The organism is Methanosphaera sp. (genome assembly GCF_022768985.1).
Taxonomy (GTDB): domain Archaea; phylum Methanobacteriota; class Methanobacteria; order Methanobacteriales; family Methanobacteriaceae; genus Methanosphaera.
The window spans coordinates 173,014-230,684 of sequence record NZ_JALEKL010000011.1 but is presented as its reverse complement, the minus strand read 5'-3'; the positions used below and the strand labels follow the sequence as shown (position 1 = coordinate 230,684).

Annotated in this window: 57 protein-coding genes (2 of these 57 only partly in view); 25 read left to right on the top strand and 32 right to left on the bottom strand. The window is 29.7% G+C overall.

Going from position 1 to position 57,671, the window contains the following annotated elements:
- The 5 genes from MRZ80_RS06405 to MRZ80_RS06385 all read right to left on the bottom strand — a co-directional run.
- Nucleotides 1–68, bottom strand: partial view of a glycosyltransferase family 2 protein gene (locus tag MRZ80_RS06405; protein WP_292537483.1) — the 5' end (the start) only. The gene continues 619 nt to the left of window position 1, outside the view; 68 of the gene's 687 nt are visible here — the first part of the coding sequence; the start codon lies at nucleotides 66–68; the stop codon falls past the left edge of the window.
- A 134-nt stretch (nucleotides 69–202) separates the two neighbouring features.
- Nucleotides 203–1,378: a glycosyltransferase gene (locus MRZ80_RS06400; protein WP_292537480.1), complete on the bottom strand. Its 1,176-nt coding sequence runs from the start codon at nucleotides 1,376–1,378 to the stop codon at nucleotides 203–205.
- A 5-nt stretch (nucleotides 1,379–1,383) separates the two neighbouring features.
- Nucleotides 1,384–2,511, bottom strand: a complete 1,128-nt coding sequence (locus MRZ80_RS06395) for a glycosyltransferase (RefSeq protein ID WP_292537478.1) — start codon at nucleotides 2,509–2,511, stop codon at nucleotides 1,384–1,386.
- An 83-nt stretch (nucleotides 2,512–2,594) separates the two neighbouring features.
- A complete protein-coding gene (locus MRZ80_RS06390; RefSeq protein WP_292537475.1) occupies nucleotides 2,595–3,824 on the bottom strand; it encodes a glycosyltransferase in 1,230 nt (409 codons plus the stop codon).
- 85 nt (nucleotides 3,825–3,909) lie between these two features.
- Nucleotides 3,910–4,911: an NAD-dependent epimerase/dehydratase family protein gene (locus tag MRZ80_RS06385; RefSeq protein ID WP_292537473.1), complete on the bottom strand. Its 1,002-nt coding sequence runs from the start codon at nucleotides 4,909–4,911 to the stop codon at nucleotides 3,910–3,912.
- A 285-nt stretch (nucleotides 4,912–5,196) separates the two neighbouring features.
- Between MRZ80_RS06385 and MRZ80_RS06380 the strand changes: the two genes are divergently transcribed.
- On the top strand, nucleotides 5,197–5,820 hold the full coding sequence (locus tag MRZ80_RS06380; RefSeq protein ID WP_292537470.1) for a class I SAM-dependent methyltransferase: 624 nt from the start codon (nucleotides 5,197–5,199) through the stop codon (nucleotides 5,818–5,820).
- A gap of 159 nt (nucleotides 5,821–5,979) precedes the next feature.
- Here MRZ80_RS06380 and MRZ80_RS06375 read toward each other — a convergent pair whose 3' ends face one another.
- Entirely contained in the window at nucleotides 5,980–6,993 is a 1,014-nt protein-coding gene (locus MRZ80_RS06375) for a LicD family protein (RefSeq protein WP_292537468.1), read from the bottom strand.
- 296 nt (nucleotides 6,994–7,289) lie between these two features.
- Between MRZ80_RS06375 and MRZ80_RS06370 the strand changes: the two genes are divergently transcribed.
- Complete coding sequence (locus MRZ80_RS06370; RefSeq protein WP_292537465.1) at nucleotides 7,290–8,039, top strand: ArsR family transcriptional regulator; 750 nt, start codon at nucleotides 7,290–7,292, stop codon at nucleotides 8,037–8,039.
- Nucleotides 8,040–8,227: 188 nt separating this feature from the next.
- On the opposite strand, the gene MRZ80_RS06365 is transcribed toward MRZ80_RS06370, so the two are convergent.
- The 4 genes from MRZ80_RS06365 to MRZ80_RS06350 all read right to left on the bottom strand — a co-directional run bounded on the left by MRZ80_RS06365 (nucleotide 8,228) and on the right by MRZ80_RS06350 (nucleotide 12,712).
- A complete protein-coding gene (locus MRZ80_RS06365) occupies nucleotides 8,228–9,676 on the bottom strand; it encodes a flippase (protein ID WP_292537462.1) in 1,449 nt (482 codons plus the stop codon).
- Nucleotides 9,677–9,705: 29 nt separating this feature from the next.
- Nucleotides 9,706–11,004: a flippase gene (locus MRZ80_RS06360; RefSeq protein ID WP_292537459.1), complete on the bottom strand. Its 1,299-nt coding sequence runs from the start codon at nucleotides 11,002–11,004 to the stop codon at nucleotides 9,706–9,708.
- A gap of 130 nt (nucleotides 11,005–11,134) precedes the next feature.
- Nucleotides 11,135–12,085, bottom strand: a complete 951-nt coding sequence (locus MRZ80_RS06355) for an NAD-dependent epimerase/dehydratase family protein (RefSeq protein ID WP_292537456.1) — start codon at nucleotides 12,083–12,085, stop codon at nucleotides 11,135–11,137.
- Between the two features lie 168 nt (nucleotides 12,086–12,253).
- Nucleotides 12,254–12,712: a DUF1616 domain-containing protein gene (locus MRZ80_RS06350; RefSeq protein WP_292537451.1), complete on the bottom strand. Its 459-nt coding sequence runs from the start codon at nucleotides 12,710–12,712 to the stop codon at nucleotides 12,254–12,256.
- A gap of 161 nt (nucleotides 12,713–12,873) precedes the next feature.
- On the opposite strand from MRZ80_RS06350, the gene MRZ80_RS06345 reads away from it, so the two are divergent.
- From MRZ80_RS06345 to MRZ80_RS06320, 6 genes are all read left to right on the top strand, one after another.
- Complete coding sequence (locus MRZ80_RS06345) at nucleotides 12,874–13,890, top strand: hypothetical protein (RefSeq protein WP_292537446.1); 1,017 nt, start codon at nucleotides 12,874–12,876, stop codon at nucleotides 13,888–13,890.
- A gap of 38 nt (nucleotides 13,891–13,928) precedes the next feature.
- Nucleotides 13,929–14,816 carry a formylmethanofuran--tetrahydromethanopterin N-formyltransferase gene (locus tag MRZ80_RS06340; RefSeq protein ID WP_292537443.1) on the top strand — a complete coding sequence of 296 codons (888 nt, stop codon included), beginning with the start codon at nucleotides 13,929–13,931 and terminating at the stop codon, nucleotides 14,814–14,816.
- An 83-nt stretch (nucleotides 14,817–14,899) separates the two neighbouring features.
- Nucleotides 14,900–15,829, top strand: coding sequence for a carbohydrate kinase family protein (locus tag MRZ80_RS06335; protein WP_292537440.1), 930 nt, complete (start codon nucleotides 14,900–14,902; stop codon nucleotides 15,827–15,829).
- A gap of 130 nt (nucleotides 15,830–15,959) precedes the next feature.
- The gene (pdxS, locus tag MRZ80_RS06330; protein ID WP_292537437.1) at nucleotides 15,960–16,847 is read left to right on the top strand and encodes a pyridoxal 5'-phosphate synthase lyase subunit PdxS; all 888 of its coding nucleotides are present in this window, start codon (nucleotides 15,960–15,962) and stop codon (nucleotides 16,845–16,847) included.
- A gap of 187 nt (nucleotides 16,848–17,034) precedes the next feature.
- Nucleotides 17,035–17,700 carry an exopolysaccharide biosynthesis protein gene (locus tag MRZ80_RS06325; RefSeq protein ID WP_292537434.1) on the top strand — a complete coding sequence of 222 codons (666 nt, stop codon included), beginning with the start codon at nucleotides 17,035–17,037 and terminating at the stop codon, nucleotides 17,698–17,700.
- 250 nt (nucleotides 17,701–17,950) lie between these two features.
- Nucleotides 17,951–19,087, top strand: coding sequence for an NUDIX domain-containing protein (locus MRZ80_RS06320; RefSeq protein ID WP_292537431.1), 1,137 nt, complete (start codon nucleotides 17,951–17,953; stop codon nucleotides 19,085–19,087).
- Between the two features lie 186 nt (nucleotides 19,088–19,273).
- Here the strand turns inward: MRZ80_RS06320 and MRZ80_RS06315 are convergent, their stop codons facing one another.
- Nucleotides 19,274–19,906 (bottom strand): hypothetical protein, encoded by a 633-nt coding sequence (locus tag MRZ80_RS06315; protein WP_292537428.1) that lies wholly within the window; start codon nucleotides 19,904–19,906, stop codon nucleotides 19,274–19,276.
- 285 nt (nucleotides 19,907–20,191) lie between these two features.
- Between MRZ80_RS06315 and MRZ80_RS06310 the strand changes: the two genes are divergently transcribed.
- A complete protein-coding gene (locus MRZ80_RS06310; protein WP_292537425.1) occupies nucleotides 20,192–21,394 on the top strand; it encodes an MnmC family methyltransferase in 1,203 nt (400 codons plus the stop codon).
- Nucleotides 21,395–21,440: 46 nt separating this feature from the next.
- On the opposite strand, the gene MRZ80_RS06305 is transcribed toward MRZ80_RS06310, so the two are convergent.
- Nucleotides 21,441–21,986, bottom strand: coding sequence for a hypothetical protein (locus MRZ80_RS06305; protein WP_292537422.1), 546 nt, complete (start codon nucleotides 21,984–21,986; stop codon nucleotides 21,441–21,443).
- Nucleotides 21,987–22,127: 141 nt separating this feature from the next.
- On the opposite strand from MRZ80_RS06305, the gene MRZ80_RS06300 reads away from it, so the two are divergent.
- Nucleotides 22,128–22,544 (top strand): hypothetical protein, encoded by a 417-nt coding sequence (locus MRZ80_RS06300; RefSeq protein WP_292537421.1) that lies wholly within the window; start codon nucleotides 22,128–22,130, stop codon nucleotides 22,542–22,544.
- A 44-nt stretch (nucleotides 22,545–22,588) separates the two neighbouring features.
- A complete protein-coding gene (locus MRZ80_RS06295) occupies nucleotides 22,589–23,053 on the top strand; it encodes a hypothetical protein (protein WP_292537418.1) in 465 nt (154 codons plus the stop codon).
- A gap of 39 nt (nucleotides 23,054–23,092) precedes the next feature.
- Here MRZ80_RS06295 and MRZ80_RS06290 read toward each other — a convergent pair whose 3' ends face one another.
- Genes MRZ80_RS06290 through metG form a run of 4 tightly spaced genes read right to left on the bottom strand, consistent with a single transcriptional unit; the run spans nucleotide 23,093 to nucleotide 28,237 of the window.
- Nucleotides 23,093–24,046 carry a glycosyltransferase 4 family protein gene (locus MRZ80_RS06290; RefSeq protein WP_292537415.1) on the bottom strand — a complete coding sequence of 318 codons (954 nt, stop codon included), beginning with the start codon at nucleotides 24,044–24,046 and terminating at the stop codon, nucleotides 23,093–23,095.
- On the bottom strand, nucleotides 24,047–24,523 hold the full coding sequence (locus tag MRZ80_RS06285; protein ID WP_292537412.1) for a helix-turn-helix domain-containing protein: 477 nt from the start codon (nucleotides 24,521–24,523) through the stop codon (nucleotides 24,047–24,049).
- A 46-nt stretch (nucleotides 24,524–24,569) separates the two neighbouring features.
- Nucleotides 24,570–26,204 carry a DUF530 domain-containing protein gene (locus MRZ80_RS06280; protein ID WP_292537407.1) on the bottom strand — a complete coding sequence of 545 codons (1,635 nt, stop codon included), beginning with the start codon at nucleotides 26,202–26,204 and terminating at the stop codon, nucleotides 24,570–24,572.
- Complete coding sequence (gene metG, locus MRZ80_RS06275) at nucleotides 26,201–28,237, bottom strand: methionine--tRNA ligase (protein WP_292537404.1); 2,037 nt, start codon at nucleotides 28,235–28,237, stop codon at nucleotides 26,201–26,203. Before metG ends, MRZ80_RS06280 begins: the two co-directional genes overlap by 4 nt.
- A gap of 298 nt (nucleotides 28,238–28,535) precedes the next feature.
- Between metG and MRZ80_RS06270 the strand changes: the two genes are divergently transcribed.
- Both MRZ80_RS06270 and priS read left to right on the top strand, forming a co-directional pair.
- The gene (locus MRZ80_RS06270) at nucleotides 28,536–29,885 is read left to right on the top strand and encodes a DNA primase (RefSeq protein WP_292537402.1); all 1,350 of its coding nucleotides are present in this window, start codon (nucleotides 28,536–28,538) and stop codon (nucleotides 29,883–29,885) included.
- 5 nt (nucleotides 29,886–29,890) lie between these two features.
- A complete protein-coding gene (gene priS, locus MRZ80_RS06265) occupies nucleotides 29,891–30,862 on the top strand; it encodes a DNA primase catalytic subunit PriS (RefSeq protein ID WP_292537399.1) in 972 nt (323 codons plus the stop codon).
- A 12-nt stretch (nucleotides 30,863–30,874) separates the two neighbouring features.
- Here priS and cca read toward each other — a convergent pair whose 3' ends face one another.
- The 10 genes from cca to pgsA all read right to left on the bottom strand — a co-directional run bounded on the left by cca (nucleotide 30,875) and on the right by pgsA (nucleotide 39,044).
- Nucleotides 30,875–32,245: a CCA tRNA nucleotidyltransferase gene (gene cca / locus MRZ80_RS06260; RefSeq protein WP_292537396.1), complete on the bottom strand. Its 1,371-nt coding sequence runs from the start codon at nucleotides 32,243–32,245 to the stop codon at nucleotides 30,875–30,877.
- A 56-nt stretch (nucleotides 32,246–32,301) separates the two neighbouring features.
- A complete protein-coding gene (cbiT, locus tag MRZ80_RS06255) occupies nucleotides 32,302–32,877 on the bottom strand; it encodes a precorrin-6Y C5,15-methyltransferase (decarboxylating) subunit CbiT (RefSeq protein ID WP_292537391.1) in 576 nt (191 codons plus the stop codon).
- A gap of 92 nt (nucleotides 32,878–32,969) precedes the next feature.
- Nucleotides 32,970–33,566 carry a UbiX family flavin prenyltransferase gene (locus MRZ80_RS06250; RefSeq protein WP_292537389.1) on the bottom strand — a complete coding sequence of 199 codons (597 nt, stop codon included), beginning with the start codon at nucleotides 33,564–33,566 and terminating at the stop codon, nucleotides 32,970–32,972.
- Nucleotides 33,544–34,098 (bottom strand): RNA 2',3'-cyclic phosphodiesterase, encoded by a 555-nt coding sequence (gene thpR, locus MRZ80_RS06245; RefSeq protein WP_292537388.1) that lies wholly within the window; start codon nucleotides 34,096–34,098, stop codon nucleotides 33,544–33,546. The genes MRZ80_RS06250 and thpR overlap by 23 nt, the downstream gene beginning before the upstream one ends.
- A gap of 107 nt (nucleotides 34,099–34,205) precedes the next feature.
- The gene (locus tag MRZ80_RS06240; protein ID WP_292537386.1) at nucleotides 34,206–35,288 is read right to left on the bottom strand and encodes a 3-dehydroquinate synthase II; all 1,083 of its coding nucleotides are present in this window, start codon (nucleotides 35,286–35,288) and stop codon (nucleotides 34,206–34,208) included.
- A gap of 36 nt (nucleotides 35,289–35,324) precedes the next feature.
- On the bottom strand, nucleotides 35,325–36,119 hold the full coding sequence (locus MRZ80_RS06235; protein WP_292537383.1) for a 2-amino-3,7-dideoxy-D-threo-hept-6-ulosonate synthase: 795 nt from the start codon (nucleotides 36,117–36,119) through the stop codon (nucleotides 35,325–35,327).
- A 126-nt stretch (nucleotides 36,120–36,245) separates the two neighbouring features.
- Nucleotides 36,246–36,749, bottom strand: a complete 504-nt coding sequence (locus tag MRZ80_RS06230; protein WP_292537381.1) for a class I SAM-dependent methyltransferase — start codon at nucleotides 36,747–36,749, stop codon at nucleotides 36,246–36,248.
- Nucleotides 36,746–37,990: an aminoacetone oxidase family FAD-binding enzyme gene (locus MRZ80_RS06225; protein ID WP_292537379.1), complete on the bottom strand. Its 1,245-nt coding sequence runs from the start codon at nucleotides 37,988–37,990 to the stop codon at nucleotides 36,746–36,748. The genes MRZ80_RS06230 and MRZ80_RS06225 overlap by 4 nt, the downstream gene beginning before the upstream one ends.
- A 26-nt stretch (nucleotides 37,991–38,016) precedes the next feature.
- A complete protein-coding gene (locus MRZ80_RS06220; RefSeq protein ID WP_292537376.1) occupies nucleotides 38,017–38,259 on the bottom strand; it encodes a DUF357 domain-containing protein in 243 nt (80 codons plus the stop codon).
- Nucleotides 38,260–38,468: 209 nt separating this feature from the next.
- Complete coding sequence (gene pgsA / locus MRZ80_RS06215) at nucleotides 38,469–39,044, bottom strand: archaetidylinositol phosphate synthase (protein WP_292537373.1); 576 nt, start codon at nucleotides 39,042–39,044, stop codon at nucleotides 38,469–38,471.
- A gap of 64 nt (nucleotides 39,045–39,108) precedes the next feature.
- Here pgsA and MRZ80_RS06210 point away from each other — a divergent pair, with 64 nt between their 5' ends.
- A complete protein-coding gene (locus tag MRZ80_RS06210; RefSeq protein WP_292537369.1) occupies nucleotides 39,109–39,726 on the top strand; it encodes an L-threonylcarbamoyladenylate synthase in 618 nt (205 codons plus the stop codon).
- 26 nt (nucleotides 39,727–39,752) lie between these two features.
- Complete coding sequence (locus MRZ80_RS06205; protein WP_292537367.1) at nucleotides 39,753–40,061, top strand: DUF2098 domain-containing protein; 309 nt, start codon at nucleotides 39,753–39,755, stop codon at nucleotides 40,059–40,061.
- Nucleotides 40,062–40,141: 80 nt separating this feature from the next.
- Here MRZ80_RS06205 and MRZ80_RS06200 read toward each other — a convergent pair whose 3' ends face one another.
- The 6 genes from MRZ80_RS06200 to MRZ80_RS06175 form a co-directional block, all read right to left on the bottom strand.
- Complete coding sequence (locus MRZ80_RS06200; protein WP_292537365.1) at nucleotides 40,142–40,486, bottom strand: hypothetical protein; 345 nt, start codon at nucleotides 40,484–40,486, stop codon at nucleotides 40,142–40,144.
- Between the two features lie 38 nt (nucleotides 40,487–40,524).
- Nucleotides 40,525–41,004: a DUF2115 family protein gene (locus MRZ80_RS06195; RefSeq protein WP_292537362.1), complete on the bottom strand. Its 480-nt coding sequence runs from the start codon at nucleotides 41,002–41,004 to the stop codon at nucleotides 40,525–40,527.
- Between the two features lie 31 nt (nucleotides 41,005–41,035).
- A complete protein-coding gene (locus MRZ80_RS06190; RefSeq protein WP_292537359.1) occupies nucleotides 41,036–43,114 on the bottom strand; it encodes a DEAD/DEAH box helicase in 2,079 nt (692 codons plus the stop codon).
- 50 nt (nucleotides 43,115–43,164) lie between these two features.
- Nucleotides 43,165–44,238, bottom strand: coding sequence for a glycosyltransferase family 4 protein (locus tag MRZ80_RS06185; protein ID WP_292537356.1), 1,074 nt, complete (start codon nucleotides 44,236–44,238; stop codon nucleotides 43,165–43,167).
- Nucleotides 44,239–44,287: 49 nt separating this feature from the next.
- Complete coding sequence (gene cbiD / locus MRZ80_RS06180) at nucleotides 44,288–45,403, bottom strand: cobalt-precorrin-5B (C(1))-methyltransferase CbiD (RefSeq protein WP_292537354.1); 1,116 nt, start codon at nucleotides 45,401–45,403, stop codon at nucleotides 44,288–44,290.
- Between the two features lie 321 nt (nucleotides 45,404–45,724).
- Nucleotides 45,725–45,994 (bottom strand): thioredoxin family protein, encoded by a 270-nt coding sequence (locus MRZ80_RS06175; protein ID WP_292537352.1) that lies wholly within the window; start codon nucleotides 45,992–45,994, stop codon nucleotides 45,725–45,727.
- A gap of 307 nt (nucleotides 45,995–46,301) precedes the next feature.
- Here MRZ80_RS06175 and MRZ80_RS06170 point away from each other — a divergent pair, with 307 nt between their 5' ends.
- The 10 genes from MRZ80_RS06170 to thsA all read left to right on the top strand — a co-directional run.
- The gene (locus MRZ80_RS06170; RefSeq protein ID WP_292537350.1) at nucleotides 46,302–47,216 is read left to right on the top strand and encodes a shikimate kinase; all 915 of its coding nucleotides are present in this window, start codon (nucleotides 46,302–46,304) and stop codon (nucleotides 47,214–47,216) included.
- 8 nt (nucleotides 47,217–47,224) lie between these two features.
- The gene (locus MRZ80_RS06165; protein WP_292537348.1) at nucleotides 47,225–47,515 is read left to right on the top strand and encodes a chorismate mutase; all 291 of its coding nucleotides are present in this window, start codon (nucleotides 47,225–47,227) and stop codon (nucleotides 47,513–47,515) included.
- 91 nt (nucleotides 47,516–47,606) lie between these two features.
- Entirely contained in the window at nucleotides 47,607–47,789 is a 183-nt protein-coding gene (locus MRZ80_RS06160; protein WP_292537345.1) for a 30S ribosomal protein S17e, read from the top strand.
- Nucleotides 47,790–48,151: 362 nt separating this feature from the next.
- Entirely contained in the window at nucleotides 48,152–49,378 is a 1,227-nt protein-coding gene (locus tag MRZ80_RS06155; protein WP_292537342.1) for an aspartate kinase, read from the top strand.
- Nucleotides 49,375–50,265: a 4-hydroxy-tetrahydrodipicolinate synthase gene (dapA, locus tag MRZ80_RS06150; protein WP_292537340.1), complete on the top strand. Its 891-nt coding sequence runs from the start codon at nucleotides 49,375–49,377 to the stop codon at nucleotides 50,263–50,265. Before MRZ80_RS06155 ends, dapA begins: the two co-directional genes overlap by 4 nt.
- A 54-nt stretch (nucleotides 50,266–50,319) precedes the next feature.
- Nucleotides 50,320–51,147 (top strand): 4-hydroxy-tetrahydrodipicolinate reductase, encoded by an 828-nt coding sequence (gene dapB / locus MRZ80_RS06145; RefSeq protein WP_292537337.1) that lies wholly within the window; start codon nucleotides 50,320–50,322, stop codon nucleotides 51,145–51,147.
- 31 nt (nucleotides 51,148–51,178) lie between these two features.
- Nucleotides 51,179–52,231: an aspartate-semialdehyde dehydrogenase gene (gene asd, locus MRZ80_RS06140; protein WP_292537335.1), complete on the top strand. Its 1,053-nt coding sequence runs from the start codon at nucleotides 51,179–51,181 to the stop codon at nucleotides 52,229–52,231.
- A gap of 212 nt (nucleotides 52,232–52,443) precedes the next feature.
- The gene (locus MRZ80_RS06135) at nucleotides 52,444–52,974 is read left to right on the top strand and encodes a phosphatase PAP2 family protein (RefSeq protein ID WP_292537333.1); all 531 of its coding nucleotides are present in this window, start codon (nucleotides 52,444–52,446) and stop codon (nucleotides 52,972–52,974) included.
- A gap of 98 nt (nucleotides 52,975–53,072) precedes the next feature.
- Complete coding sequence (locus MRZ80_RS06130) at nucleotides 53,073–56,354, top strand: hypothetical protein (protein ID WP_292537331.1); 3,282 nt, start codon at nucleotides 53,073–53,075, stop codon at nucleotides 56,352–56,354.
- Between the two features lie 331 nt (nucleotides 56,355–56,685).
- A protein-coding gene (gene thsA, locus MRZ80_RS06125) for a thermosome subunit alpha (protein ID WP_292537328.1) crosses the window boundary here: on the top strand, nucleotides 56,686–57,671 show its 5' portion. 634 nt of this gene lie beyond the right edge of the window; only the first 986 of its 1,620 coding nucleotides appear in the window; the start codon lies at nucleotides 56,686–56,688; its stop codon lies beyond the right edge, outside the window.

Below are 57,671 nucleotides of genomic sequence, written 5' to 3'. Positions count from 1 at the left end.
ATGCTTCTAATGGTTTTTCCAACAATTCCTTCCTCATTTAATGCTGGTATAACAAATGATACTTTCATGTTTTTTAATTCCCTTTTTTATTTTCTTTTTAATATGATTGTTTTATTTATATTATATTTATTGTTCATAATATAATAATTTTTAATACAATTCATTACAGATTTCTATGAAATTTTACTTAAAATTCATTTATCTAGGTTTTATATTTTTCAATTATATTAACAAGCTTATTTGTTGCAATATTCCATGAGTAATTATTTTTAACAAATACACGTGCATTTTCAGCTATATTATGATTAAGATTATCATCAGAAAGTAGCCTGATAACTGCATCTTTAAACTCCTCTGGACTATCAGCAAGCAGATAGTCATGTCCATCAACTGCCCTAATTCCACTAATTGCTGTTTTTGTACATATACAGCTAAGATTCATACTCATAGCTTCAAGAATCTTATTTTTAATACCTGTTCCTGAAACCATTGGAGTTATAAATACAGATCCAGGAGTTAAGTAGTCACGCACATCACTTACTGATCCTGTAACATTTACATTATCTGATGTGAGAGATTTAATATAATCTGTTGGATTTCGTCCTACAATTTCAAGAGGAACTGTAACTTCTTTTTGTATTAGTGGATAGATTTCATCCATAAAATACCTGATTGCATCATTATTTGGAGGTGTGCTCATATCACCTGTAAAGACGAGTTTACGTGTTTTTTTACTTGTTTTTTGTTTAAAGAAGTTAACATCAACACCATTTGCCACAACCTCAATTGGTGTTTTAATATGCTTTTGTAGATTTATTTTATCTTTTTCATTTACAACAATACAACAATTAAATTTATTATAAGCTTTTTCATAGTTGTGAATTTTAAGATAGTTAAGATACCAGTAAAGCTTTGATGTTAAAGTGTCTGCTTTTTTATACATTTCATGATTATATTCTCCCACTGCATCAAATGCATATATAATCTTTGGAATTTTAGTGTTTTTAACATAAAATGCCATTGGCATATCTGTTATAATCATGTCAAAATCATTTTCATCAATTAAACCATCAATTGTCTTTGCCATCTGCTTGTTGTAGTAGTAGTTAAAGAAGCTGCGTTTTTTAAGATTATTAAATGAAAGCATATTAGATAGTGTGTATTTAAATTGATCCATAAATGTTTCATACTCCACTATATCAATCATATCATAGCCTTCTAGGTGCTCCTTAAGTGGGTCAACCTGGTATTTTCCAGAGTTAAAACATACCAGGTGCATATCATACATTTTTGAAATATTTCTTATCATATGATAAAATGGTAGTGTTGCACCCACACTCATTGATGGAATTTCATGACATATTAGAAGAATTTTCATAAGTCTTATTCACCTTTTTTTATGTATTTTTCATAGATTTCAAGTATGTGGTCTGCAACATCACACCACTGGAGATTATTTTTAATGTAGTTTTGACCATTTTCAAGCTGTCTTTGTGTAAGTTTAGTATCTGTTAGTGATGTAATTATTGCATCTTTTAATTGTTCTATATCTGCATATTCAACAATAATTCCTGCATCAATTTTTTCAATTACCTCACCAGATTGGCGTGTAACAACCACAGGTGTGCCTGCAAGTATTGATTCAAATACAGTAAGTGCTACTCCTCCCATGTACTTTACAGGATTTACAAAAAGCTTAGCATCACGATATATTGCATTTTTATCAGCCTCATCTACAAATCCTGTGAAAATTACACGATCTTTAATGTCGTATTTAGTAATTATTTCATCAAGTGTCTTTTTATAATCAGATATCTTACCTGCAATTACAAGCTTATATTCCCTAAATTCATCAGGCAATTGTGCAAATGCTTCAATAATATAATTAATTCCTTTAAGACTGTCAAGACGTCCAAAATAGAGGATGTAAGGTATTCCTTCAAGAAATGTGTCGTATGAATCTATATTTTCAAATTCATCAACGTTCATACCATTATATACAACTTCAACTGGTGCATTTGTCATGAGTTTATCATATTTTGCCTCATAATCTGATACTGCAATGATATGTGATGCATTTTGCATTAATTTATTTCCAAAGAAGACATCAAAAAGTTTCTTAAATAGGCTTTGTCCAACATTTGTTGGTGTTGATGCATGGGGTTGTATAATATATGGAATATTATATTTTTTTGCATACTCCATAACAACGATGTTCTGGTATGATCTGAGCTCATGCATGTGGATAATGTCAAAATTCTTTATATTTTCATCAAGCCATTTCTTCATTTGTGGTGAATAGATGAAGAGTGCAAAATTAAATTTATAGTCAACATTAACCATTTGAAGATTATCTATAGTGTCAGTATCTTCCTTGTTGTATTCAAAATTAGTTGTAAGAATTGTTACATCATGTCCTTTATCTGTAAATTGACGAGTTAAGTTGTAGCATACAGCTACATCTCCACCACGTGCAAATGTAAAATATGGTATAACTTCTAAGATATTCATAGTAAATTCCACACAAAAAAATTAATAGTTCATTTTTAAAATCTAAAAAAAAGAATTCATAGGGGGTGGTTAGTAATAGTTTTCTAGATATCTTTAAGTAAAATATCAAGTATTAATCCTTCAAGAATACTTTCAAATTCAATTGTAAGTTTTCTCCAATCATTATTTTCAACAAAGCTAAGTCCTGCAGCTCCAACTTTTACAATTTCACGCTTATTTCTAAGTGATGTTTTTGTTACAACATCAAGAACTTCCTCAGGCTTGTTAATGTAGATAATACCATTTCTATCCCCAAATTCAGCATGTATTCCTGGAAGTTTTGTTGCAATAACAGGTTTCTTCATTGCCATGTACTCATATAACTTAATTGGCACAATATTTTGCATAATAATTTCATCCTGATATGCAGGAAGTATACATACATCACTTGCACCTATAAGATCTGGAATTATTGAATACTTCTGTCTTCCTGTAAGTATAAGCTGATCTTTCATATCATACTTTTTCTGGATAAGCTTTAATGCTTCAAGAGCATCTCCATCACCAACAATTAACAGCTTAATATTTGGGTATTTATCCTTATTTTTTCCAAGTTCAACTGCAAGCTCTTTAAGTCCTGCAAAGTTGTATAGAAATCCCATGAAAAACAATACTATATCATCATTTTTAATTCTGAAATGATTACGTATCTTATATCCACCATGCTTTTTATAGTCAAAGTGTTTAAGATTAATTCCAGCACCAATAATACTCATCTTATGTGGATTTGCACCCATCTCTGCTGCTGTTTCACTGAGTTTACGATTTATTGTAAGTACATATGATGAATTTTTAAGTGTGTTTTTTGTAATATTTTTTCCAAGTTCACGGAAATGTTTCTCTGGAATTAACTCGTGAAGCACATCAATAAAGTAGTATACAAATGGAATATTTGCCTTTTTTGCAAGTTTTGATGCAATATTTGCATTTATAATTCCAAATCCTACTATTATCTCTGGCTGAAATTCCCTAATTTGTCTTTTTATTTCCTTTCTATGATAGTGTATGATGGACAGGTAGTTAAGTATTGGAAGTTTAATAAGAGGTGGTCTAATTACTGTAACATTACTTGTATTATATACCTTTTTATAACCTTCAAAGACCTGTCTTGGACTTTTTATTGGATCTGATGGTTTTTTATCAATCTTCCAGTCAACTTCATAGTCTATAACACGGATTTCATGACCACGAAGACCAAGTAATTCCATGAGGTGATGTTGTTGATGTGGATTTCTTTTTATCCAGTCAGATTCTTGTACAACTAATATCTTCATACCTATCAGCTAAATTCATTTTTTTTAATTAATATATGTTGTTAAATTATTAAATATTTATTGTTATATTAAAATTCTATAATCTCTAGAATTCTGCACTTTTTTGTATATTTTCCCAGTTGTCAACAAACCATTGATGAGTATTTTCAATACCTTCATAGAAGTCGTGTTGTGGTTTATATCCTAGGATTTTTTTAGCTTTATCAATTGATGATAAAAGTTTATTTTTAGCATCCCAGTCTCTGCGTTCTTTATATTCGATACCTGCATCGTTTCCACATACTTCATTTACTTTATTTGCCATGTCAATAACTTGATGGTCACGACCTGATCCAAGATTTATTGATTCACCAATAGCATCTTCTTTAATACCCATAGCAAGAAGACCATTTATAATATCATCAACATAGGTCCAATCACGAGTTTCTGATCCATTTCCAGTAATTGGAAGTGCCTGGTTATTCATAGCCCAGTACATGAAGTTTGGAATTACATTTCTATATTTTCCAGGAACTTCACCAGGTCCAAATACATTGAAAAATCTAGCATTTACAATTGGTAAATCATATAAGTTATGGAAGTAGTATGTATATAATTCACCGAGAAGTTTTGTTACCTGATATGGTGTATGTAAGCTTATACTAATATCATCTTCTTTAAATGGCATAGTTGAGTCAAGTCCATAAACTCCACATCCACTACTTGAATAAACAAATCTTTTAACATTATCTGAAAGATGTGCATATTCAAGAACTTTAAGAATTCCAAGACCATTTACTTTTAAGTCTTTTTCAGGCTTATCTACAGAGTTCTGATTTGCAAAATGAGCTGCTAAGTGGAATACATACGATGGTTTTTCCTTGAAAGTCCATTTAAGTACTTGATCATCACAGATGTCACCTTCAATAAACTGGATACAATCATCTTTTGGTATGTTCCATTTATATGAGGATGATAAATCATCAAGTATTATTATTTTTTCAGGGTTACATTGAACAAGTCTTCGTGTAAGATTACTTCCAACACAACCAGCACCACCAGTAATAAGGATAGTTTCGCCTTCATATTCATTAGCAATATCTTTCATTTTAATAAAATCTCCCTTAATTATTCTCTTATTAATAATAAAAATAACAATTCATTTTTTGATTATTATTTAATCAATTAAATATATTAATAATATATCTTTTCTATTTTATTTAAAATTTTAAAAATATATCATAATTAATAATAAATTTAATTAAAATAGTGTAAAATAAAACAATACAGCTATGCTTAATTTTATACTCTTAATATAAAATAAGAACTATTCTAACAACTTATTTTAATGATTCATAAATCTTTAATAAAATAACTTGATATAATATTATTTATGAATGATAAAGCTTATTGGAAAAAATATTACGAAGAAAATCCAAATCCTACAGAGCCATCATCATTTGCAAAATTCATAGAAGGATTTATAGAACCTGAAAAATCACTCATTGAATTAGGATGTGGAAATGGCCGAGATAGTGTTTTCTTTGCACAAAACCATTTACATGTAACAGCAATAGATCAAGTACAACAAGAAATGGACTATCTTAACAGTCACTACTCAGAATATAACCTTGACTTTAAAGCTGAAGACTTTACAAACTTAGCAACAGATCAAAAATATGATTATGTCTATTCACGTTTCACACTTCATTCAATAAATGAAGATGCAGAAGGACGTGTACTTAAATGGGTCTCAAATCAACTTAATTGTGATGGATACTTCTTTTTAGAGGTAAGGAGTATAAATGATCCAATGTTTAATAATGGAGAAAAAATCAGTGAAACAGAAAATATAACAACACACTACAGACGATATCTAGACTATAGCAAAACAATAGAAAAACTTGAAAATATTGGACTTAAAGTAATCTATAAGATAGAATCACAGGGATTATCAGTGTATAAAGATGATGATCCAATGCTAATTCGTATAGTAGCACAAAAAACTGAAAACTAGTAAAAAAAATAAGTTAATATTAACTAATAAGAAATTATCAAAAAAAAACTTTTTTTGTAAATAAATATATTTTATATGGGAGGAGAGTAAGAAAAAATAATCTTTTCTACAACCCCCTTCTTTTAATTAAAAATATAGATGATATATTAAATACTATTTTTATTTGAAATTTTCATTAATATCTTTTAAGAACTTAATTTCAGCATCAAATCCAGCATCAATATCTTCTTTTATATTATCATACTGACCTTTAATAAATCCTGTTGTATTATGATCAAGTGCTGTACGTGGAAGATGCATATATTCAGGTCCATAAATTAATTCAAGATACTTATCTGCATTATTTGGCATATAAAATGTATAATCCTCAAATTGCACCTCTTTTAGTGGAAATACATACTCTGTTTTATATAACCTGTTTTCAATGTTGTTATGAAGACCATCTATGGCATCAGATAGGTACTCTGTTTTTTCATCTGTAAAATGCATCTTTTCATTTTGAATTTTAAGTCCCTCATCAAAGCTCCAAATACCTTTTTTAATATTTTTTCTAAGTTCAACTTGAAGCTTCATCTGTTTTTTATTTCTTTTTTCTGTAATACCACAATCTTCTATATAATCTCTTGGAAATACATCAAAATGGGCAAATGGCTTTTTATATGCACACTGGAAAAATAGTATGTGTGTGTTGTCATTAAATGTATCAAGAGGTGTTATTTCATCATCTTTTGTATGTGGCTGTTTTAATCTTTGAATAATAACTTTATCAGATAATCCTTCTATATTATTAATTTCTTCTGGAAATACTTCACAGAACTTTTCATAGTCTTTACGTAGCATTCCAATATCAACATCATCATCCCATGGAATAAATCCTCCATGACGTATAGCACCAAGAAGTGTACCATAATCTAGCCAATATTGTATGTTATGTTTTTGACAGATTTTATCAAATAATCTTAGAAGTTCTACTGATAAAAGTTGTATCTGTCGCATCACACCTGTTGCTTTAATGTCACAATTTGCAAATATCAGGTCAATTAACATTTGATGTGACTCAATTTCCTTATCTACACGCTTATTATTAAATCTCTGCACCATATTAACAAAAAAGCTCCGATTTTTAATAAATTCTGGAAGCATTCTATATACTGTTGATAAAATAAATACCAAATCTGACAACTCCTTTTATATTTTTATTTAATGTAACTATATGTTTTAAATACCCTTAATAATATGGAAATATTAGGTTATATTTGGAATTTAAAAATTATTTGACTAAATACATGTTTAAATTCTCTTATTTTTTATTTATTTTAATTAAAATTTATTTGATTTTAAATTGTTCTATGTATTAAATTTATTGTATTGCTTTATTAAATTTATATTTTAAATTTAAAGGAAATTGATAATGTTTTAATTTTTACTTACAAATACTTTATATATCTATAAAATTCATAACAATTATTATGATTCCTATAAACATCTATGACAATACTAAAATTAAAATATATTCAACAGCAGATGGAATTAAGATTGTAAATAGTCCTATTAAAATACAAATTCTTAACATGCTTGATGAAAAAATCAGTGAAGCTGAAATTGTAAAAAGAACAGGGAAATCTAAATCAACAATATCTGTACATCTTAAAAATCTTGTTGATGAAGGAATATTAAGTTATAAATCACATCCTCTAGATAGACGTAGTAAATTATTCTACATCTATGCAGACTATGTGGGAGAAGTATATCCTGGACAGATAATCTATTCATTACCAGAAGTACAGGAAGATATAATAGATCCTCATGGATTATTTACAGAAGTACACAGACAATGTAAAGGACTTCTATTACATCATGGACTTGAACTTTCACCACTTGAAACAAAAGCTGGTGAAAGAATTGGAAGAGATCTATATAAAAAACTAGAATTTGATGGTTTTGAAGGATTCCTTGATGCTCTTAGAAAATATTTTGCAGAACTAGAAATTGGTGAATTAACAATTACACATACAGATAACACAGTTTTAAAACTTAAAGGATGTCATACAAAATTTGATATTGAATATAACATTTCAACATGTTGTATTACAACAGGAATGATAAAAGGAGTATTTTCTGAATACTACCAGTGTGATGTTTCAGTTGAAGAAGTTGAATGTGTATCAAAATATGATGATTGTTGTACATTCATTGTAGAAAAAGAAAAAAAGAATTAAAACTTATAAATTAAGTATTTTTTTTAGTAGGAAGGAAAGTAGTTTAGATTAGAAGTAAAGTAGTGGTTTGCTTTTAATTTAAATTAAATCTAAACTACTTAAGTATAGATGTATTATAGTAAAATTTAACTTATCTAAAAAGATATTTTATCTAAAAAATAATCTTTTTTTTAAATACTCATTTTTTTTTAAACTATTTTTTCAAGATATTTAACAATTCTTTCAGGTAATATCTGACCAACTATTTTTATGTCATCTTCATCTATTGTTTTAAGAAGCAGTATCATGATTGTATATACTGTAGCTCCTATGAATATGCTGCTAAATAATTCTAAGTTAAGTATTGATATTACAATTGCCATTACAACACTTGCAACAAATGGCTTAATAAGAACTGTTTTAACAGGTACACTATATCCATACTTATGCATGATATAGATGTAGAATATAACCATACTTACCTCATTTAGTATTGTAACAAATGCTGCACCTTCACCTGAAAATAGGTTGATAAATATGTAATTTCCAACTAAACTAAGAATAAGACATAAAAATGTAGCTCTTAGTGTTTCATGCTGTTTATTAATTGATGTAATACTTGTACCTAGAACATAACTTAAAAATATGGCAGGAAGTGCCCATATGATAAGTCTAAGAATTGGTATTGTATTAGCATAACTTGCACCATACATGAAAAGTACAATTTTATCAGCAAGTAGTGTTGTTCCCATAGCAATTGGAATACTTAGAAGTGATAAATACTTAAGTGACTTTTTATATGAATATGCAAGCATGTCTTGTCTGTCAATAAATAACTTTGAAAACAATGGAAGTATTGCCGTTGAATATACTGTTGGAATAAATATTAAAGCTTGCATAAGATTAAATGCTGCTGTATATTCACCTACAACAGAGCTTGTTGTAAGATAATTAAGCATTATTGTATTCATCTTAAATGAAATAAGTGCAAATATACTTGTTATTGCAAGTGGAAATGCTGTTTTTATGAGGTATTTCCAGAATTTAAAGTCAAATTGGAAGTGTATAACTCCATAGTTTCTAGAACATAATATGAAGTTATAAACTAATACAACAGCACTTGAAATAAGATATACCATTGCAACTCCAATAACGCCTTGATTTGTAAATACACAGATAAGAACTCCAATACACATTACAACTGAATTTATTATCTCAGCAAGGGATTGATATTCCATCTGTTCATATGCACCAAATATTGATGTAAATGTTCCACCAAATGCATCTGTTATTACAGAAAGTCCAATAATATATACAACATACTTGGTTATTTCATTAAATCCAAAGTTAACATAAACTACAAGCATTAGCATTGTAAGTATTGAAAGTATCAACTTTATAGATCCATGATTTCCCATATACTTTGCAGTTTGCGACTTATCACGTGCAACTTCACGTATTGTGAGTGTTGAAAGACCAAGATCTGTAAATATTGAAAATAATCCTGTTATTGCTGTTGCAAATGAAATTAATCCAAAATCTGCAGTTCCAAGGTAACGTGCTGAATATAGGGTGTAGACAAATGCAAGAACATATCCTATCATACGTGATAGAAATAGTGAACCTATATTTTTAACTACGCGTCTTATAGCATTCAATTTAATCACATCTCATTATTTTTTTCTATTTAATTTAATTTTTCATTTTTTGATATTATCTTAATTCCATGTGTTTGTAGGAATATAAACATTGCAACTGTAATGAATGTTTCAGTTACAACAAAGCTTATTGCAACACCAAGTTGTTGTATGAATGTTATTAATATAATAGCAAGAACTATGTTTAGTATTCCTCCAAGAAGTGTTATTGAACTAAATGCCTTTTTATAGTTGTGTGTAAGCATGGTTTGAACACCAAATACTGTACTAAGTGCCACAACAAATGGAAGAGCAGATAGTATTTCAAGTAGTATTACTGAATTTGCATAAGCATTTCCAAATATTATTAGAATTATTGGCTTTGCAAATATGAATATTCCAGCAGAAAGTATGAGTCCTATTATTGCCATTAGCTTTGTTAGGTTTCGTATAAAGTTGATGTTAACTTCATCTTCCTCATCTTGTGTTTTACGACTTACAAATGGATATAATGCCTGTGATATAGGATTTAGCAGTCCATTTGCTGCAAGTACTATTTTTTCGGCAATTGAATAGTATCCTACAAGTGTATTGTTTGTAAGTAAACCAAGCAGAAATGTGTTTGTTGTTGTATACATGTTAATTGCAACTGTTGAAATAAATACATACCAACCCTCTTTAAGGTGATATATGATTGATTTAACAGATGGAATTTTTAGTTTTATATTGAATTTTCTCACTGCAATATAAAATCCTGCAATACCTACAACAATTAGTCCAATAGAATTTATTATTGGAACAAGCAAGTAATCTCCTTGGTTGTGTATGAAAAGGAAGATTGCAACTGTATATATGACTTTTCCAATAATATTTAAGATACTTGTATATTTCATATACTCCATTGCCTGGAAAAACCAGGTAGGAAATAGCATATATCCAATAACCATACCAAATGTAAGAATATACACCATTAAATCAGCATTAAATTTTGGAATAAACACTACAATTAACATCAATATAATAAATGTTAAAATACAAAGCAGCAACTTAATTGACATAACCGATGAAAATATCTCTGATTTCTTCGCCTCATCTTCACGATAAATTGCAGCTTCACGAGTTGCAGATAAATTAAATCCATAATCTGTAATAATCTGGAAATATGTAATTAATGCAATAGCATACTGAGTAAGACCAAACTTATCAGGTCCAAGTACCATTGTAAGATATGGAAGTGTAAGAAGAGGTAATATATAACTTGCAAATTGAAGACCTGTTAATGATACAATATTTTCAAGAATTTTACGATATTCCTTTGTTTTAAAGAAAAGCTTTACTTTTTCAATCATAGTTAATAATTCACACTCCTCATATTTTTAATAAAAAAATAGTATTAAATTTCCTTTTTCATATTTCCATAATATAACTAGAAAAAATATTTAAAAAAATAGTGTAAAAAATAATGGAAATAAAAGAGTTCTATTCATCTACTTCCATAATTTTAACATAATAGTCTATTGTCTCTTTAAGTTCACATTTAAAGTCATGTTCACTTTTAAATCCGAAATTCTCCTCAGCTTTTGTAATATCTGCAACAGAATGTTTAATGTCACCATCCTGTTTTGGCATATATTGTGGATTAAAGTCATATCCCATAATTTCACAGATATATTCAAGAAGTTCATTTATTGATGTTTTCTTACCATGAGCAATATTATAGACACCTGTTGCATCTGACTTCATAACCTCATAGTTTGCCTGTGCAATATTTTTAACATAAATAAAATCACGTGTTTGTTCTCCATCACCAAATATTACAGGACGTTCACCCTTTAGAAGTGCAGATATAAATTTTGGTATAACACCACTATATGGTGAGCTAATATCTTGTCTTGGACCAAATACATTGAAATATCTTAGTGTTGCTGTTGGAAGATTGTATGTATTTGTAAATGTATATGAATATAATTCAAGCATTGCCTTTGAAACAGCATATGGTGAAAGTGGTCTTAGTGGAAGCTCTTCATGATTTGGAAGAGTTTCAGTTTCTCCATATACAGCAGCAGATGATGCAGATATAACCTTTTTAATATTACATTCACATGCAGCTTTAAGTACTCTGAATGTTCCATCAATATTTATCTTATTTACCTCTGTAGGCTTCTGAATACTTTCTGGTACACTTGTTAGTGCTGCTTCATGGAATACATAGTCATGATCTTCAAATATTAAGTTAAGATCAGCATCTGTAATATCAGCACATACCATGTTGATTTTGTCATGGTCAAGTTCTTTAAGATTTTCAATTTTTCCCTTAGTCATATTATCTAGGATTGTAACTTGACCTACTCCATTTTCTATTAGTGTTTGTGCAATGTGTGAGCCTATAAATCCTGCTCCTCCTGTGATAACACATTTTATATCGTTCATTTTTAGCCTCTCATTAGTTTTTCTCTGTTCTTTTTTAAGTTAATATTAAACTTATAGCCCTTTATTTTAAATTTAATGGAATTAAATGATTATTTTTAGAATTTCATGTTAGGCTTATAGCTTATTTTATTTATTTAATATTTTCATATTATAAATAAAGTTTCTACATTAAATGACATTATATCTAAGTTTTAAACTTCGATAAATATTTGAATTATTACCCTTATAAAGTTCAATATCTAATTGTTGATCATCACCAATATGTGATGTTGATGTAATATAATAAGCAGTAATTTCTTCTTGATCGTTTTGCAACGTCTTATTATACTTAGCAAGAGTAATATTATCCTTCTTAATTACAACTGAATAGTTCATCATAACATTTTCCTTATTTTTAAGTCCAATATTTATCTTTTCAATATTTCCCTGGGAAATATTTACAGGATAATCTGTAGTATTATTGTTATGATCAAGAATATAGAATTCAGTGTAACCTTCACCCTGATTAGGATTAATAACAAGATAACATACACAAATAATAGCCAAAATAAGAATTATAATTAACAATGCTTTTATAACTTTATCAACTACTTTCATGTTTAAATCCCATCTTCTATGTTTTTTCATATTTTTAAAAATAAAATTAAAAATAATATATTATAAATTAATATTTATCTTTTCATATAGATAAGTATATAATAATAAAAAAAGTTTTTTTTAAAAAAAAAATATAAAATTAAAAACTTTTCAGATATTAGATTATTTTTTATAAAAGGAGTTCTAAGTAAATGGACAGATTTTATGTAACTGACTGTGAAGGCCCATTATCTGTTAATGATAATGCCTATGAAATTGCAGACTTTTTCATTCCACAAGGTGGTGAATTTTTCTCTATATTAAGTAATTATGATGATATACTTGTTGAAAAAAATACTCCAAACTACCTTGCAGGAAGTACACTTAAGATGATACTACCATTTTTTAAGGCTGTAGGATTATCAGAAAAAGATCTTATAGAATTTTCAGAAGATCACATCTACATGATAGATGGTGCAAAATATATGATGAAACGCATACAAGAAATTATGCCATCATACATTGTAAGTACAAGTTATAACCAGTACATCAAAGCATTATGTGATAAGATGGATTTCACCTATGAAAATACATACTCAACACAACTAAATCTTGATGCATATGAACTATCAGATGAAGAACAAGATAAATTAATTGATATTGCACAAAACATACTATTTGATTCAAGTTTTGAAAATATCAACCATCTATTTTGTAATGTTATCTCAAAGATGGACATAGCACCACTAATGGATTCAACTGTTCCTGTTGGTGGAGTTGGAAAAAGAGATGCAATAGTTGATATTATAGATAAAAATAATTATGATCCTGAAAATCTAATGTATTCAGGAGACAGTATTACAGATAAAGAAGCACTTGAATTTGCACACCAAAATGGTGGTCTTGGTATTTCATTTAATGGAAATATTCATTCAATAAAAGCAGCAGATGTGGCAATTGCATCAGATAATAACTTAATACTTGCACTTATTGCTGAAATATTTAATGATGGTGGAAAAGATAAAGTATATGAATTTATCAACACATACCATGAAGATCCACTAAGTGCTGTTGTTGAAAATTCATCAGATAAATACATATCACAACAACTACTACTTTCTATGCCATCAATAGATTTCATAACAGATGAAAACACACAACAACTAGTAGATAAAAGTAAAATAACACGAAATAAAGTACGTGGAAGTAAAATTTCAAACTTAGGATAGATAAAAAAAAGAGAATTTAAAATTGGAGGATTAATATTATGAATTTTGAAATAGAAGATACATATGCAGAAGCATTCACAGGTGTATGTGTAAGATTAATAATAACAGCAGAAGACCAAAAAACAGTAGATAAAATTGCAGCAGATGCAACAGCAACACCAGGAACAGTAATTGGAAGAACAGAATCTGGAGTAGAAAAATTCCTCACACCTGATGAAACACCAGATAACAGACCGGGAGTACTAGTTCAATTCTGGTATAACACAACAAATCTTGATAAATTTGATAAAGAATTATCATTCAGAATAAGACAGGACATACTTGTAAAACCATTTATAAAAGTATTTGATGCATCAATTGACCCATTTGACTACATTGATACAACAGAACATGTAGGTCACTGTGGAGATGGATATGAATGGACAGAAGAAATCTATGACAGAACCATGATACGTGTACCAATCTGTGTACCAGACTTCTATATTGAACAGAAAATTGGATGTATGAAAGGAATTATGGGAGTAAACTTCTGGTATTGTTGTAACTCAAAAGAAGCAGTACTAGAGGGAGGATATAAAGCTCTTGATGCATTAATGGAAGTAGATGGGGTATGTGCACCATTTGATATCTGTTCTGCAGGATCAAAAGTAGAAACAAACTATCCTGAAATTGGTCCTACAACAAATCATCCATACTGTCCATCACTTAAAGAAAAACTTGGAGATGAATCCAAAGTTGAAGATGGAATAGAATACATACCAGAAATAGTAATAAATGCACTAGATGAAAAATCAGCAAAAGAATCATTAAAACAGGCAATTGGAGCACTTGATGGTGTAGAAGGAATTGTTAAAATATCAGCTGGTAACTATGGTGGAAATCTAGGAAAATATAAATTCTATCTTAAAGAAGAAGTTGAAGAATAGATGAAATACTCTATTTTTTTAAATTTTACTCTTTTTTTTCTTAATATAATAACTTAATTTCAGTAAAGGGGAGGTTTATTTAATTGAATTTTGACATAATAGGATTTGGAGCATTAAATGTAGATAGACTATGTCATGTTGATGATTTTGCACCAGTTGATGGTGAAACATTTATAAATTATGAAACAAAAGTATGTGGTGGATCTGCTGCAAATACAATCGTATCAATTGCAAAGTTAGGACTTAAATGTGGACATATAGGAAAAGTTGGCAGTGATTCATATGCAGATATGATGTGTGAATATCTAAAAGAAAATAATGTAGATACAAACCATACAATATTAACACCAAATGGTGAAACAGGAGAAGTAATGGGATTTGTAGATGCAAATGGTGATCGTAAATTATATGTAACACCAAAAGTTAATGATGACATAACATATGATGAAATAAAACCTGAATACTTAGATACAAAGATAATTCATTTAACATCATTTGTAGGACTTAATAATTCAGCATCAATAGATACACAACTTGAAGTTCTTAAAAACTTAGATAGTGATGTTAAAGTATCATTTGATCCTGGAATGCTCTACATTCAAAGAGGTTCAGAATTTATTAATAAATTCCTAAAATATACAGATATTCTACTTATTAATGAAACAGAACTCAAGATGTTAACACAAAAAGACACACTAGATAGTGCAGTAGATGCAATATCATCAGAAGTTGAAATTCTTGTTGTTAAAAGATCAACTGATGGATCATTCATTAAAAAAGGTGATGAGGAATATAACATCGGAATATTTAATGTTGATGCAATAGATACAACAGGTGCAGGAGATGCATACAATGCAGGATTCCTCTATGGACTTCTTTCAGGATACAACTTACATGATAGTGGTATAATTGGAAGTTATATTGCAGCAAAATCAACAACAAAGTCAGGAGCAACAAGTGCAATTGAATATATTGATCCTGAAAATATTAAGGAAATAATTGAAAACTATTAAGTTATAAAAATAACAAAGTTATATTATAGATTAAATTTAGCATAATTTAATTAAAAAAAAATAATAATTTTTATATAAACTTACAAAAAATTAAACATAAAAAATAAACTATTTGGAGGCATATGAAAACATGTTACATGGAACAAAAGTATTAAAAGAAGGATTTGCTAAAATGACAAAAGGTGGAGTAATTATGGATGTAGTTAATGCAGAACAAGCTGCAATAGCTGAAGATGCAGGTGCTGTATCTGTAATGGCTCTTGAAAGAGTACCATCAGACATAAGAAAAGCAGGTGGAGTAGCAAGAATGGCTGACCCATCAAAAGTACAAGAAATCCTCGATGCAGTAGACATACCTGTAATGGCAAAAGTAAGAATTGGACACTTTGTAGAAGCACAAGTACTTCAATCATTAGGTGTAGATATGATCGATGAAAGTGAAGTATTAACACAAGCAGATGAAGACTTCCACATTGACAAAGAACAATTCACAATACCATTTGTATGTGGTGCAAGAGACCTTGGAGAAGCTCTAAGACGTATTGATGAAGGAGCAGCAATGATCAGAACCAAAGGTGAAGCAGGTACAGGAAACGTTGTAGAAGCTGTAAGACACATGAGAGCAATTCAAGGTGCAATCCGTGAAATCCAAAACAAATCAGAAGAAGAACTCTGGCAAGTAGCACGTGAAATCAACGCACCAAGAGAACTTGTAAAATTAACAGCACAAGAAGGAAGAATTCCAGTTGTAAACTTCTCAGCAGGAGGAATAGCAACACCAGCAGATGCAGCATTAATGATGCAACTTGGAGCAGACGGAGTATTTGTAGGATCAGGTATCTTCAAATCAGAAAACCCAGAACTTGTAGCAAATGCAGTAGTAGAAGCAACAGCACACTACGATGATGCAGACCTTATTGCTGAAGTATCAACAGATCTTGGAGAAGCAATGCCAGGTATTGACATCAACGAACTTAAAGAAGAAGAAAGATTACAAAACAGAGGAAACTACATATAAGCTAGTTTCAACACTCCATAACCCCCTTTTTATTATTAAATACTAATTTTAGATTCATATTATCAAATTTATTTAGAATTTATAAATATAATTAAATAAAGATTATAACAATATTAAAAAAAAATAATAGTAATCTTTTTTATAAAAATAAAAGTTTACATGGAAATTTTCATGGAGAAATCAAATAATGGAAGAAAATGTAAATGAACTTCAAAATACTGATATAAATGTTCATGAAAAAACTTCAGATACAATAAAAAGACTAAGAAACAACATACCCGAAGGTAAAATGACACTTGGTGAACTTGTAGAATTCTATAATGCACGTGAACTTGTAATAATTATTCTAATTGCACCATTTCTTCTTCCAGCATCAATACCAGGAAGTAGTACACCATTTGGTATACTTATAATTATTATTGCATTATCTGAGATATTTTCAAGAAAAATATACTTACCTAATTTTATTGCAAAATATGAAATTGAACATTCAACTGTTGAAAAACTATTTGACATACTAATTAAAGCATTAGGATATGTTGAAAAGGTAGTAAAACCAAGAGGACGTATAGATTTTAAATACTTAAATAAATTTAACCTTGCAATAACAATATTGCTTTCATTTCTATTGTTCTTACCTCTTCCAATACCATTTACAGACTTCTTCCCATCACTTGCAATACTACTGCTTGTTGTAGGAAATCTGGAAAATGATACATATATCATGACACTTGGATATATTGCAACAGTTGGAACACTATTTTACTTCTATCAGATGGGAAGTCTTGGAATTAGTATAATAGTTGCAGTTCTTGAGCGTATCTTGCCTGGAATTTCAAGTTATTTAGGATGAAATAAATTAGGTAATTTAAGTGTTATAATTAAATTGTTACATAAATTAGTTTGATATTACTAAAAAAATAATATAAAGTAAAAATAAAATATATATTACTAATAAAAAGTTAACTTTTTAATTTTATAGATAGATGAATATTCATTTTATTTTTAGATATGAATATTCTATGAAAAAAGGGTTGAATTAATATAATTACTCCCATAAATTATTGGGGAGATAATTGACAATTTTAGGGATGTTTTAGGAAATGTCAACATTTAACATGCATGTTAAAACAATTATAAGTAATGAAGTAGGAAAAGTACTGCTTCTTAAGGAAAATCGTTCAGATAGAAAAAAAAGATGGGATCTTCCAGGAGCAACATTAACAGAAGATGAAAGCTTTGATGAAGTATTAATATCTGCTGTACAAAAACAGGTAGGATGTTATATTTATCCTGCAAAAATTGTTGGAATTACAAGTTATACAAAGTATGGAAATAAATATCTTACTGTTATAATGGAATCTGTCATACTAAATGGAGATTTAATACTATCAGATGAGTATGATGAATATAAATGGATACCAATTGATGAAATTAAGAAATATCCACTAGTCCCATGGCTTAATCGTTACATAAAAGATACAAAAGATCCATTTAATGATATTGATGAAATAATCAATGAAATCAGAGATAAAAATGAGATGCGTAACGATCTAATTAAAGAAAACTTCCTATCAGGCTTCAGACATAAAAAATCAGACGACTATGATGATTATGACGATGAGGATGAGGATGATTATCAGCCAGAATATGAAGAAAAACAATCTAAAAAAGGAATTAAAAGTTCATTTACTCTCTTTAAGGAAGCTGTTGTTAGAACATTTAATCCAAAAAAGGCAGAAGTTAAAAAAACACAGCCAAAAGAGAACTTATTTACACAAACACCTTCTGTTGAAGATGAATATGAACAGCCAATGATGAACTATCAACCACCAACAGCTGATATGAGTTCCTATTCTGATGAAATTACAATAGATCATGATGATGAAATTATAATCGATGATAACATTAATGATATTATTGTAGATGAACCAAAAGAACAGATAAAAGTTGAATCAAAAGAAGAAGTAGATATTCAACCACAACAGCCTAATAAGGATGCTGTAATTAAATCACACACAACTAAAAAGACAACATCTGATGATCATAACATAAAAGTAATTTCAAAAGATGATAAAACACCACGTATAAGAAAAGCAAAAGAATCTGATGAAAAAGTTAGTTTCAATTCAGAGTCAATAAATAGACGTAACTGGAAAGATAAATTAAATGAAATTAACAGAACAGATGCAAACAATCAAAGAAAACAAGTTCCACATCCAAAGGGAAGAAAACGATAAAACATCTATAAAAACTAACCTCCCTTCCATACACGCCCTCCCCTTTTACATCCTATATTTTTTTTTTAAAACTACTATTTATAAAATAAATTTTCAACAAGGATGTAATAAAGAAAGATCTAATAATAATTTTCCATTAAAAAAAAGTAAATAAGTGGGGGTTAAATATTTTTTTTAACTATTTTTTTATTGTGTACTATTTGCTGTTGTATTTGCAGCTGTATTGTTTGCTATTTGTTGATTTGAAACTTCACCATAGAATTGTGGTTGTAAGTTAAGATCATGTAATTTTTTATCAAGGTCAGGATTTTCTTTTAGTAATTTCTGAATATCACTATATACATTGTTAAGATCTTCTGAATTTTTAGCCATATCTCGCTGTACTTTATTCATTGTATCTTGTGCATCTTGACCACTTTTTTCTCCACGTACATATTGAGCTATAGCATTTAATGAATTTACAGTTAAGTTTAATGATTGTGATTCAAGTGAAACTCTTTTTATTTGTAAGTCAATATATTTTTTCTCAGTATCATTATCTGTACTCATAGCACTTTCATTAAGTTTTAAAGCTTCTTCTGAATATTGTGGTGTTATTTGATTATTAATTGTTGACATTAATGTATCTGCATCTGTATTATTTTTAGAATTAAAATCTGTAATTGTTTGTGTAATTTTTTCTTGTGTTGAACTAGCATTTTTCATTGATTCATTGAAATGCTCAGATAATAGGTTGTTCTGGTATGATTCATACTGTGGTATTCCTACTATGAGCAATGCTGCAATTATAAGTAATACTGCTGCGATTTTCTTGTTCATATTTTCACCTTTAATTATATTCTTTTAATGTTAATATTAACATTTATCTATATTATTTAAGTAATTAAGGTGCATTTATTACAACTTTTTTTATTTTACTATTTAATTACTTAAATTAATTAAATTAATAAAACTTAATTAATAGATAAAACGAATATATAATTATTAGTAATAATAAAAGGGTTTTGTTTTATTTTTTTTTAATTTATAAAAAGCAATGGATAACTTTAAAAAAACACATACTTTAGGACAACAATTAAAATAATAACGAAAGGGTGAAATTTAATGGTGGATGATCAGCAGGATTCAAAACTTGAAATTTTGGATCGTATCAAAACAACAATACATGAAATCTTTGAACTAGAATCATTAGGTCATAAAGATGCAAGAGAAATCTATGCAGATGAAATGGCAGGCTTTTTCATAAAAACAGAAGATGGCTCATATACTTTATCATCAGGTGAACGTGGAAGTGAATCAGAAACACTACACAGTATATTTGGTGCAAGAACAGAAGCATTTGAAAAATTTGCAATACCATCAAAACTAAGGGAAATTTCAGAAGAAGTAGAAGTTGTAAAAATTCTAGATATCTGTAGTGGTATTGGATATAATGCATCAGCAGTTCTTGATTATCTTAAAGATAGTGATGTTAGAATTGAAATTGACATGGTAGAATCATCCATTGAAACACTTGCTTCAAGTCTTTTTATAGCAAATATATGTGAATCCCATGGTTATGTTAAAAAAGTTATTGAAAACTACTTAATTGAAAATGGATATCTTCAATTTAATAAGGTTTTAAGTAGTATTTCACCAAATATTGACATTAATATCCATGTATGTGATGCACGTGACTATCTTAAAAATTGTGAAGATAAAGAGTATGATGCAGTATTTCTAGATCCTTTCAGTCCATCTAAGTCACCAGAGTTATATTCTGTTGATTTCTTCTCAAAACTTAAAAACTATCTTACACCAACAGCACTTATATTAACATATACAGCAGCAAGTCCTGTTAGAAGTGCTATGATAAATGCAGGATTATATATTGGAGAAGGTCCTGTTGTTAAAAGAAGTGGTGGAACAATTGCATCACGTTCACAAACTCTTATTGATACTCCATTATCATTTTCTGATGAAAAAGTTATAGCTCTTAGTGATGTTGGAGTTCCATTTATGGATCCTGATCTTAGTGATGATTATCAGACAATTATTGAAAGACGTCAAAGTATTAGAAGTAAGGTTCGTGGAGTTAGTATGTTTCCATCATCAAGTAAGCTTCCAAGATACTTAGGTCTTAGTGCTGATGAAATTGAAGATGAACATTTACGTGAAAAATTAACAGGATATGTTACAGATATGGGATTTGATGGTCTTGATGATGAAAGAATTCTTAAAATCCTTGATGTTGACTTAGAACTTACAAGTCGTGAACAGATTCTTGCTCTTGAAGATAATCTTAAAGAAGTAATGGAAGAAATGTAGAATTTATTTAATATTCTTCCATTTACCACCCTTTTCAACTATTTGTCTATGTTTTTACCATGTATTGATTAAATTTATTTCTATTTTTATTTGACCTTGTTATATTTATTGCACTTATTTCACCAATTATGTAGATGTTTATGTTCCATGTTGGATTGTTTGAGTTTTGTTGTATGTAGATTAGATCTTTAAGATTTTCATTTAGTATTTCTTCAAATTCATCTTTTGAATAACATGTAATGTATGAGTCCATATGACATGTTAGGTTGTAGGTGTCTGTGTATTGTAGTTTATTTCTTATTTTCTTAAGTATTACATCTATGATGTGATTTAGGTTGTTTATTGTGCATTTTACAATCATCATATCTACAATTTCAAGGTCTTCATATTCTTTTTGTTGTAGTTGTTTTATCAGATCTTCTGGTTTTGAATATTCAATTAGGTATATGAATGGATTTTCACTTTCTTTTAGAAAGTAGTTGTAATTTAGTTGATTCATTGTTTTTTCAAAGTTATATAGCATTTCATCAAGCTTTTTTGGATCTGTTGTTTTTCTGAATTTTATTAGAATTTCTTTATTTATCTTTTTCATAACGTTGTATTAGATTTATGTATAATATTTTTTTTACATAAATAATTGAATTTATTATACAATGTTTATTTATTTCTATAATTAATTTTAAAAAAAGTAATATTTAATAGTTATTATTATAAAATATATAAATTAAATGTTATGTTTAAATTAGATAATCTTGGATCATTAAATATTGAATTTATAATAGCAACAATAGTACTTTTACTTTTTGTGTCATCTATTGTTGGATTGGTAGTTGAAGATGTGGATGTTATAAGTCAAACACAAACACGAAAAGATGCACGCTTACTTGTTGATAATATTGCTTTAATTTTAAATGACTTAAATATACAGCCTAATGGATATAAAACACACTATAAGCTTCCTGATAAAATTAATAATGAATCATATATTATAAAGATAAATTCAACAGAGGTAGTTGTAAATGAACACTATCAACTAACATCCCAATATCTTCATAAAATACAATTAAATCAAGAAAATTATATTTTACTACCATCAAATACATATGTGTTTATAAAAAATAATAATAAAATACACATAATACAAAAATAAATAAAAAAATCATAAATAAAACATATGAAAATTAGATAAAGATTATGAATAATAAGGGACAAATAACAATAGAATACATCTTAATTCTTAGTATAATATGTATATGTATGATAATGACAACACAAATAGTAGATGAACAAATTGAACAAAACATAATACAACATGCAGCACAAAATGGAGCACAAAATGGATTAGATAAAAACACATATGCAACATACTACAATGACACATACAACAACTACTATGAAAACCATAAAAGACTACTATTATCAAATAAAGTAGAAATAATAAAAATACAACAAATAAAAAAACAAGACACAATCCAAATACAAGTCTATGCACATACAAACACACTAAATAATGAAGAAAAACACATACTATCATCAAGAATAAACTACTACATACGCGCCTCAATAACAAAGACATTTAATAAAACATCAAATACATTCTATGAACCAGCATACTCAAAAAACTATAAAATAACAACACGAAATATAATTTGGATATAAAAAAAAGTAAAAAAAAAGTAAGTAAAAATATGGGAAATACTACATCATATAACCCTTATTAAAGTATGCAATTAAAATACCAATAAGACCAAAGAAAATACCTATAGCCCAGATAATATGAACTACCTGTTTTTCCTTCATAGGCTTTTTAAGAATAGATCTTATAAGAGAATTAAAACTGCCACTAGGTGCTTCAAGCATACCATCTTCTTTAACGATCGTAGGTTTGAAGTTTTGACGTTCCATAACACCAGCACTTCTAAATTTAAGAAGACCATCAATAATATTAGGAATAAGAACAATAAATGCAATAATTTTAACTCTACCAATAAATGCAATAATTGCAATAGATGCACCAATAATTAAAGTTCCAACATCACCTGGAAAAACATTTGCTGGATATTTATTATAAAATAAAAATGCAACAAGAGCACCAAGCATTGAAAATGAAATAATAGCAACATCATACTTATTCATAATAATACATGAAAGAGTAAGAGATGAAAGTGCAATAACACCAAGACCTGTTTCAATACCATTAAAACCTGCAAGCATATTTGTAAGATTAGATGCAACAGATACAGCCACAGGAATAAGAAGCATATAAAGTAATCCTACATTAGGAGGAGTAACCCACATAATAGGAAGTCCTGCAATCCATAACAAGATAAGCTTCTCTTTTGATGAAAGCATTATAAGATCATCAACCATACCAATAACACCAGTAAGAAGAATTACAATAAGTGTAATAGTCAGCTGACTTTGCCAGGTAGGATTAAGATAAACACCAACCATAATAGCAATAGCAAAACCAAATAATATTCCAATACCACCCATCTCTGCAACTTCAGGCTTTGAATACTTATGAATGTCACGACCTACAATATTAGCCTTCTTAAGTCTACGAATTAAGGTAGGCATAACAAGAAAAGTTACAACAAATGCAATAAGTCCACAAAAAGCTGAAGTAACAGGAAGTTGACTAAAATTCATCTAATCACCATCACTTTTTGTATGCTTTAAGATATAATATATAGTACGAACAGGAATATTAAGAAGTGCTGAAATCTCCTTAACTGAAACATTATCCTCACGAAGAGAAATTATCTCAGCTTTTGTTTCATCAGAATACTTAGATTTTGGACCCTGTTTAAGCTTTTTATCTTTAAGATAATAAACAGTTTTAACATCAATATGTAATCTCTTTGCAATAGCATTAGGATTAAAACCATCATCAATCATGGAATTTATCTGCTCTTTAATATCCTCATCATACTTACGAGGACGTCCTCTCTGTTCAATGGTAGATATTGAAATACCAAGTTCACTAAGAGCATCAAGATAAGTTTCTGAGGTTCTCTCATACAAACTCTGAGGACATTCAATCTCTTCAAGATCAGGATTACTATCAAGTAATTCAATAATAAGTCTTGAAGTTAAAGGTTTATTTACATGTATTTTTGAACTCATAAAGACCCCCAATACAACTAAAAATCATTTATATCTCTCTTATTTTTTATCTATTTATCATTTCTAAGAACTTCTTAGCCTTATTTGTAGATGGCTTTTCAATCTTTTCAAGAGCAGCCTTTTCATCTGCAACTTGATCTTTATCAACATATAACAATTCAGCAGCATGAGAAAGTGAAATATCACTCTTCTTATTAAGAGCTATAGCACCATATATTGCCTGTTGAGACTTAAGATGTAAGTTTTTCTGTTTAACTTCAATATCATTTTTATACTGAATTGCTTCTTTCATATTATTGATAACATCAATATTTTCACCATTTTCCTGAAGTAATTTAACAACATCCTTACTAAAAACATTGTCAAATACCTTAAGTTGATTAGAATCAAGTGAAGGTCTAAGATTAGGGAAAGGTCCAGCATAGGAATTACGCCTATTTTCAGATGTACTAAGATAATAACGGAAAATATCCCATAACATTAAGATATTAGGAGTTTCAATGTAGAAATGCTTCTTAATTTCAGCAAGCTTATGTAAATCCTCTTGAAGTCCACGATCAAGTGTATGATCTTTATTTATAAGATTAACCTTTTTAAGCTTGATATATTTAAGTTCTTCTTCAAGTTCAATTCTCTCTTCAGCCTCACGTGCAAGATGACTTGCATCCTTTCTTGCTTCCTCTGTTAATTGATTATATGTATTAATTCGATCCATATTAGAAATACTTCTAGGAATAATATTATCAATTTCCTTATTTACAATATTTTCAGAATACTGTAGATATGCAATAGCAAGAGCATTTTGCACATACTTATCATTAATTAAAGATGGCTTTTTATGATGGAATTGTAACATTTCAATACGAACATTATTACCATATCTTTTACGAAGCTCAAGTTCATAGTTTGATTCATCAGCATAGTCAATATTAACCTTTTTACTAGTCCACTTACCAGTTTTCTCATCCTTAATTTTAGCAATTACAGTAACACTCTTTACACGTCCACGTTTTTCTTGACGCATAACTTTAATCATCTTACGATAAGCTTCAAGGCTATAATTTGTAAGTTGAGAACGTTTAAGCAGATATTCTCCACCAAGAGGAAGATACTTAATTAACTCAAGACGTCTAAGACCAGTATTATTTGATTCAAACATAAATTCTGATGATCCACAATCACACACACATTCATATTCAGTTTCTGTGTATTCATCATCGTATTGCTGGTTTTCATCGTATTTTAGGATTGTTTCAATAGTATTTCTTTTGTATGTTTGTCCACATTTTTTACATGTGATTTGAGCATATTCTTCTAAGTGACCTACTGCTATTTTATGTGATGCAATAGCAGATTTTACTTGATCGAGAATGTTTTTCTTATTTGTTGCCTTAATATGAAAATATTGTGCATGTCTTGACTGGTCATATACATCATCAGGAATAATATCTCCGGAATTTGCACTATTTCCCTTACCATAACGTTTCAGAGAACTATATGGTGCTGTAAATCCTCTAACTTCCATTTTGTTACGTATTTTTCTGAGTTTAAGGAGGTTAAATTTAAGATAGCTGTATATTTCAATAAAGCTATCAAAGTCCTCAATACTCTCAGCTATAACAGGTTTGTGTTGGATTTCTTTAAGAAATTTCTCACTCTGTGTCACTAAGAATTCGCTCATTTTATATATTCACCTACTTTACCTTCAGTTGTTAATAATTCCATACTATCTGTTGCAAGAAGCATACCATTTGATTCTACACCGAATAATTTTGCAGGTTCAAGATTTGCAACTACAATTACTTTACGATCAATAAGTTCATCAGGAGCATATCTTTTTGCAATACCTGCTACAACTTGTCTTATTTCATCACCAAGATCTACTTGTAATTTAAGGAGATTTTTTGATCCTTCAATTGCTTCTGCTTCTTTAATTTGTCCTACTACAAGTTTTGTTTTTGCAAATTCATCTATTGATATTAAATCGCTCATTTTTTCATCCTCTTTTTTATTTTCTTTTTCTTCTTTTTCTTCTAATGCTTTAAGTTTATCTTGTTGTTTTTTAATTTTTTCATCTTCAATCTTATTAAAGAGTGGTTTTGCTTTACCTATAGCTTTTCCACTTTCCATGAAATTAGATGCTTCATCCCACATTACTTGTGGTGTTCTTTCATCAAAGTTCATAAATCCTGGAGTGTAGTCACCTGGCATACCAAGAACTTCACGGATTTTAGATGCAGTTTCAGGGAGATATGGTGTTAATACAACACTAAGTGTGTGTACAAGTTGATTTGAAAGGTAAAGACATGTTTTTGCACTTTCCATATCTTCTTTTACCATTTTCCATGGTTTTTTATCATTGAAGTATTTGTTTGCATTTTTTGTTGTGTTCATAATTTCAAGAAGACCATCACGGAATTCAAATGCATCAATTGCATCTCCAACACGTTGTGGAAGTGATTTTATTTCTTCTTCAAATGCAGCATCATCTTCATCAAAGCTTCCTTTTTCTGGTATTTTACCATCAAAGAACTTTGTTGTAAATGTAAATGTTCTGTGTATGAAGTTTCCAAGGTTGTCTGTTAATTCATTATTTATACGTCTTTGGAAGTCTTCCCATGCAAAGTCTGTATCCTTATTTAGTGGTGCATTAATTATAAGGTAGTATCTTAGAAGATCACTGTCAAATTCCTTAAGGAAGTCATCTACCCATACAACCCATCCTTTACTTGTTGACATTTTACGTCCTTCAAGTGAAAGATATCCTCCACCAATAACAGAATATGGAAGTGACATTTCATTTGCCATAAGCATACTTGGCCAGAAGATTGTATGATGATAAATAATATCTTTTCCTATGAAGTGTACTGTTTTATCATCCCAGTAATCCTTCCAGTTAAGTCCATGTTCTTCTGCCCATTGTGCTGCTGATGATTGATATCCAATGAAAGCTTCAGCCCATACATATAATACTTTATCATCCACATCACCGACTGGTACTGGAATTCCCCATTTCATGTCACGTGTCATACTCCAATCTTTAAGACCATCTTTTAGCCATTCTTTTGCAAAGTTTTGAACATAGCTTTGAAGGTGGCTGTTTTCATAGATCCACTGGCGTAGTGGTTCTTCAAATTTTTCAAGATTAAAGTAGTACTGTGTTGATGGCTTAATATGTGGACGACTTCCACAGATAAGACATTGTGGTTCTTCAAGATCTGTAGGGTCAAGATGACGACCACATACTTCACATTGATCTCCACGAGCTTCACTATGACAGTGAGGACAGATACCTTCAACATAACGGTCAGGAAGTCCACGGTTACATTTATCACAGTATAATTGATCTATAACTTTTTCATAGACGTATCCTTTATCATATAAGTCATTAAAGAAGCTTTGAGCCATTTCATAGTGTTTTTTATCAGTTGTACGTCTAAAGCTGTCAAGTGATATGTCAGCATTTTTAAGGTCATTACCAATAAGTTCATGGTAAATATCTGTAATTTCTTTAGGCTCACGTCCTTCTTGTTCTGCACGAACAGCAATAGGTGTTCCATGTTCATCTGTAGAACATACCATTACTGTGTCAACACCATTCATACGGTTGTATCTTGCATAGATATCTGCAGGAATATATGTTGATCTGAGATGTCCAAGATGACATGCACCATTTGCATAAGGAAGTGCACATGATATAAATAATTTACTCATTATCTTTTATTCTCCTACCTATTTTTTTCATTGATGCAATTGTTTTTATCAGCTTTTCATCTTAATTATAATATATTACAATCTTATTTTAATTTTATAATATGAAAATCACATCTAAGGCTGATATTAGCATCGTTTATAAGTTTTTTTATAAAAAAAATATTTAATATTATAAGTTATTTTTATTAATATTATTATTAACTTAATAACATATTTAATTTACTAGAATTTATTACAATCATAAATTACTTTCCTAAATTAAAATGATATACTATAAAAAATAAATACTATAATTACTATGATAGAAACTTCATATATTAATCCATTTAATACAGATGCAACAGAAATTGTACGAAAACTGGGAGATATAAATAATCTTGATGCAGAAAATGAAGAACTTAAAGAATTAATTAAAAAAACAAATCTTCAAAATCTTACATCAACAGTAATACCACATACAATAAAACAGTTAGCATTAAAGAAATTTGAATGGTATCTTCTTAAAGATACAAAGAAATTTGACCATAAAAACTACATGTATCTATTTAATCCTGACATCTATGAATATGATGTTGTAGCATTTTATTTGTTATGTCAGATAGTTGCAATAGAATTTGGTGCAGATTCAAATGAGGCAAAACAAGTTATACAGATGCAAGCAGAACTAATGAGGATGCGACTTGAAAAGCTTGACAATGAAACAACAGAAACAAGGGATAGATTCTACAGAGAAGCACTAGCAGAAGTTGTTGACACATCAAAGCTATACTGGTATGATATAAAAGATGTACTTGCCATGGGAGAATTAGATTTTAATAAGCTACTTATTGCAGATGGACGTATAATAATTGAATATGAAGATTTTATTGAAGAATTTGGAGATAAAATAGAAGGACGCTATCCAATAGATGTCTATAATATAACAGCAGGAGTATTTATTAAGTCAAAACTGCTTATAAGTATAGTAATGCTTAAAACTAAAAACTATATGCAGACAGTTCATGAAATGTCAAAGAAGATGGTGGAACCTAACCCAATAATGAAAACATCAGCTGATGAAATACGCACATTAGAACAAAAAGCACAACAGTTACGCTTCGGAGCATCAGGTGGAATGATGGGAGGATCATTTGCAGATAACAAACCCACACCATATGATACAGATGCATTTGCACCATGTGTTGCAAAATGTATGCAGGGAATAAAAAGTGGTGGACGTAACGATGCAATAGTACTGTTTTTAACACCATTTCTATCGTATGCAAGACTTTATCCTGGAGTATTTGCACAACAACGAAGCATTAAAGTATCAGAGGTAGATCCAAACCTTGAAATAACGTTAAATGAAGTAATACCAATGATATATGAAGCAGCAGGGGCATGTAGACCACCACTATTTAAAGATCAACCACAAGAAAAGATAAACATCAACTCAAAGTTAGGCTTTGGAATGCATGATGAACTAAAAATTGACAATGAAGGTGAAACACACTGGTATACACCAATGAGTTGTGAAAAAATAAAACTACACATGCCAAGTTTATGTATACCATGTGCTGATTGTAAAAATATAGGAAATCCACTAACATACTACAACCGGAAAAGAAAACTAAACCTGAAAAATAAAAAACAAAAAAAGGGTGAATAGAAGTTATGGAAATTGAACTAAAACCTGCAACAGTTGATGAAAGAACAATATTCTACAGAGAAGAATGGGATGTAAATGATATTCCAGATTTTATACTAGATTCAATACTAAGTCGTGAATTTGGATTTGACCACATAGGACAAGGACCAAACGATAGATACAAGACATTTAATGATGCACTACATCTTAAAAGGTTTATGAAAGCACGAAGACCATTTGCAGCATATGTATCAGTTGCATACTATGACAATCCAGAAAGAAGAGGAGGATGGCAGAAATCAGAGTTTGTATTTGATGTAGATGCAAAAGATGTACCAATAAGAGTATGTGATTGTAGTGAAGGTGAAGTATGTCCTGAATGCTTAAATCAGGCAAAAGAAATAGTATGCATGATAAAAGATACACTAACAGATCTAGGTATTAAAAATATAAACATGGTATATTCAGGGCGAGGATACCATGTACGAGTTGTTGATGAAAATATAATGGATATGACAAGTGAAATGCGTGGAGATATAATCCAATATACAATGGGAGCAAAAGTACCTGACATGTCCGATGCAAAAACACTAGGATATGACCAGTTTCAATCATTTACAATACCATTTGGATACTATGCAAACTTTAAAAAGTGGATGAACTATACAATACAACACCTAAAGCCTACAACAAAAATAGATGTAAATGAAAAACTACTAAAAGACACAATAAAAAATAGAAATCAACTACCAGACAGTTGGGGATTATTTAAAAGAAACATAGGACCAAGACGATATAAAAACCTGGAAGAGGCAGTAGCACGACTTAATCTTGCAATTGCAGATACAAAAGTATCAATAGACCTTAAACGTATACTCAGACTACCATCAACACTACATTCAAAAGTATCAATGAAGTCAACACTAATAAGAAATATTGAAACATTCGATCCATTTGATGATGCAGTGCCAAAATTTGTATATGAAAGAAAAGATTAAAACTAAATTAATCTATCTTTCAATATTATAATTTTCATTAAGATACAAGTATAAATTTCTTAAATCTTCATCTTCAGCAGAGTCTATAAATTCAAAGACATTAAATAACTTATAATCTTTTAAAATCTCTTTTTTAATATTCTTTCCAAGCTTAAGTATTGAAATATTTTCCTTTTTAACTATTGAATTAATCATATCAACAACTGTTGTATATTTACGCTCAGATAAATTAATAAGCTTATCACCACGAATATATGCATCAGGATATTTATTTTTAAAGTTTTCACAGTTAATCTTATCTGAAAGTTTAGGACCATTATGAATCTTAATATTTGATAGTTCATCTACTTCATATTCAAAAATCATAAATACTGTGTTATCTTTCATATAATATCCACTTTTAATAACATTAAAATCATACATTTCACTTACACGCTTAAATGATTTAGTAGTCTTATCAATTTGAGGATAGATAACATCATCAGGTAGATCTGGAACATCAACACTTAAGATGTAACATTTAGTTGCACGATTTGTAAAAATTTCAGATATTTCACCTGCTGTTGTATTAACATTACGATCTGTGAAAAACTCACGACATGGATTGCTCTGGTAGTTACGTGCTGCCATAATAAATTCATTATACTTCTGAAGAGTAAGTGCTGCTGCAACATTACGATTTTTATCAACAGGATCAATAACAATGAAAGGATCTTTGAAATTACAACAAGTACCATAATCTTCAAGATCAATTTCAAATCCATAACTCCACATATTTGCTGCAGCATCAATTACAGCATCAAATGAATGATAATGTGCAATTAATAGTTCACAAAGATATCCTGAAAATCCACTAACTTTAAAGTTTGCACCATATGTATTAACAGATCTCATAAACTTCTTAAGAAGAAGTACCTCATCTGCCTCTGTATCTGTAATGTGTGATTTAATATATTTTGTATGATGAATTGTACGATCAACAGCAGATTTAATATTTGATGCATCCTCAATATCATAGCATGGAACAAAGTCAATTTCAAATCCATTAATAAAACCTGTAATATATGGATGTGATGCATAACGAATCTCTGATGTACCACCTAGTGTATTAATACAATGACGTCCAAAGTCAAGTCCATAATCTTTAAGTTCATCATCACTATATGATGTGTTAAATGCCATGAAAATATCAATATCTGCCTTATTTTTAAGAGAAGTCTTCTTAGCAACAGATCCAACAAGATAACATTTAATATCAACACCCACACCTTTTGCATATGTTGTGATAATATCTTTAATTTCATCACTAAATTCTAAAACTTCACTACGTCTTTCATCTGATGGCTTTATTTCATCTAAAATTTCATTATATATACTAATCACCTGTAAAATATTATTAAAAATAGTTAAAAAGGGGAGGAGAGATTAAAAAGTTATATTTATATTTTCTTTGCACTTACAATTGTAATAGGATTTAATGCTTTCATCATTACTCCACGATCAAGAAGTGTTCCTTTAGATACACAGAGATTTACAACTTCAGGTTCTGCTCCTAAATCTTTAAGCATATGAACACTATCTGTTGCAGTTTCAAGAACAATTGATGTAATAACAATCTGTCCACCTACAGGAAGTCTAATGTAACCTTCTTCTATGATATTGTCAAGATTTCCACCACTTCCACCAATCATAAGTTTTGTAAAGTCATTAATTGAATCAAGTGCTTGAAGACCTTCTTCTTCTATTAATTCAACTTTATTTGCTATACCAAATTTTTCTAGATTTGCACGTGTTGTCTTAATTGCCTCAGGATTCTGGTCAACACTATATACTCTTTTTGCACGTTTTGCAAATTCAACAGAAAGTCCACCTGTTCCACATCCAATATCTACAACAACATCCTCATCATTAAGTCTCATTTTACTTATTACAAGTGCTCTTATTTCTTCTTTTGTAGGTCCTGGTACTTTTTCTGTTTTAATAAATTCATCATCTGCAGTTATTTCAAAATACATAATCTAACACCACCGTATTATGGTTAATTTTATGAATTAAGGGATCCTATTTTTTTGAAAATAGGAATTATTTTTTTTTCATATAAATATCTTTATTGTTTCCATTTAGTAAATAGATTATTATCAATATTTAATAAATCAAGAATTTTTCCTAAGATAAAATTGATCTGATCATCAACAGTTTCAGGATTATGATAAAATCCAGGCATTGCAGGAAGAATTGTAGCACCTTCACGAGCTATTTTAAGCATATTTTCAAGATGAACACATCTAAGTGGTGTTTCACGTGGTGTAATTATAAGTGTACGTTTTTCCTTTAAAGCCACATCACATACACGTGTTATTGTATTATCACCATAACCATTTGCAATTGCAGATAATGTCTTCATTGTACATGGAATAACAATACATGCATCAAACTTAAATGATCCACTATTAACTATTGCAAATAAGTCATCCTCATCATAGCAGAAATCTGCCATAGATGCAACATCACTTGACTTGTAGCTTGTTTCATGTTCAATAACTTTTTTTGCAGTAGATGACATTATAAGATGAACTTCAATATCACACTTTTTAAGCTCCTCAATGAGTCTAATTCCATAGATAACACCACTTGCACCTGTTATTGCAACAACAATCTTCAAAAATAACACACTCCTAAATTTATAATATGAATTCTTCCTCATTTTTATAGATAGGACCATCAGGTGTAAGAGTACTTGATTTTAGAACAATTTTATTAACATCAACTTTTCCATAATAATTACCCTTCATATCAGAAAGAGTCTTACTTAGATTTTGTGCATCATTTAATTGTTTTACTCTTGAAATTGTAATATGAGGCTTATAGCTTCGCTCTTTTTTAAATCCAATATCTGCAAATTTATCATCTAAATTACGGATAAGATTAATGGTATTTTTCTCTTTATCTTTTACTGTAGTCCATATAGTCTTAGGATGTTTGATATTTGCAAATGCACCAACACCTGTAACCTTCATAGTATAAGGCTTATAAGATTCAATTGTTTCATTTATGATTCTTTTTATCTGTTTTAATTTACGTTCATTAATATCTCCAAAAAATTTAACTGTAAGATGCATATTTTCACGTTCTACATGTTTTAGGCGTGATGTGGAGTTTTCATCAAGAACTTGTTGAGTTTTAAGAATATTTTCAATAACATAATCATTTAATTCAATAGCAAGAAAAGCTCTCATATAAAATAGTCCCCTTTTATTTTTAATTAATAAATTTAAAATTTTCAGTAATATCTAAAAAAAGTAAAAAAAAGAAAAAGAAGTTAGATAAATCTATATTATCTATTTTATTGTTCAATAATTTGTTCTTCAATAGCCATACCAAAGTGACGTGCTCCATGACTAAAATATGCAAGCACTTTATCTCCAACTTTAAGATCAGATACTGATACTGGCTGTTTTTGATCTGTTACAAGACGAATTGTTTCAGCATTTTGAACAAGAGTTCTTATAGCTGTACCGTCACATTCTGCTTCAATGAGAAGAAGTGGACGTTTTTCAATTTTTGATCTTCCAACAATAGCTGTTGATGCTTCACCATTAGCTTTTACTGTAAGTACTTCATCTCCTGCTTGAAGCTCTGATAAGTAACGTGTTTTATTTCCTGGTGTCATAACATATGCATGTACAGGTCCAGCATTTACTCTAAATGGTCTTGATGCAACGTATTCATTTTCAAGTGTTTCACTGTGAATAAGGAAAAGTCCTGATGCAAATGATCCTACAAGAATTCCTTCACCAACTTCCATCATAGAGCATGTATCAACACATACACGATCTCCAATACCTACAGATTCAACTTTTGTAACTGTTGCTTCTTTAAGATCATATACTTCTTTTGATGTTTTTTCTATTAATTCACCAAGTCTTCTTATTTCATTTGCATCGTTTGATGATAATACTACACCATCTGATCCATGTTCCATTGTTTCAAGTGCAAGTTTTGCTTCTTCATATGTTGCTACATCTACCATAATTTTACTTTCACGGTCTTGAAGACTTGCTATGATGTTTTCAAGTGGAATAACTTTCCAGTTTTTACCTTTAAGAATTACATAATCTGCAATACTTCCAAGTTTTGATACAAGTTTTTCATCTTCTTTATTGTTAATTTCCACATATGCTGCAACTTTTTTATTATTTTTAAGTTTAGCATTTGTAACATCTTTTGTTGTAATTTTCTTATCAAGACCCATTATTAAGATGTCAGAATCTTCTTTGTCTGAAATTATTTTAACATTACCAAGTTTTTTTATGGTTTCTGCATTGTCTGAGTCGATAATTTCATCAAATCCAGCTTCTATTGCTGCTACAATTGATTCTTTACGGTCATTCCATGTACCATTTGGTCTTATCCATGCAAATTTCATATTAAATTACATCCCTTTTTTTTATATTATATTATTCTATTGTTTGAGTATTTCCATTGCTTCATCAGGTGTTGCTTTGTTATGTACTACTTCAACTAATGCTCTTGTAGTTTTAACTGGATCTTTTGCCTGGAATACATTTCTTCCAAATGCTACTCCTGCTCCACCAACACTTATTGCATCGTATACCATTTCAAATAATTGTTTTTGTGTTTCAATTTTTGGTCCACCAGCAATTATTACAGGTACAGGACATCCATCAACTACTTCTTTAAATGAGTCAGGATCACCCGTGTAGTTTGTTTTTACAATGTCTGCTCCAAGTTCTGCTCCTACTCTTGCTGAAAGTTTTACAACTTCAGGGTCGTGTTCACTTTCAATTTTAGGACCTCTAGGGTACATCATTGCAAGTAGTGGCATTCCCCAGTTGTCACATTCTTCTGCTATTCTTCCTGTTGTTTCAAGCATTTCATGTTCTTTTTCTGATCCTACATTTACATGTACACTTACAGCATCTGCTCCGAGTTGTATTGCTTTTTCAACTGATGTAACTTGTACTTTGTGGTATGGATCTACTCCTACATCTGTACTTGCAGATAGGTGTAAAATTAATCCTATGTCACTACCGTATCCACGGTGTCCAGTTTTTACCATACCTTTATGCATAAGTACTGCATTTGCTCCTCCTTCTGCTACTGAGTTGATTGTTTTTGGCATGTTTATAATTCCAGGAATTGGACCTCCTGATATACCATGGTCGAGTGGTGCTATAACACATTTACCTGTCTTACGATTGATTATACGTTCAAGTCTAATTTGTTTTCCGATCATCGTTTTAATTCCTCCTTAAATTCTATCTGTAATATAATAATATTTGTTTTGGTGATAAACTCTCCTTTAAATAAAAAAACTCATAGATTTATCATATATGTTTATATATTTTGTTTGATGCTATATTTAATTTTTAGATGTATTTTTTTGTACAATGGCAGATGATGCAATCTTAAGATAACCACCAGATGTATCTGTTTCATCTTTTGTTTGTGATGCATTAACAAACTCCATAAGTCCCTGATTTCGTATTAATGTAACTCTTGGCTTTAGTATTGATGACCATAAAAAGAACACCTTAAATACTGTATCTGGATGATATCCTCCTCCAAGATCAACACATAATACATCAATATCATCAAGTTGTGCTTGTTTTTTGATAATGTCAGAGTTTCGTACATCTGCATTTTTAAATATTATATTTTTATTTTCAATTTGAAGTTTTCTCATTGCCTTTGTACTTTCAGGACTGTTATCATATGCATATACAGATCCATCCTGGCATAGTCTTGAGATGATCTGTGTTGATATTCCAACATGACATCCAAGCTCTACTACATTATCAAGTAATTTTATATTATCTATCATATCTTGTTGATAGTCTGATCTTTTATAGCTTATCTTTATCAATTTATATCATCCTTTCTTTTGATTGATCTTGCAGCAACTACTCCTGTTGAGAAAGCTTTTTGTAAGTTAAATCCTCCACATTTTCCACTTCCCTCAACTAGTTCACCTGTAATGTAGAGATTTTCAATGATTTTTGATTCAAAAGTATTTGGATCTATTTCATCATGGCTAATTCCACTATCTTTTACCATTGCCTGTTTTTTAACAACATAATCTACAGTTAGGATGGTATTTTTAAGTGCATCTTTTAGTTTGTTTCTCTGCTTTTTTGTCACCTGGTTAAGAATTGTATCAGATTCTATATCTAGGTGTTTTAGAAATACTTCAACCATATTTCGTGGCATATATGTGTGAAGATAACGTTTAAGTCCTTGTTTTTTATATTGGCTGAAATCATTTTGAAGTTTTATGTCAAGTTGTTCATAGTTTAAATTTCCTACAAAGTCAAGATGTATTGTTACTTTTTTATCTTTTTTTAGCATCTCATTAATTTGCATACTACTATCAAGTATTATATGACCAGTTAGACCGTTATGTGTAAACATTATTGATGCATTTTCATCTTTAATTAATGATTTCTTATCTGCTTTAATTTCAATTTTTACATCAACTGCAATACCTTGAAGTTGACTGATCCAATCCTCTTTTATTGCAACAGGTGCAAGACCTACAATATCATCAGGCTTTGTATGTCCAAGTTTTGTTGCAAATTTTTCACCATCACCTGTTGATCCTGTATTTTTATATACATCAGATCCTGTGGCAAGCACTACATTTTCTGCTTTAAATACTTTATTAGTTGCTGTTTTAAGAATAAAGTAATTATCTTCTTTTGTTATATCAACAATATTACAGTTAAGCTCATATTTTGTATTTGACTTTTTAACAAGAGTTATAAGTGTATCATTTACATCTTTTGCATTATCTGTTGTTGGAAATACTTGTTTTTTCTTTTCAATTTTTGTCATGCATCCATTATCTTCAAGAAGTTTTATGATGTCATCATTAAAAAATTGATTAAATGCTCCACGATAATAGTTTCCATTCCCATTATAATTACGTATAAATTCCTTTATTGGTGCTTTATTTGTGATGTTACATCGTCCACCACCAGTTATTAGAATTTTACGTCCAAGTTGTGAGTTTTTTTCAACAAGTAAACTTTTTTTATCATCAAGTTCTATTGCTGCAAGCATTCCACTTGCTCCACCACCAACAATAATGGTATTATGTGATTTCATAGGGCTTAATTTCCTCCCCTTTAATTTTATGAATCTTCAATAAGGTCATGCATTATTCTTAATGAATCAAGAAGTCCATGAGCATATGCAATACATGCAAATGATGTTAGAAAATCTTCAATTTTAAAGTAGTACTTTGTATCTTCATAGTATCGTTTTGCCATCTCTTTAACTTGTACTTCTTCATCTGAAAGTTCAAGTTCTTCAACTGGTATTATGTTTTCTTCAAAAATTTTTAAGTCTTTATTTATACGTTTTTCAGGTTCCATTTTTTTCTAACCTTCCCCAAATTTAAGTTTTTAGTCTTATTTAATAATCTTTATTTAAATGTATATAATTATTAGATTCATAGAAAACTAATATAACAACTTTTAAGTTATAAGTTATAACTAAATTATTTAATAAAAAAATATAAGAGAAAAAAAGGATTTAATAAAATCTTCCACCTCCTCTTATAATTAAATCAAAAAAGATATTCCTATTTTAAATTATTCCAGGTATGATATACTCTTTGAAGTACAGTGATATAGCTAAGTATTGTAAGAATAACAATGGTCATAAACATAATATTATGAGAATTACCACATGCAGCAGCAATAAGAGCACCAACAACTATGATAATAAGTCTTTCTGCACGTTCTGCAATTCCAACACTACATTTTATACCCTCATTTTCAGCTCTAGATCTAACATAACTAACAGTCATTGCAGAATGAACAGCTAAAACACCAAGAATCGGTCCAATATAGCCACCAATAACTAATCCAACAATAATTGCAGCATCAGCAAATCTGTCACATACAGAATCTAGAAATCCACCAAATTTACTCTGACGATTATGACTACGTGCAATAGCACCATCAATAACATCACAAATACCACTTAGTAATATAAATATAACTCCAAAGATAAGATCTCCTGAAGCAAACATTACACCTGAAAAGAAACTAATTAAAAGTCCAATAATAGTAACAACATCAGGATTAATATTAATCTTAGCTCCAATTTTTCCAGTAATCTTATTAGCCTGGGGTCTAAGTTTATCATTTAGCATGATTATAATATTTATACTTAGATTTATATATAATTATTAAAACCATTAAAAGACGGCATAAATAATGAATATAATAAAAAATCCAACAAAACATCAAATAGATGAAATAATAGCACAACTAAAAGATGGCAAAATCATAGTATATCCAACAGATACAATCTATGGAATAGGTGCAAATATCTATGATACACAAGCAGTAAGAAAAGTCTATAATATAAAACAAAGAGATCATACAAAGCCGTTATCAATAATAGTACACAACACAGATCAGATAAAACAAATAACAAAGACAAATAAAACAATAGATAAAATACTAGAAACATACCTTCCAGGAGCCTACACATTCATACTACCAAAAAAGGATATAATATCAGATACAATCACAGCAAATAAGAAAACAGTAGGAATAAGAATACCAAAAAATAAGATAACATACAACCTAACACAGGATTTTCCAATAACCACAACAAGTGCAAATATATCAAATATGCCAACACCAAGAAGTATATGTGAAATAAGTAAATACTTCAAAGATGAAATATCAACATATATAGATATGGGAATATCACAAAGTAGTGAGCCTTCAACAATAGTTGATCTTACAAATAAATATCCTAAAATAATAAGACAATCAAAAACAGATAATAAAATAGAGGATATATTAGATATAAAATTAAGATAAAAAAAAATTAAGGATGTAAAGATAATATGGTTTTAAAAGATAAACAAGGACGTGAAATTGACGTTGGAACATACATCATATATCCATCCACAGGAACAATAGGAGAAGTTCTTGACATAAAAAATGAGGATGGAGCAGACTGGGTTCTAATAGAAGTTGATGAACTAACAAGATTATGGTACAATGTTGACTTTATAGAAGTAACAGATAAATCAAATAAAAAACAGAAAGTACAATCTAAAGATGACCTATCAAATGAAGAAAAACTTCAAGATCAACTATCACGAAGATTTGATACAGATCTAAATACAGATGGAGGAGTAGGTGGAGGATAAAATCCCTCCTTATTTAAATCCTTTTTTTTCTAGAAAATTAAAACATATCCTCCCCTGAATTTATATTAAACTAATTTTTTTTAGAACATTTCACCAATTCTATCTTCAATTTCACGCTCTTTTTGACGAATCTTTTCATCAATAAAATCACTTTTACGTTCAACTTTTACATCAAATTTATAGAGTATTTCATCAATTTTATGGTATGTTTTATTGAATTTTCCCTGATGTTTATAGTCAATTTGATCTTTTTCATCGATTATATTATGGTACTCCTCACCAAGTGAACTTTTTTCAATCAATGTCTTAGTCTTATAATCATCACTTTTAAGTTCTTTTTCAATGTTGTGTACTTCTTCTTTAACTATTTTATCTTTAAGAGCTTGTCTTTTTTCATATCTTTTAAGAAGATCATCTTCATTCATACTAAATCACCAAAAAAATAATCTTTAATTTATAATTTCTACACAGCCTTTGCAATACAATACTTACACAGTGCATTAGGATTGTCTATATGATACTTTTTAACAGGACAGTAGTAGTCCTCTCCATCTGAATATATTGTCTGAAGACCTGGGAACACAGTACCAGGAAGGTGTATTGGACGTTTTTTAAGATATGTTGTAAATACAACAATAATATTTAGAATATATTCAATTCTATCATCACTATCTGCCATAATTTCATTAATTGCCTCTGCATCCTTTTCTGAAAGCTTTCCAGGATAGGTTGCCTGACTATTTTTAAGCATTGCAATTCTACTTACAATTACCTTAATTACAGATTCTGTATATTCCTGTTTATATTCACGTGGAAGATATTTTCTCTCCTCATCAAAATGAATTGAAAGATCATATAACTCCTTAAGTGATATGTCTTTAACTTCACGTTTTAGTATTTCATTTAATTCATCTAGTGGCATTTTAGTATAAACTTTATCCATAATAATAACACTCCCCTCTTTTATATTATTTCTATTTTTGATAATAATTAACAATATTTGTAGCAATTGACTCTCCAATACCATCAATTTTCATTAATTGTTCTTTTTTAACATTACTTAAATCTGATCCAAAGATGTCAAAGATCTTACGTGCACGTTGACGTCCAAGATGTTTAATTCCAATAACAACAGGAATTAATTCAGGCTTAATACCATAGTAAAGTCTTGCTGCAAGTGTTTCAATTTCATTGTGATATTCATAAATTCCTATAACATCACAGATTTTACCTACAAACTTAACAAGACTTGATGCTTCATAACTTGAACGTGATGTTGATGCAGCATATACTTTAAGATAGTTTTCAATTTCATATTCCTTCTTCTCATTAATCCATTCAAGAAGACTTGCAGCTGTTGAATCATCTGGTGTAACATTATATATGAAGATTCCATTTCGTCCAAGAACATCACGAATATTATCCTTATTTGCCCTATATTTAGTGTTAACTTTTGGTATTTCAACAGATGATGCAACCTCATATATAAGTTCTGCTTCTTTAAATTCATCCATCTTCTCAATAACACCTCTTAGTCTTACAGCAGTTTTTACAGAATAATTATTTCTTGATATAAGAACACCAAATGGTGTAGTTTGAAGACCAGATGGTGTTGGTCGTATAATTTGATGTTCAATCAGATATTGTAGTGATGATTCAATTTCTATCTTAATAGAATTTTCAATTGCATATCCCATATCTCCACATGAATTTTGTATCTGGTATCCATAGAGTGTTTTGCTGAAAAACTCGATAAGTTCATCTACATTATGTGCATTTCCTGTTGATACTTGTGTAATTATTTGTCTTAGTACTGCATCATGGTTATCTATGAGTTTTGAATGTGTAAGTTCAATTTCACCTTCAATATAGAAGTCATTAAGATAGAATGCTTCATCATAACTTTTAGCTATAAGATATGCATTTCCCTCTGTGTCAAATCCTGGTCTTCCTGCACGTCCTGCCATCTGTTCAAAGTCAAATACTGGTATGTTACATGATCCCTGTTCTGTCCACCTGGTATAGTCTCGTATTATAACATTTTTTGATGGAAGGTTAACTCCATACATTAAACTTGGTGTTGCTGTAATCATTAGAAGATTTCCATTTATAAATTCATCTTCTATTATCTCTTTTTGTCTGTCAAATAATCCTGCATGATGGAATGCAACTCCACATTTTATGCATTCAGCAAGTGTATAGCATAGCTCTGTTGGCTGATTTCCACCACGTCTTGATACATCAAGAATGTCTTCGGCAATTGCAGCATAAACCTCTCGTCTTTCATCTGGTAGTTTCTTTTCAATCTTTTTTGCCATATTCTTTGCTAGTGCTTCTGTAAATCGTCTTGTTGCAACAAATGTAAGCATCTGTGCTGATTCATTTAGTGAATCATTAAGAATCTTATAGACAATATTATTTTTATCTTTTGTATCAAATTCCTCAGTACAGAGAACTTCCTTATGTAGTGGTACAGGACGATAATCATGGGTCACTACCTCTGCATTAAGCCATGAGGCAAGTTCATCCATATTTCTTAGTGTTGCAGATAGTGCAATTAGACGTATTGATGTGTTTTTATCCATAACTCTTGTTATTGCACATTCAAGTGTAGGTCCACGTGAATAGTCACCTATCATGTGAAATTCATCAATTATTACAAGGTCAACTTCACTTATTTGATTTGCAGAACGTGTTAGCACATCAAATGATTCAAATACCATCACTGCAATGTCTGATGTTTTTGGACTTTTACCTACCTTGTATCCAAATTCCTCAAATCTCTTAAATTCCTTATATTTCTCATTTTGTAGTGATTTTAGTGGTACTGCATAGATTATCTTTCCACCTTTTTGTAGTACTTTTAGTGCTGCTAGTACTCCGAGAACTGTTTTACCACTTGCTGTTGGAATTGAGATTATGTAGTTGTCTTCACTTTCAAGATATCCTGAATCTATCACTGCCTGTTGTGCTGGGTTAAATTCTTTAATGTATGGATATGCCTTTTTTATTATTGCATCAATTTCTGGGTCAATATTTACCAAGTTATTCAAGCCTCACAATTAAGTCATTTTATTTTCTATATTTTTTCTAATTATTCATTTCATTGTTCTTTATTTGCATATGGTATTTGCATCTTTGAGTAGTTTTCAATCACTGTTTTTCGTGCATTTTCACCTATTTTTATTCTTTTATCTTCATCTTCTATTAGTTCATCTATTGCATCTGCTAGTTTTTGAGGGTTGCATGTTGGAACTATTATTCCATCATGGTTATTTTTTATTGTTGTTGTTATATTTCCTGTATCTGTTGCAATTAATGGCTTTGCACATGACATTGCCTCAAGTGCTACAAGGCTTGCACCTTCAGATACTGATGGAAGTACCATTATATCACTTTGTGGTATGATTATCTCGGGTGTGTCTGTTTTTCCCATAAGGTAGGTGTTTTGTATTTTATTTTCCTTGATGTAGTTTTTTAGTTCATCTTTTAGTATTCCATCACCATATATTAGAAGTGTGTATGTTGTTTTTGATAGTTTTTTTGCTTTAAGTAGGTATTTTAGTCCTTTCTGTTTAACTAGATTTCCAATAAATACAACTACTGGCATTTGATATTTTTCATTTAATGTTTTGGTATTTTCATCTATTGGCTTAAATTTATTTATATTAACAGTATTTGGTGTAACTTTTGATTTTTCAGCTAGTCCTTCAATATTCATTGCTAATGCTTTTTGTTGTAGCTTTTCACTTACAAAATACACCTCATCTACACATTTAAGGGTATGTTTAAGTATTGGTCGTATAATCTTATTTTCGGGTAGTATATTTATGTCAGATCCATGTGCTGTCATGACAATTTTAATATCTTTTTTATGAATTAATGATGCAATAATACCTGGGGGTATGAGGTAGTTTGCATGTATAACATCAATATCATATTTTTTTATAATTTCACGTAACTTAAAATATGCAGATATTATAAAGCTAACACCACGAAGAACTGGAATATTAACTGTATTTGCACAAAAGACATTATCTTTAAAGTCACAGTCTTGTTTATATGTAAGAACATAAACATTATGTCCCATAGCTTGAAGTTCATCTTCCAAGTTTTTCATATAAGTTGCAACACCACCAAGCTTTGGAGGATACTGTCCAATAATACAAATATTCATAACCACATACACAACCTAAAATACTTATTATCTTAATATTATTATTTTTCTATTCTTCTGTTGTTTTCCATTTAAATGGTATTTGCTTTGCATGATCTTTTGTTAGAATATCACCATTCATCTTAACTATTGTAACATAAAACTTAATATTATATTTAAGTTCACATAATTTAACAATTTCATCAGCAATAAGTGTAAATACCTTATCTGTTAGATTGTTTTTATCAAGAATTTTAATAACATCCTCTGTTGTAATACATGCAAAGATGTCACAAACAGTCTTTGTATCTGCTCCACAAAGAGCACTATAACATGCCATAATTTCACGTCTTGCATCTGCAACACTTTGCTTTGTATTAAATATACCTGCTGCAATTTTAATAAGCTTTCCTGCATGACCAAAAATTGTGATTGAATCAATAGAACCTGATTCTTTATCAGCCTCATCAAGCATAAATCCAACAAAGTTACTCATCTCAATTATTGCATCATCTTCAACTTCAAGATTTTCCTTTGCAATATTTGTACCAATATTTCCAGGAACAAAGAGAAGATCACGATATCCATTTGCTACTGCAACATCAATTTGTACACGAAGAGAATCCTTATATGCCTTTGATGACATTGGTCTTGCAACACCTGTTGTACCAAGAACAGATATTCCATCCATAATACCAAGACGACTATTCATGGTTTTAGGAGCAATAGCACGTCCTTCTGGTATTATTATCTTAACAATAACACCCCTGCCCTCTGGAAGATATCTTTTAAGATTTTCTTTTATCATACTTCTTGGTGTTGGATTTATTGCATATTCACCAACAGGAATTTGAAGACCAGGCTTTGTAACAACACCCACACCTTCTCCTGCTGTAATTTCAACAAAACCACTATTATCTGTTAGTGTAACTTCAGATATTATTTCAATTCCACGTGTAACATCAGGATCATTATATGTAGGCTTAATTACACTTGCTTGTGCAGTTTTATCATCAATAACTTTTGATTTTTCAATTTTAACATTAAGTTTTGTTATTGGAGTTCTTATCTCAACAACTTCTGGTGCTTTATCTGTTAGTTTTAGTAGTGCTGCAAGTGATGCTGCTGTTGCAACACTTCCTGTTGTAATACCTGACTTTTCAGGTGAATTTTCATGTGCTTCCATTTAAAATTATCCCCCATCAATAAAAAAAATATAATCTTAACTTGTAATATTTTCAAATTTCTAATAATTTTCATGATTATATTAGCATTAAATCATATTATATAATAATTATAGTGATATTTCTTTAATTATTTATCTAAAATAATAGGCATTTGTTGTATTATATTGTTTAATAAAAATAAATAAAGCTTTAAAATAAGGTATTTAAAATTTGTATTTTTTTAATTTAAAATAATATGAAATAAGTGATCTTAGAAAAAAATAGTTCATCTAATAAAAAAGAGGAGGAGAAGGGGGTTATGGAAAATTAGGAGATTGTATCTATTGTCCTAATTTTTCTTTTACTTTTTCTGCAAGATTTCTTGCTGTTGGTGCACCTACAAATGCAACTTCACCATCAATAATAACTGTTGGTACAGACATTATTTCATATTGTTGTACTTTATCCATGTTTTCTGCTACATCAAGATGTTCATATTCTACTTGGTCACCAAATTTTTCAACTACTTTTTCTGCTGCAGCAACAGCCCTTGGACAAAATGGGCATGTTTGTGATGTGTATACTTCAAGTTTTACAACCATTTTTTTCACCTTTAAAATTTTTTTTTGTATCTATATTAACTTTATATAAATATATAAATATTTTATAATATCATCTATTAGATTTCATTTTTTTTTATAATCATATAATAATATAACAACCATCTATATATAATTTAAATTTTATTTTAAAGATAATATTCATAATTTATAAAATAGTTTTATATGCTACATATCATCCTATAAAATTAGCATATTTTTATGTAAAATTCATTTAACTTATATTAATAAATTCTAATATATTTTAAAATAATATAAAAAAAATATTAAAAAAATTTATAAAAAGGTGTAATTTTCAATGGTAAAAGTACGATCTCCTGCATCAGCAACAGTAATTAATGCAATTGCAACAGGTTTTGGTTCTGCTTTTGGAATAAAATTATATGTAACAGCAGATGTAAATATTGTAAGTTTTGATGCAAAAGAAGATATAGAATGTGAATGTATCAGCCTTGATGATCCAGACATGGATACATCACTAATGGAGCGTTGTATCAAGTTAACATATGAAAAATTATGTGAATATGATTGTTTTAATCTTAAAAATATTAAATTAGAAGTTAAAACAAAATCAGATATTCCACCAGGATCAGGTCTTTCAAGTAGTAGTGCAGCATCAAATTCAGTAGTTTATGGGACAATAATTGAGCTTTTAGGTGCATGTAACTTAACTATGGATGATGTTAATATTACAGATGATGACATTGTAAATATTGCAATTGAAGCATCACTAGATGTTGGTGTATCTATTACTGGTGCATATGATGATGCTTCTGCATCATTTTATGGTGGATGGAAGATATGTGATAATTATGAAAGGAAAATTTTGAAAGATTATTCTATTAAATATTCGAAAGTTTTAATATATATACCAGACAAATCTTCATATACTGCACAGTGTGATGTTGAAAATATGAAAGTTTTAGCACCACTTGTGGAAATAGCATTTTCGCATGCAATAGATGAAAATATTGAAAAAGCTCTAACCTTAAATGGCTTACTTTATGCTAATGCACTAAATTTTGATACAAACATTGTACTTGATGCATTAAAAGCAGGAGCAAAAGCTGCAGGATTATCTGGGACTGGATCTGCTTATTCTATATTAGTAGATGATCTTGATATTGAAGAAATTAAAAGTGCACTTTCTAAGTATCCTGGATTGTTGATAGAGACAGAACCTGATAATGAGGGATCTGTAGTAATAAGGTGAGGATTATTTTGAATAAACAAGAAGCTGAAAAATTATTAAATAAATCACGAAAGAAGATTGATGAAATAGATGAGCAAATTTTTAATCTAATACTTGAGAGAACATCACTTGCTCCTGATATTATCTCATCAAAGAAAGCTTTAGATATGGATTTATTTGATAAATCAAGAGAAGATATTATTCATGATAAACTTGAAAACTTAATGGCAGATGTTGAATATGACAAGGAAATAATCTTTGAAATCTTTGACATGCTTGCAAAGTTAAGTAAACAAGAGCAGAAGAAATATTTAAATTAACGTTAATTACTTTTTTTTAAATTTTTTTTATAATAAAAAAATAACAAAATAATAAATTTATATACTTATAGAAAATTTTGGAGGAATGATTATGGGAAATATAAGAACAACATTTGTAAAAAGAACAGCAAAAGAATTACTTGAAGCACACGGTGAAAAATTCAACAATGATTTTGAAAACAACAAACAAGTTGTTGCTGAATACTCAACAGTGTCAACAAAACACTTAAGAAATCAAATTGCTGGATATGCAACCCACTTAATGCAACAATAAGTTCATTAAGTTATTTTTCTTTTTTTTTACTTTTTTTTCATAATTTACTAATTTTTAATAAATTCTAATTCTATATATAAAAAATATTTTTTTTCTTTTCTAACTTCCCAACTATTTTTAACGATGCTGTAAAATTTCTAAAATAAGGTCTATTTTTTCATAATTTTTAATATTTTAATGATCTTTTATTATAAAATTTTAATAAATATATAATTCATATATATTATGTAACTAGTAACAGTTTAATGTTATAATAATAAAATTAATATAAAAAAATGATAATATTCATATAAAAAAAAATTTAATGAATTTTATGAATTAAGTTTATTTAGATAGAAAATATAATTTTTAAGGGTGAATCTATGGCGACGGTTGTGGCAAAATTTGGTGGAACTTCAGTAGGAACTGGAGAAAGGATTCAAAAAGCAGCAAAATCAGTAGTGAATGAATACATGCAGGGAAACAAGGTAATAGTAGTTGTTTCTGCAATTAACAAGACAACTGATGAATCAATAAAGCTTGTAAATGAATCAATGGGAGATCTAGTAACGGACAAACAGTTAGCAGGCATACTTTCAATGGGTGAAATGCAAAGTGTACGAATAATGGCAGCAACAATAGAGTCATTAGGAGTAAAAGCAGAATATATAGATCCATTCAGTGAAAAATGGCCAGTAATAACAGATAGTAACTTTACAGAAGCCAAGATTGACAAGAAAGCTACAGAAGAAAAAGTAAAACAACACATAAAAAAACTAGTAGATCAGGGAATAATTCCAGTAATCTGTGGATTCCTTGGACGAGATAGTGAAAACAATGTAACAACACTAGGACGTGGAGGAAGTGATGTATCAGCATTCCTTATAGGACAATGTATAGGTGCAGATGAAGTAGTTATTGTAACAGATGTAAAAGGTGTAATGTCTACTGATCCACGTAAATTAAACACAGCACGAAAGCTTGATAAGATAACAGTTGAAGAAATGATAGATCTTGCAAACTATGGAGCACAGGTACTTCATCCTAATGCTTTAAGATACAAGGATCCATCAATAAAAGCTAAGATAATAAGCTTTGAATATGGAAATTTAAGAGTACAGGGGACTGATATTATAGGTCCGGCAAATCCTGATGAAGACATAATAACAATAACAAAATTAGATGATCAACTAGCAGTTCTTGCCGTTGTAGGTGAGAATCTCATGAAAAAACAGGGAATAATAGCAGAAATAGCACAGCTTGTAAATGCACATAACTTCATCATATATGGCATTTCAACTGGTGAAAGTTCAATAACCCTATTTTTCAAATATGAAGATGCAATAAAAGCACATGAAATATTACATCAAGCAATAATTGAAGGAGATACATTTAGTTCAATATCACTTGGACAGAAAATTGCTATGATTTCACTTGTAAGTCATGACTTCATTGACACCCCTGGCATCATAGCAAGTATTACAAAACCACTTCATGAAAACAATATTAACATAGTTGAATTATCTTCCAGCCAAACAGCAGTAGTAGTATTTGTTGACTGGGAAAATGGTGAAAAAGCATATAAATTAATTAAGGAGACTTTAGTATGAATTTAGATGGAACACATGTTGCAATGATCACACCTTTTGATGGTGATAATAATATTGATGAAGAAAAATATAGAAACTTCATAGATTTTCTCATAGATCAAGGTGTTGATGGAATAGTTGCAGCAGGTACAACAGGTGAATCTGCAACAATGACACATGATGAACATCAAAAAGTAATAGATATCATGGTAGATCAAGCAGATGGACGGGTAACAACCATTGCAGGTGCAGGAAGTAATGCAACAGCAGAAGCACTAGATCTACTAAAATATGTAGAAGATGCAGGTGCAGATGCAGCTTTAGTTATAACACCATACTATAATAAGCCACAACAAAGTGGACTTTACAATCATTATAAACTACTTAATGATTCAACAAACATACCAATAATTGCATATAATGTACCATCAAGAACAGGTGTAGATTTATCAATTGACACAATACTAAAAATTGCAGAACTTGACAATATTGTAGCAATAAAAGAGGCAAATCCTGACTTAAATAAGCTTGCAGAAGTATTTAGCAGACTAGCAAAAAGTGACATTGATGATTTCACAGTACTTTCTGGTAATGATTCACTAACACTTCCAATGATTTCACAAGGTGCACGTGGAGTTATAAGTGTTGTTGCAAATGTACTTCCAAATAAGATGTCAACAATGGTACGCTCTGCACTTGATGCAGATTATACAAAAGCACGTACACTTTCAAATGAATTATATGACATGATGGATGTATTATTTATTGAAGCAAGTCCTGCTCCAACAAAAAGAGCATTAAACTATATGGGAATGGATATTGGCGGACTAAGAATGCCAATTAATGAAATTTCACAGGAAAATGATGCAATACTAAAAGATGTACTTAAAGAATATAACTTATTATAAGATTTATAGAAAATTAAAAATTATAAAGAAAATAAATTAAATGGGGATGATTTAATGATTAAAGTAGCAGTAACAGGTTGTGCTGGAAACATGGGTTCAAAAATTGTTAAAACAGTACAAGCACAAGAAAATATGGAAGTAGTACTAGGAATAGAAAGACCAAACACACCACTGGAAGGAAAAGATTTAGGAGAACAAATCGGACTCGGAACAATGGGAGTGGAAATAATAGATTCACAAAACCTTGAAGTTGCATTAAATGACATAAAACCAGATGTATTAGTAGATTTTACAATTGCAGCAGCAGCTGTTGAAACTGTAAAAGTATGTGCAAAATGTGGAGTAAATGTGGTAGTTGGAACAACAGGAATATCTGATGAACAACTCGATGAAATGTATAAAATTATCGAAGAAAACGGTGTAAAAGGTGTAATATCACCAAACATGGCAACAGGTGTAAATGTATTTTTTGAAATTGTAGGACAAGTTGCAAAAATCCTAGGACAAGAATATGATGTGGAAATTATAGAAGCACACCACCACAACAAACAAGATTCACCATCAGGAACAGCAAAAAGAGCAGCAGAAATTGTAGCTAAAAATCTTGACCTTAACCTTAAAGAAAATGCATGCTATGGTCGTGAAGGTATGGTAGGTGCAAGACCAGAAAATGAAATTGGTATCCATGCTGTACGTGGAGGAGACATAGTAGGAGATCACACTGTAATGTTTGCAGGAGATGGAGAAAGAATAGAAGTAACACACAGAGCATCAACAAGACAAGCATTTGTAAACGGTGTAATACGTGCAATTAACTACCTTATGACAAAACAGGATAAAACAATTGCAGGTATGAACGATGTACTAGACTTAAACTTCTAAGAAAACTAAAAATTAATGGAGAAATCAAATTATGGTAAATAATGTATGTGTACTCGGTGCAACTGGAATGGTAGGACAACGTTTTATCCAACTATTATCTGAAATTCCAGATTTTAATATTGTAAGTATAGCAGCATCAGAAAGATCTGCAGGAAAACGTTATGAAGATGCAGTAAGATGGCATCAAACAACACCAATACCTGAATGTGTAAAGGATATGAAACTTGTAAATACAGATCCAAATGAGGTAAGTGATGATGTAGACTTTGTATTTGCATCACTTCCAGCATCACTTGCAGAACCTGTAGAAGCTGCATTTGCTGAGAAATTTATTGTAGCATCAAATGCAAGTGTAAATCGTATGAAAGAAAATATTCCACTCATAATTCCAGAGGTAAATCCTGAACACCTTGAAATGATGGAACTTCAAAAAGATATTAATGGATGGGATGGATGTATTGTAACAAATCCAAACTGTTCAACAATAGCATTAACACTTACATTAAAACCATTATTTGATAAATATACATTTAAACGTGTATCTGTATCAACAATGCAGGCTGTAAGTGGAGCAGGATACAATGGTGTACCATCAATGGGAATACTTGATAATGTAATACCATACATTGGTGGAGAAGAAGAAAAAATGCAATCTGAAACTCTACACTTACTTGGAAAAGCAGAAGGAGGATTAGTGAAAAAAGCTAACTTCCCACTTAGTGCTTCATGTAATAGAGTAGGTGTTATTGATGGACACACAGAATCTGTATTTATTGAATTTGAAGAAGATGATGTGACAGTTGAAGATATTAAAGAGGAAATGAGAAACTTCAGAGGTCTTCCACAGAAAGAAAATCTTTCATTTGCACCAGAGCAACCTGTACTTGTACGTGATGAAGAAGATCGTCCACAACCACGTATGGATCGTGACTCACAACATGGAATGGCTGTAACTGTAGGACGTGTACGTGAAGATGTATTTGATAACAGTTTCAAATATACCCTTGTAGGACATAATACTATTCGTGGAGCAGCTGGAGCTTCAATATTAAATGCTCAACTTATATCTAAACTATACTTATAAGAAAAATAAAAAGGGGAAATAAAATATTTTAGGGTAGGAAAATTAAATTAATATACTATTCTAAAATTCAAACCATTTTTTTTATAAAAACTATTTTAACCAAAAAAAGAATTCTTAATCTCTTTTTTTCAAAGAAAAGAAAAAAAACTATTTTTTTTAATTTTACATTATAATACTTATATGATTATATTTTTTTAGGGGGAGAGGATTGTATGATAATTGATTTATATTCAATTGATGTGGCAATACTTCAATTTATAAACTTAGGATTTCACAATAACATCCTAAATAGCATAGCAAGTTTTATAACAATCTTTGGATGGGCATATGTGGCTATTATAATAGGAGTACTACTATATTTCATATCAAAAAATAAGAAGACAAAAAATTATGCAAAACTTCTTATTATTTCAACAATAGTAGCATGGCTTACAATTGAAGCTGTAAAACTTGGAGTACATAGAATAAGACCATACGATGTCATAACACCCTTATATGTGCTTGCACATGAGAGTAGTTATTCATTTCCATCAGGACATACAACAACAGCAACAGTACTGTTTTATACATTATCAAAAAGATATGGACATTGGTGGCTTTTCATACTAATACCAGTACTTGTAGCATTAAGTCGAATGTATCTTGGTGTACATTATCCATCAGATGTTCTTGGTGGATTTATATTTGGATATATAGTATCATATCTATGTGAATATTTTATGAAAACAAAGAATTTATTATAAAATAATGGGGAAAAATTGAAAATTATTTAACTAAAATAGTAAATTATAAAAAAATGTTTTAAACATATATAAATAATATATATTGGATAGTGATCACAATGGCGTTTTTAAATGATGTTGAATCAGAAGAATTAAGGGAACTTGTGAAATCTTGTTTTAAAGAAATTAACATGTTAAAAGAACAGTTAAGTGAAGAATATAAAGATATACGAACAGAAGAAGTTGTTAAAAACGTTCTAATACAGACAGAAAGTAATAATTCAGCTCTACATGGTAGAATTAACGAATTAACAGATGAAATAAGAAGTAAAGACAATCAACTAAAAGAACTTGACTTAAATTTACAGGAAAAAGAAACACAACTTAAAGAAAAAGATCTTGAAATTCTAGAACTTAACTCTAAAGCTACAAAAGAAGTAGAAGAAGAAAAACAAGATTATGAAAAACAATTAAAACAATTACAAGAAGAAGTTACAAAAAAAGATGCTCAAGTAGATGAGCTACAGAAAGTAAATGTTGATGAAATAGAAAAAACAGCAGCACTCGAAGATGAAATTAAAAAACTAAAACAAGAAGTAGAAGATGCACAATCATCAACATCAACAACAGAGATAAATCAGCTAAAAGCAGTAATTGACAGACAAAATGAGGAATTAAAGGAAATTCCAGATCTTAAAAATAAGCTTACACTAGAAATGGCACAACGTGACCAGCAAATAAGTAAGCTTGAAGATGAAAATGCACAACTAAAACAGACAACACAACAAATACAAGATAGTGAAGTTGAAGATTATAAAAAACAATTAGATGAAAAACAAGCAGCAATAGAAAAATACCAGCAAGACATTGCACAACTTAAAGTTGCACAAAATTCAGATGATGACTTTGCAGAACTTAACATTAAAATTGCAGAACTTGAAGATGAAAATGCATCCTTAAAGCAGGAAGCTGAATCATTAAAACTTAAAGCTCAAACACCAACAGTTGATGTAACATCTACAACAAGTACATCTATGAGTGAATTAATTGAGGATTTCACACGTAAATCTGATGAATTAATAGATGTGAAAGTAAAATATGAACATCTGAAAGATTCAACTCGAATTAATCAAATTAAGATTGAAGAACTTGAAAATGAAAACGCCAAACTTAGAAAAGCTTCAGAAGATCTTAAAGTGGTAGATGCATCAGTTGTAGCAGCAGATGATGAGGTAATTAAGGAAAATCAGGAATTAGTAGATGTAAATAATACATTATCTAATGAAAATGAAACACTTAAAGCTGATGTAAAAGATAAAGATGAAAAAATAGAACAACTAGAAATTGAAGTTACAACATCAAAATCTGAAGTTGAAGATCTTAAAGGTAAAGTTAAAGAACTTGAAGATGCAAAAGCAGAGGCACAATCAAAAATAGATGATGAGGAAGCTGCAGCTGAAGTTGAATATGACATCCTAAAAATCAGATATGATGAACTTGAAAAGTCATATAATGAACTTAAAGAAAGCAGTACTGGTGTATCTGGTGAAATTTCAAAACTTAAAGAAGATACAACACAGAAAGATCTTATGATTAAATCATTAACAGCAGATAAGGATTCAGCAGAATCTAAAGTTGTTGAACTTGAAGATATTCTAACACAAAGAGATCATGAAATTTCAGATCTTAAAGTTAAAGTTGAAGCAGCAGAAGTTAATGATGTAAAAGAAAACGAATTAACACAACAATTAAATGATGTTAAACATGAATTATATGAAAAAGATGCAGAGTTTGACAAACTTAAAATTGACTATAATGAATTAAATAAGAAAACTTCAACACAAATTGATGAGTTAAATGAAGAACTTACAAAGTTCACAAATAGTAATGAAAAACTATTAAATGAAAAACAATATCTGCAGAAAACTGTTGATGAGAAAAATACTGCTCTTTCAAAACTTGAACAGGAAAACAGTACATTAAATGTTGTGATAAAAGAAAAAGATGCAGAATTTAAATCAGTTAAAGAAAATCTACAGTCAACTAAGAAGAATACATCAGAGGAAATCACAGCACTTAACAAACAAATACAGGATCAAAAAGATAAGATTGCAGCACTTCCACAGAAACTTGAATTGAAAGATGTTGAAATATCACAACTCAATAAGATGCTTAAATCTAAAGAAGTTGAAATTGTTGATAAAAACGATAAAATTAAGGATTTAAGAAATAATATTCAGGATCTTCAAGAGAAAGTAAAACAGGTAAATGATCAAATTGCACAGAACAATGTTATTGTTGCAGAAAAAATTAAGGAAAAAGATGATGAAATCTTTAAGATGAAAGAGAATTTCACTAAATCTAAGGAAGAACAAGATCATGAAATTGGAAAACTTAACTCCATTGTAAGTCAGAGAGATTATAAAATTGATGAACTTAATGAAAATATTGATTCATTAAATGATGATCTTGAAATTATCAGAGAAAAATATAATGATAATACACAGAAATATGCTCATCTTGAGGGTATTGTTAAGGCTAAAGATGAAAGTTTAGCTAAAAAAGATGATCTTATTGATGATATTAAAAAACATATTGAAATACTTGAAAATAAGATTAAACTTAAAGATAATGAAATTGAAGATCTTACCAAGCAAATTGAAGGTTATGATGAAGATATCAATAAGCTTAAATCTGAAATTGATGAAACTACACAGAAACTAGAAGTTATTGATGATCTTAAAGATGAGATATCTCAAAAAGATGCAACAATTGAGGAAAGAGGATTGAAACTTCAAGAAAGTGAATCAACACTCATAAATGTTACATCTTCACTTAATGAACTTAAAAATCTTGTTGAACTTAAAAATGAAGAACTTGAAAATCATAAAAAACTTATTGATGATAAAAATCAACAACTCAAGGAGTATGATGCTCTTAAAGTAAAAGTTAATGCTATTGAAGCTGAAAAGAACGATATGAAAATTGACTATGAAAAACAGGTTGCAGATCTTGAAATTAAGCTTCAAAAAGATGAAAAACTCAAAGAAGAAAATGAGAAATTTGCAAAACAACTCGAGGATATGTCTGCTCAAATTAAGGAAAGTGAGGTAAAACTTGCAGATTCACTTAAATACCGTGATTACTTCCAAATTATGACAGAAAAACCATTACCTGGTCTTACAAGTTTCCAATCACAGATATATCACATTCTTCCTGATGCAATGAGTGCAAGTGAACTTTATGATTATCTTGAAAGTATAGGATTTGCAGAACTTAAAAAGGAAAACTTTGCAAAAACTCTTAAAGCACTTGAAAAACGAGGCTATTACCAGAGAGCAAAAGATGAAGATAAAATTATCTGGGTAAAAATACCACTTCATCAGGTTCCAGAAGAATAGGCTTTAAAGTCTAAGAAATAATACTATCCAATAATTTCTCACCTCCCTACTATTTTTTTTATTATTTTTTTTATGGTATTTTTCAATTTTTCTAAATTGTTTTTAATCTTTTTCTGTGTTTTGTACAGAAAAAAACCAAAAAGTATTTATATTAAGTTAAATCCAGTAATATATAGTAGACTGAATAATAAAATAAATTTTTAATAAAATTAATTTTAAAAACTAAAAAAATATATGAATCAATGATTTTACATTCATATAAAGATAAATTTTCAATGTTTTAATCAAATAAAAACTTTTATAAAATTAAAATTATTTAGAGGTAATAAATATGGCACAACAACAACCATTAATCATCTTACCTGAAGGAACAACCCGTAACATAGGTAGAGATGCACAAAGAAACAACATTTTAGCAGGAAAAGTTTTAGCAGAAACAGTAAGAACAACATTAGGTCCTAAAGGAATGGACAAAATGCTTGTAGACGGACTTGGAGACATTGTTGTAACAAACGACGGTGTAACAATCCTCAAAGAAATGGACATCGAACACCCTGCAGCAAAAATGCTTGTAGAAGTAGCAAAAACACAAGAAGATGAAGTAGGAGACGGAACAACCACAGCAGTAATCATTGCTGGAGAATTACTCAAAAAATCAGAAGATTTACTTGACAAAGAAATCCACCCAACAATCATCGCACTTGGATACAGACAAGCAGCACTCAAAGCAACAGAAATCTTAGATGATATCTCAATTGATGCAGCAGACAAAGAAACACTCCTCAAAGTAGCAATGACAGCTATGACAGGTAAAGGAACAGAAAAAGCAAAAGAACCTTTAGCTAAAATCATCGTAGGAGCAGTAAGCCAAGTAGAAGAAGACGGTAAAGTAGATTCAGAACAAATAAAAATCGAATCAAAAGACGGTGCATCAGTAGAAGACTCAGAACTCGTATCTGGAGTAATCATCGACAAAGAAAAAGTACACCCTGGTATGCCATCAGAAATCAACGGTGCAAAAATCGCATTAGTAAACAGTGCAATTGAAGTAAAAGAAACCGAAGTAGATGCAGAAATCAGAATTACAGACCCAGCACAAATGCAAGCATTCATAGAACAAGAAGAAAACATGATCAAAGAAATGATCGATGGACTTGAAGCAGCAGGAACAAACGTATTATTCTGTCAAAAAGGAATTGACGACTTAGCACAACACTACCTTGCAAAAGCAGGAATCTTAGCAGCAAGAAGAGTTAAAAAATCCGACATGGAAAAACTCGCAAAAGCAACAGGTGCTAAAATCGTAACAAACATTGA

Bases quoted from the DNA above. Each gene is read 5' to 3' on its own strand.
- MRZ80_RS06395 (WP_292537478.1), bottom strand. From the start codon at position 2,511: ATGAATATCTTAGAAGTTATACCATATTTTACATTTGCACGTGGTGGA.
- metG (WP_292537404.1), bottom strand. From the start codon at position 28,237: ATGAGTAAATTATTTATATCATGTGCACTTCCTTATGCAAATGGTGCA.
- dapA (WP_292537340.1), top strand. From the start codon at position 49,375: ATGAATTTAGATGGAACACATGTTGCAATGATCACACCTTTTGATGGT.
- pdxS (WP_292537437.1), top strand. From the start codon at position 15,960: ATGTTACATGGAACAAAAGTATTAAAAGAAGGATTTGCTAAAATGACA.
- asd (WP_292537335.1), top strand. From the start codon at position 51,179: ATGGTAAATAATGTATGTGTACTCGGTGCAACTGGAATGGTAGGACAA.
- MRZ80_RS06305 (WP_292537422.1), bottom strand. From the start codon at position 21,986: ATGAAAAAGATAAATAAAGAAATTCTAATAAAATTCAGAAAAACAACA.
- MRZ80_RS06390 (WP_292537475.1), bottom strand. From the start codon at position 3,824: ATGAAGATATTAGTTGTACAAGAATCTGACTGGATAAAAAGAAATCCA.
- priS (WP_292537399.1), top strand. From the start codon at position 29,891: ATGGAAATTGAACTAAAACCTGCAACAGTTGATGAAAGAACAATATTC.
- pgsA (WP_292537373.1), bottom strand. From the start codon at position 39,044: ATGCTAAATGATAAACTTAGACCCCAGGCTAATAAGATTACTGGAAAA.
- MRZ80_RS06240 (WP_292537386.1), bottom strand. From the start codon at position 35,288: ATGAAATTTGCATGGATAAGACCAAATGGTACATGGAATGACCGTAAA.
- MRZ80_RS06320 (WP_292537431.1), top strand. From the start codon at position 17,951: ATGTCAACATTTAACATGCATGTTAAAACAATTATAAGTAATGAAGTA.
- MRZ80_RS06155 (WP_292537342.1), top strand. From the start codon at position 48,152: ATGGCGACGGTTGTGGCAAAATTTGGTGGAACTTCAGTAGGAACTGGA.
- MRZ80_RS06170 (WP_292537350.1), top strand. From the start codon at position 46,302: ATGGTAAAAGTACGATCTCCTGCATCAGCAACAGTAATTAATGCAATT.
- MRZ80_RS06280 (WP_292537407.1), bottom strand. From the start codon at position 26,204: ATGAGCGAATTCTTAGTGACACAGAGTGAGAAATTTCTTAAAGAAATC.
- MRZ80_RS06315 (WP_292537428.1), bottom strand. From the start codon at position 19,906: ATGAACAAGAAAATCGCAGCAGTATTACTTATAATTGCAGCATTGCTC.
- MRZ80_RS06270 (WP_292537402.1), top strand. From the start codon at position 28,536: ATGATAGAAACTTCATATATTAATCCATTTAATACAGATGCAACAGAA.
- MRZ80_RS06345 (WP_292537446.1), top strand. From the start codon at position 12,874: ATGGACAGATTTTATGTAACTGACTGTGAAGGCCCATTATCTGTTAAT.
- MRZ80_RS06340 (WP_292537443.1), top strand. From the start codon at position 13,929: ATGAATTTTGAAATAGAAGATACATATGCAGAAGCATTCACAGGTGTA.
- thpR (WP_292537388.1), bottom strand. From the start codon at position 34,098: ATGAGAGCTTTTCTTGCTATTGAATTAAATGATTATGTTATTGAAAAT.
- MRZ80_RS06385 (WP_292537473.1), bottom strand. From the start codon at position 4,911: ATGAAAGATATTGCTAATGAATATGAAGGCGAAACTATCCTTATTACT.
- MRZ80_RS06205 (WP_292537367.1), top strand. From the start codon at position 39,753: ATGGTTTTAAAAGATAAACAAGGACGTGAAATTGACGTTGGAACATAC.
- MRZ80_RS06235 (WP_292537383.1), bottom strand. From the start codon at position 36,119: ATGATCGGAAAACAAATTAGACTTGAACGTATAATCAATCGTAAGACA.
- MRZ80_RS06295 (WP_292537418.1), top strand. From the start codon at position 22,589: ATGAATAATAAGGGACAAATAACAATAGAATACATCTTAATTCTTAGT.
- MRZ80_RS06370 (WP_292537465.1), top strand. From the start codon at position 7,290: ATGATTCCTATAAACATCTATGACAATACTAAAATTAAAATATATTCA.
- dapB (WP_292537337.1), top strand. From the start codon at position 50,320: ATGATTAAAGTAGCAGTAACAGGTTGTGCTGGAAACATGGGTTCAAAA.
- MRZ80_RS06135 (WP_292537333.1), top strand. From the start codon at position 52,444: ATGATAATTGATTTATATTCAATTGATGTGGCAATACTTCAATTTATA.
- cbiT (WP_292537391.1), bottom strand. From the start codon at position 32,877: ATGTATTTTGAAATAACTGCAGATGATGAATTTATTAAAACAGAAAAA.
- MRZ80_RS06220 (WP_292537376.1), bottom strand. From the start codon at position 38,259: ATGGAACCTGAAAAACGTATAAATAAAGACTTAAAAATTTTTGAAGAA.
- cbiD (WP_292537354.1), bottom strand. From the start codon at position 45,403: ATGGAAGCACATGAAAATTCACCTGAAAAGTCAGGTATTACAACAGGA.
- MRZ80_RS06325 (WP_292537434.1), top strand. From the start codon at position 17,035: ATGGAAGAAAATGTAAATGAACTTCAAAATACTGATATAAATGTTCAT.
- MRZ80_RS06195 (WP_292537362.1), bottom strand. From the start codon at position 41,004: ATGGATAAAGTTTATACTAAAATGCCACTAGATGAATTAAATGAAATA.
- MRZ80_RS06185 (WP_292537356.1), bottom strand. From the start codon at position 44,238: ATGAATATTTGTATTATTGGACAGTATCCTCCAAAGCTTGGTGGTGTT.
- MRZ80_RS06160 (WP_292537345.1), top strand. From the start codon at position 47,607: ATGGGAAATATAAGAACAACATTTGTAAAAAGAACAGCAAAAGAATTA.
- MRZ80_RS06355 (WP_292537456.1), bottom strand. From the start codon at position 12,085: ATGAACGATATAAAATGTGTTATCACAGGAGGAGCAGGATTTATAGGC.
- MRZ80_RS06290 (WP_292537415.1), bottom strand. From the start codon at position 24,046: ATGAATTTTAGTCAACTTCCTGTTACTTCAGCTTTTTGTGGACTTATT.
- MRZ80_RS06225 (WP_292537379.1), bottom strand. From the start codon at position 37,990: ATGAAATCACATAATACCATTATTGTTGGTGGTGGAGCAAGTGGAATG.
- MRZ80_RS06130 (WP_292537331.1), top strand. From the start codon at position 53,073: ATGGCGTTTTTAAATGATGTTGAATCAGAAGAATTAAGGGAACTTGTG.
- MRZ80_RS06200 (WP_292537365.1), bottom strand. From the start codon at position 40,486: ATGAATGAAGATGATCTTCTTAAAAGATATGAAAAAAGACAAGCTCTT.
- MRZ80_RS06300 (WP_292537421.1), top strand. From the start codon at position 22,128: ATGTTTAAATTAGATAATCTTGGATCATTAAATATTGAATTTATAATA.
- MRZ80_RS06250 (WP_292537389.1), bottom strand. From the start codon at position 33,566: ATGAGGAAGAATTCATATTATAAATTTAGGAGTGTGTTATTTTTGAAG.
- MRZ80_RS06310 (WP_292537425.1), top strand. From the start codon at position 20,192: ATGGTGGATGATCAGCAGGATTCAAAACTTGAAATTTTGGATCGTATC.
- MRZ80_RS06210 (WP_292537369.1), top strand. From the start codon at position 39,109: ATGAATATAATAAAAAATCCAACAAAACATCAAATAGATGAAATAATA.
- MRZ80_RS06400 (WP_292537480.1), bottom strand. From the start codon at position 1,378: ATGAAAATTCTTCTAATATGTCATGAAATTCCATCAATGAGTGTGGGT.
- MRZ80_RS06380 (WP_292537470.1), top strand. From the start codon at position 5,197: ATGAATGATAAAGCTTATTGGAAAAAATATTACGAAGAAAATCCAAAT.
- MRZ80_RS06360 (WP_292537459.1), bottom strand. From the start codon at position 11,004: ATGATTGAAAAAGTAAAGCTTTTCTTTAAAACAAAGGAATATCGTAAA.
- MRZ80_RS06350 (WP_292537451.1), bottom strand. From the start codon at position 12,712: ATGAAAAAACATAGAAGATGGGATTTAAACATGAAAGTAGTTGATAAA.
- MRZ80_RS06285 (WP_292537412.1), bottom strand. From the start codon at position 24,523: ATGAGTTCAAAAATACATGTAAATAAACCTTTAACTTCAAGACTTATT.